The 45,506-nt window shown below is 71.7% G+C and carries 56 protein-coding genes (1 of these 56 running past the window's edge); 29 read left to right on the top strand and 27 right to left on the bottom strand.

The window, feature by feature from the left end; genetic code table 11:
* Positions 1–204 precede the first annotated feature (204 nt).
* Positions 205–666 (bottom strand): VOC family protein, encoded by a 462-nt coding sequence (locus Acy02nite_RS41420; protein WP_203754331.1) that lies wholly within the window; start codon positions 664–666, stop codon positions 205–207.
* Between the two features lie 131 nt (positions 667–797).
* Between Acy02nite_RS41420 and Acy02nite_RS41415 the strand changes: the two genes are divergently transcribed.
* A complete protein-coding gene (locus Acy02nite_RS41415) occupies positions 798–1,766 on the top strand; it encodes a helix-turn-helix transcriptional regulator (protein ID WP_203754329.1) in 969 nt (322 codons plus the stop codon).
* Positions 1,767–1,853: 87 nt separating this feature from the next.
* Positions 1,854–2,651: a thioesterase family protein gene (locus Acy02nite_RS41410; protein WP_203754327.1), complete on the top strand. Its 798-nt coding sequence runs from the start codon at positions 1,854–1,856 to the stop codon at positions 2,649–2,651.
* A 277-nt stretch (positions 2,652–2,928) separates the two neighbouring features.
* Here the strand turns inward: Acy02nite_RS41410 and Acy02nite_RS41405 are convergent, their stop codons facing one another.
* The 3 genes from Acy02nite_RS41405 to Acy02nite_RS41395 form a co-directional block, all read right to left on the bottom strand.
* Positions 2,929–3,942, bottom strand: a complete 1,014-nt coding sequence (locus Acy02nite_RS41405) for a hypothetical protein (protein WP_203754325.1) — start codon at positions 3,940–3,942, stop codon at positions 2,929–2,931.
* Between the two features lie 168 nt (positions 3,943–4,110).
* The gene (locus Acy02nite_RS41400; RefSeq protein ID WP_203754323.1) at positions 4,111–5,601 is read right to left on the bottom strand and encodes a M1 family metallopeptidase; all 1,491 of its coding nucleotides are present in this window, start codon (positions 5,599–5,601) and stop codon (positions 4,111–4,113) included.
* 84 nt (positions 5,602–5,685) lie between these two features.
* Complete coding sequence (locus Acy02nite_RS41395) at positions 5,686–6,630, bottom strand: DUF2332 domain-containing protein (RefSeq protein WP_203754309.1); 945 nt, start codon at positions 6,628–6,630, stop codon at positions 5,686–5,688.
* 57 nt (positions 6,631–6,687) lie between these two features.
* Here Acy02nite_RS41395 and Acy02nite_RS41390 point away from each other — a divergent pair, with 57 nt between their 5' ends.
* On the top strand, positions 6,688–7,443 hold the full coding sequence (locus Acy02nite_RS41390) for a methyltransferase domain-containing protein (RefSeq protein WP_425548247.1): 756 nt from the start codon (positions 6,688–6,690) through the stop codon (positions 7,441–7,443).
* Here the strand turns inward: Acy02nite_RS41390 and Acy02nite_RS41385 are convergent.
* The gene (locus tag Acy02nite_RS41385; protein WP_203754304.1) at positions 7,424–8,191 is read right to left on the bottom strand and encodes a hypothetical protein; all 768 of its coding nucleotides are present in this window, start codon (positions 8,189–8,191) and stop codon (positions 7,424–7,426) included. The two genes, Acy02nite_RS41390 and Acy02nite_RS41385, sit on opposite strands and share 20 nt — an antisense overlap.
* A gap of 63 nt (positions 8,192–8,254) precedes the next feature.
* On the opposite strand from Acy02nite_RS41385, the gene Acy02nite_RS41380 reads away from it, so the two are divergent.
* The gene (locus Acy02nite_RS41380) at positions 8,255–8,743 is read left to right on the top strand and encodes a MarR family winged helix-turn-helix transcriptional regulator (RefSeq protein ID WP_203754302.1); all 489 of its coding nucleotides are present in this window, start codon (positions 8,255–8,257) and stop codon (positions 8,741–8,743) included.
* On the opposite strand, the gene Acy02nite_RS41375 is transcribed toward Acy02nite_RS41380, so the two are convergent.
* On the bottom strand, positions 8,740–9,603 hold the full coding sequence (locus tag Acy02nite_RS41375) for a LysR family transcriptional regulator (RefSeq protein ID WP_203754301.1): 864 nt from the start codon (positions 9,601–9,603) through the stop codon (positions 8,740–8,742). The two genes, Acy02nite_RS41380 and Acy02nite_RS41375, sit on opposite strands and share 4 nt — an antisense overlap.
* A gap of 70 nt (positions 9,604–9,673) precedes the next feature.
* On the opposite strand from Acy02nite_RS41375, the gene Acy02nite_RS41370 reads away from it, so the two are divergent.
* Positions 9,674–10,510 (top strand): dihydrodipicolinate synthase family protein, encoded by an 837-nt coding sequence (locus Acy02nite_RS41370; RefSeq protein WP_203754346.1) that lies wholly within the window; start codon positions 9,674–9,676, stop codon positions 10,508–10,510.
* On the opposite strand, the gene Acy02nite_RS41365 is transcribed toward Acy02nite_RS41370, so the two are convergent.
* A complete protein-coding gene (locus Acy02nite_RS41365; RefSeq protein ID WP_203754299.1) occupies positions 10,494–10,955 on the bottom strand; it encodes a DUF8821 family protein in 462 nt (153 codons plus the stop codon). The two genes, Acy02nite_RS41370 and Acy02nite_RS41365, sit on opposite strands and share 17 nt — an antisense overlap.
* A 259-nt stretch (positions 10,956–11,214) precedes the next feature.
* Here Acy02nite_RS41365 and Acy02nite_RS41360 point away from each other — a divergent pair, with 259 nt between their 5' ends.
* Together Acy02nite_RS41360 and Acy02nite_RS41355 are read left to right on the top strand one after the other, a co-directional pair.
* A complete protein-coding gene (locus Acy02nite_RS41360; protein WP_239175729.1) occupies positions 11,215–12,033 on the top strand; it encodes an SDR family oxidoreductase in 819 nt (272 codons plus the stop codon).
* A 66-nt stretch (positions 12,034–12,099) separates the two neighbouring features.
* The gene (locus tag Acy02nite_RS41355; RefSeq protein WP_203754295.1) at positions 12,100–12,456 is read left to right on the top strand and encodes a DUF6204 family protein; all 357 of its coding nucleotides are present in this window, start codon (positions 12,100–12,102) and stop codon (positions 12,454–12,456) included.
* On the opposite strand, the gene Acy02nite_RS41350 is transcribed toward Acy02nite_RS41355, so the two are convergent.
* On the bottom strand, positions 12,453–12,845 hold the full coding sequence (locus Acy02nite_RS41350) for a VOC family protein (protein ID WP_425548248.1): 393 nt from the start codon (positions 12,843–12,845) through the stop codon (positions 12,453–12,455). The two genes, Acy02nite_RS41355 and Acy02nite_RS41350, sit on opposite strands and share 4 nt — an antisense overlap.
* Before the next feature lie 85 nt (positions 12,846–12,930).
* Between Acy02nite_RS41350 and Acy02nite_RS41345 the strand changes: the two genes are divergently transcribed.
* Positions 12,931–13,638 (top strand): Clp protease N-terminal domain-containing protein, encoded by a 708-nt coding sequence (locus Acy02nite_RS41345; protein ID WP_203754289.1) that lies wholly within the window; start codon positions 12,931–12,933, stop codon positions 13,636–13,638.
* Here the strand turns inward: Acy02nite_RS41345 and Acy02nite_RS41340 are convergent.
* Complete coding sequence (locus Acy02nite_RS41340; protein WP_203754286.1) at positions 13,635–14,153, bottom strand: 2'-5' RNA ligase family protein; 519 nt, start codon at positions 14,151–14,153, stop codon at positions 13,635–13,637. The genes Acy02nite_RS41345 and Acy02nite_RS41340 overlap by 4 nt on opposite strands.
* 173 nt (positions 14,154–14,326) lie before the next feature.
* Here Acy02nite_RS41340 and Acy02nite_RS41335 point away from each other — a divergent pair, with 173 nt between their 5' ends.
* The 7 genes from Acy02nite_RS41335 to Acy02nite_RS41305 all read left to right on the top strand — a co-directional run bounded on the left by Acy02nite_RS41335 (position 14,327) and on the right by Acy02nite_RS41305 (position 21,095).
* Positions 14,327–15,265 (top strand): ABC transporter ATP-binding protein, encoded by a 939-nt coding sequence (locus Acy02nite_RS41335; protein ID WP_203754283.1) that lies wholly within the window; start codon positions 14,327–14,329, stop codon positions 15,263–15,265.
* Positions 15,262–16,041: an ABC transporter permease gene (locus tag Acy02nite_RS41330; protein WP_203754280.1), complete on the top strand. Its 780-nt coding sequence runs from the start codon at positions 15,262–15,264 to the stop codon at positions 16,039–16,041. Before Acy02nite_RS41335 ends, Acy02nite_RS41330 begins: the two co-directional genes overlap by 4 nt.
* Positions 16,042–16,061: 20 nt before the next feature.
* Entirely contained in the window at positions 16,062–17,186 is a 1,125-nt protein-coding gene (locus tag Acy02nite_RS41325; protein WP_239175728.1) for a sensor histidine kinase, read from the top strand.
* Positions 17,183–17,794 (top strand): response regulator transcription factor, encoded by a 612-nt coding sequence (locus Acy02nite_RS41320; RefSeq protein WP_203754278.1) that lies wholly within the window; start codon positions 17,183–17,185, stop codon positions 17,792–17,794. The genes Acy02nite_RS41325 and Acy02nite_RS41320 overlap by 4 nt, the downstream gene beginning before the upstream one ends.
* A 57-nt stretch (positions 17,795–17,851) precedes the next feature.
* A complete protein-coding gene (locus Acy02nite_RS41315; RefSeq protein WP_203754276.1) occupies positions 17,852–18,499 on the top strand; it encodes a HEAT repeat domain-containing protein in 648 nt (215 codons plus the stop codon).
* The gene (locus Acy02nite_RS41310) at positions 18,493–19,488 is read left to right on the top strand and encodes a HEAT repeat domain-containing protein (RefSeq protein WP_203754274.1); all 996 of its coding nucleotides are present in this window, start codon (positions 18,493–18,495) and stop codon (positions 19,486–19,488) included. Before Acy02nite_RS41315 ends, Acy02nite_RS41310 begins: the two co-directional genes overlap by 7 nt.
* A 581-nt stretch (positions 19,489–20,069) precedes the next feature.
* On the top strand, positions 20,070–21,095 hold the full coding sequence (locus Acy02nite_RS41305; RefSeq protein ID WP_264653393.1) for a sigma-70 family RNA polymerase sigma factor: 1,026 nt from the start codon (positions 20,070–20,072) through the stop codon (positions 21,093–21,095).
* A gap of 114 nt (positions 21,096–21,209) precedes the next feature.
* On the opposite strand, the gene Acy02nite_RS41300 is transcribed toward Acy02nite_RS41305, so the two are convergent.
* Positions 21,210–21,812: a dihydrofolate reductase family protein gene (locus Acy02nite_RS41300; protein ID WP_203754272.1), complete on the bottom strand. Its 603-nt coding sequence runs from the start codon at positions 21,810–21,812 to the stop codon at positions 21,210–21,212.
* A gap of 12 nt (positions 21,813–21,824) precedes the next feature.
* Positions 21,825–23,060: an aminotransferase-like domain-containing protein gene (locus tag Acy02nite_RS41295; protein ID WP_203754270.1), complete on the bottom strand. Its 1,236-nt coding sequence runs from the start codon at positions 23,058–23,060 to the stop codon at positions 21,825–21,827.
* A 314-nt stretch (positions 23,061–23,374) separates the two neighbouring features.
* Between Acy02nite_RS41295 and Acy02nite_RS41290 the strand changes: the two genes are divergently transcribed.
* From Acy02nite_RS41290 to Acy02nite_RS41280, 3 genes are all read left to right on the top strand, one after another.
* Positions 23,375–24,988, top strand: coding sequence for an ABC-F family ATP-binding cassette domain-containing protein (locus Acy02nite_RS41290; protein ID WP_203754268.1), 1,614 nt, complete (start codon positions 23,375–23,377; stop codon positions 24,986–24,988).
* Positions 24,989–25,131: 143 nt separating this feature from the next.
* Entirely contained in the window at positions 25,132–25,968 is an 837-nt protein-coding gene (locus Acy02nite_RS41285; protein ID WP_203754266.1) for an undecaprenyl-diphosphate phosphatase, read from the top strand.
* Positions 25,969–26,141: 173 nt separating this feature from the next.
* Positions 26,142–26,552 (top strand): ankyrin repeat domain-containing protein, encoded by a 411-nt coding sequence (locus tag Acy02nite_RS41280; protein ID WP_203754263.1) that lies wholly within the window; start codon positions 26,142–26,144, stop codon positions 26,550–26,552.
* A gap of 23 nt (positions 26,553–26,575) precedes the next feature.
* Here Acy02nite_RS41280 and Acy02nite_RS41275 read toward each other — a convergent pair whose 3' ends face one another.
* Positions 26,576–27,316, bottom strand: a complete 741-nt coding sequence (locus Acy02nite_RS41275) for a hypothetical protein (protein ID WP_203754260.1) — start codon at positions 27,314–27,316, stop codon at positions 26,576–26,578.
* A 1,116-nt stretch (positions 27,317–28,432) separates the two neighbouring features.
* On the opposite strand from Acy02nite_RS41275, the gene Acy02nite_RS41270 reads away from it, so the two are divergent.
* The 3 genes from Acy02nite_RS41270 (at position 28,433) to Acy02nite_RS41260 (ending at position 30,756) form a co-directional block, all read left to right on the top strand.
* Positions 28,433–29,401: a tyrosine-type recombinase/integrase gene (locus Acy02nite_RS41270; protein WP_203754257.1), complete on the top strand. Its 969-nt coding sequence runs from the start codon at positions 28,433–28,435 to the stop codon at positions 29,399–29,401.
* 81 nt (positions 29,402–29,482) lie between these two features.
* Positions 29,483–30,214: a dienelactone hydrolase family protein gene (locus tag Acy02nite_RS41265; protein WP_203754254.1), complete on the top strand. Its 732-nt coding sequence runs from the start codon at positions 29,483–29,485 to the stop codon at positions 30,212–30,214.
* A gap of 5 nt (positions 30,215–30,219) precedes the next feature.
* Complete coding sequence (locus Acy02nite_RS41260) at positions 30,220–30,756, top strand: GNAT family N-acetyltransferase (protein ID WP_203754251.1); 537 nt, start codon at positions 30,220–30,222, stop codon at positions 30,754–30,756.
* Between the two features lie 93 nt (positions 30,757–30,849).
* On the opposite strand, the gene Acy02nite_RS41255 is transcribed toward Acy02nite_RS41260, so the two are convergent.
* The 3 genes from Acy02nite_RS41255 to Acy02nite_RS41245 are packed head-to-tail and all read right to left on the bottom strand — an operon-like array spanning position 30,850 to position 32,194.
* Entirely contained in the window at positions 30,850–31,356 is a 507-nt protein-coding gene (locus tag Acy02nite_RS41255; RefSeq protein ID WP_203754248.1) for a septum formation family protein, read from the bottom strand.
* Positions 31,357–31,399: 43 nt separating this feature from the next.
* The gene (locus Acy02nite_RS41250; RefSeq protein ID WP_203754245.1) at positions 31,400–31,606 is read right to left on the bottom strand and encodes a hypothetical protein; all 207 of its coding nucleotides are present in this window, start codon (positions 31,604–31,606) and stop codon (positions 31,400–31,402) included.
* Complete coding sequence (locus Acy02nite_RS41245) at positions 31,607–32,194, bottom strand: class I SAM-dependent methyltransferase (protein WP_203754242.1); 588 nt, start codon at positions 32,192–32,194, stop codon at positions 31,607–31,609. It lies immediately after the preceding gene.
* 135 nt (positions 32,195–32,329) lie between these two features.
* Here Acy02nite_RS41245 and Acy02nite_RS41240 point away from each other — a divergent pair, with 135 nt between their 5' ends.
* Positions 32,330–32,752 carry a hypothetical protein gene (locus Acy02nite_RS41240; protein WP_203754239.1) on the top strand — a complete coding sequence of 141 codons (423 nt, stop codon included), beginning with the start codon at positions 32,330–32,332 and terminating at the stop codon, positions 32,750–32,752.
* Here Acy02nite_RS41240 and Acy02nite_RS41235 read toward each other — a convergent pair.
* Complete coding sequence (locus Acy02nite_RS41235) at positions 32,728–33,522, bottom strand: SAM-dependent methyltransferase (protein ID WP_203754237.1); 795 nt, start codon at positions 33,520–33,522, stop codon at positions 32,728–32,730. The two genes, Acy02nite_RS41240 and Acy02nite_RS41235, sit on opposite strands and share 25 nt — an antisense overlap.
* A gap of 96 nt (positions 33,523–33,618) precedes the next feature.
* On the opposite strand from Acy02nite_RS41235, the gene Acy02nite_RS41230 reads away from it, so the two are divergent.
* From Acy02nite_RS41230 to Acy02nite_RS47390, 4 genes are read left to right on the top strand one after another with little or no spacing between them, the layout of a single operon-like run.
* Positions 33,619–34,179: a hypothetical protein gene (locus Acy02nite_RS41230; protein WP_203754235.1), complete on the top strand. Its 561-nt coding sequence runs from the start codon at positions 33,619–33,621 to the stop codon at positions 34,177–34,179.
* A 60-nt stretch (positions 34,180–34,239) separates the two neighbouring features.
* Positions 34,240–35,148 carry a quinone oxidoreductase family protein gene (locus tag Acy02nite_RS41225; protein ID WP_203754233.1) on the top strand — a complete coding sequence of 303 codons (909 nt, stop codon included), beginning with the start codon at positions 34,240–34,242 and terminating at the stop codon, positions 35,146–35,148.
* Positions 35,145–35,894, top strand: coding sequence for a VOC family protein (locus tag Acy02nite_RS41220; RefSeq protein ID WP_203754231.1), 750 nt, complete (start codon positions 35,145–35,147; stop codon positions 35,892–35,894). The genes Acy02nite_RS41225 and Acy02nite_RS41220 overlap by 4 nt, the downstream gene beginning before the upstream one ends.
* A 9-nt stretch (positions 35,895–35,903) precedes the next feature.
* Positions 35,904–36,029, top strand: coding sequence for a hypothetical protein (locus tag Acy02nite_RS47390; RefSeq protein ID WP_264653392.1), 126 nt, complete (start codon positions 35,904–35,906; stop codon positions 36,027–36,029).
* A gap of 11 nt (positions 36,030–36,040) precedes the next feature.
* Here the strand turns inward: Acy02nite_RS47390 and Acy02nite_RS41215 are convergent, their stop codons facing one another.
* The 6 genes from Acy02nite_RS41215 to Acy02nite_RS41190 all read right to left on the bottom strand — a co-directional run bounded on the left by Acy02nite_RS41215 (position 36,041) and on the right by Acy02nite_RS41190 (position 39,171).
* On the bottom strand, positions 36,041–36,535 hold the full coding sequence (locus Acy02nite_RS41215; RefSeq protein ID WP_203754229.1) for an SMI1/KNR4 family protein: 495 nt from the start codon (positions 36,533–36,535) through the stop codon (positions 36,041–36,043).
* Positions 36,532–37,143 (bottom strand): maleylpyruvate isomerase family mycothiol-dependent enzyme, encoded by a 612-nt coding sequence (locus Acy02nite_RS41210; RefSeq protein WP_203754227.1) that lies wholly within the window; start codon positions 37,141–37,143, stop codon positions 36,532–36,534. Before Acy02nite_RS41210 ends, Acy02nite_RS41215 begins: the two co-directional genes overlap by 4 nt.
* The gene (locus Acy02nite_RS41205; protein ID WP_203754225.1) at positions 37,140–37,577 is read right to left on the bottom strand and encodes a MarR family winged helix-turn-helix transcriptional regulator; all 438 of its coding nucleotides are present in this window, start codon (positions 37,575–37,577) and stop codon (positions 37,140–37,142) included. Before Acy02nite_RS41205 ends, Acy02nite_RS41210 begins: the two co-directional genes overlap by 4 nt.
* Before the next feature lie 79 nt (positions 37,578–37,656).
* Positions 37,657–37,983, bottom strand: coding sequence for a transcriptional regulator (locus Acy02nite_RS41200; protein WP_203754222.1), 327 nt, complete (start codon positions 37,981–37,983; stop codon positions 37,657–37,659).
* Positions 37,980–38,669, bottom strand: a complete 690-nt coding sequence (locus Acy02nite_RS41195) for a hypothetical protein (protein ID WP_203754219.1) — start codon at positions 38,667–38,669, stop codon at positions 37,980–37,982. Before Acy02nite_RS41195 ends, Acy02nite_RS41200 begins: the two co-directional genes overlap by 4 nt.
* A 43-nt stretch (positions 38,670–38,712) precedes the next feature.
* Positions 38,713–39,171: an Lrp/AsnC family transcriptional regulator gene (locus Acy02nite_RS41190; RefSeq protein ID WP_239175724.1), complete on the bottom strand. Its 459-nt coding sequence runs from the start codon at positions 39,169–39,171 to the stop codon at positions 38,713–38,715.
* A 79-nt stretch (positions 39,172–39,250) separates the two neighbouring features.
* On the opposite strand from Acy02nite_RS41190, the gene Acy02nite_RS41185 reads away from it, so the two are divergent.
* Together Acy02nite_RS41185 and Acy02nite_RS41180 are read left to right on the top strand one after the other, a co-directional pair.
* Positions 39,251–40,276 (top strand): Glu/Leu/Phe/Val dehydrogenase family protein, encoded by a 1,026-nt coding sequence (locus Acy02nite_RS41185; protein WP_203754215.1) that lies wholly within the window; start codon positions 39,251–39,253, stop codon positions 40,274–40,276.
* A gap of 34 nt (positions 40,277–40,310) precedes the next feature.
* Positions 40,311–40,613: a hypothetical protein gene (locus tag Acy02nite_RS41180; protein ID WP_203754213.1), complete on the top strand. Its 303-nt coding sequence runs from the start codon at positions 40,311–40,313 to the stop codon at positions 40,611–40,613.
* 170 nt (positions 40,614–40,783) lie between these two features.
* Here Acy02nite_RS41180 and Acy02nite_RS41175 read toward each other — a convergent pair whose 3' ends face one another.
* From Acy02nite_RS41175 to Acy02nite_RS41165, 3 genes are read right to left on the bottom strand one after another with little or no spacing between them, the layout of a single operon-like run.
* Positions 40,784–41,395, bottom strand: a complete 612-nt coding sequence (locus Acy02nite_RS41175; protein WP_239175731.1) for a LuxR C-terminal-related transcriptional regulator — start codon at positions 41,393–41,395, stop codon at positions 40,784–40,786.
* A gap of 23 nt (positions 41,396–41,418) precedes the next feature.
* Complete coding sequence (locus Acy02nite_RS41170) at positions 41,419–42,657, bottom strand: sensor histidine kinase (protein ID WP_203754210.1); 1,239 nt, start codon at positions 42,655–42,657, stop codon at positions 41,419–41,421.
* Between the two features lie 38 nt (positions 42,658–42,695).
* On the bottom strand, positions 42,696–43,481 hold the full coding sequence (locus tag Acy02nite_RS41165; protein WP_203754208.1) for a hypothetical protein: 786 nt from the start codon (positions 43,479–43,481) through the stop codon (positions 42,696–42,698).
* A 386-nt stretch (positions 43,482–43,867) separates the two neighbouring features.
* Here Acy02nite_RS41165 and Acy02nite_RS41160 point away from each other — a divergent pair, with 386 nt between their 5' ends.
* Positions 43,868–44,455: a DUF4240 domain-containing protein gene (locus Acy02nite_RS41160; protein WP_239175730.1), complete on the top strand. Its 588-nt coding sequence runs from the start codon at positions 43,868–43,870 to the stop codon at positions 44,453–44,455.
* 89 nt (positions 44,456–44,544) lie between these two features.
* Here the strand turns inward: Acy02nite_RS41160 and Acy02nite_RS41155 are convergent, their stop codons facing one another.
* Both Acy02nite_RS41155 and Acy02nite_RS41150 read right to left on the bottom strand, forming a co-directional pair.
* Positions 44,545–45,072 carry a LuxR family transcriptional regulator gene (locus Acy02nite_RS41155; protein ID WP_203754202.1) on the bottom strand — a complete coding sequence of 176 codons (528 nt, stop codon included), beginning with the start codon at positions 45,070–45,072 and terminating at the stop codon, positions 44,545–44,547.
* Positions 45,069–45,506, bottom strand: the final stretch of a protein-coding gene (locus tag Acy02nite_RS41150; protein ID WP_239175722.1) for a LuxR C-terminal-related transcriptional regulator. The gene runs 2,070 nt beyond the window's last position; the window shows 438 of its 2,508 coding nt (coding positions 2,071–2,508); its start codon lies beyond the right edge, outside the window — the gene reads right to left on this strand; its stop codon occupies positions 45,069–45,071. The genes Acy02nite_RS41155 and Acy02nite_RS41150 overlap by 4 nt, the downstream gene beginning before the upstream one ends.

Genomic DNA, 45,506 nt, shown 5'->3' with positions numbered 1-45,506 from the left:
AGCCTGAAGGCCGGAGCACTGGCCCGCATTCCGGTAGCCACGCTCTCGCCGATCGCACCAGCGGATTCGCACCCACATCCCAGGAGGTTGCCGAGTGCTGCGCCTTCCGCGCGAGGGCTGACGAACGGGCTACCAGCGCCGGCCGAGGGGTACGGTCCGGGGTGGCCGGGCGCGGCCACCCCGGAACCTCAGGGGTGTGGCCGGTCAGCCGGCGTAGGCCACGGCGACGTCGAGGATCCAGGTGACGCCGAAGCGGTCGGTCAGCATCCCGAAGCCCGGCGCCCACGGCGAGGGGCCGAACTTCTCGATGATCTCGGCGCCGTCGGCGAGCTTGTCCCACAGCGCGCTGACCTCCTCGGCGGTCTCGCCGCGCACGGAGACGAAGAACCGTTCGCCGGTCAGGGTCATGCCGTGCTCGCGGGTGGTGGCCGCGGCCGGTGCGGCGACAGGTGCCTGGCTGGGCACGTCGTAGGCCATGATGCTGAACCCGTTGTCGGCCGTGACCTGGCCGAAGACCACCTTGTCGGCGTCGGGCAGGTCCTTGGGCATGCCGAAGTCGCCGTACGCGACGACGGTGAGGTGGCCGCCGAACACCGACTGGTAGAACTCCAGCGCGGCCCGGGCGTCGCCGCGGAAGTTGAGGTGCGGGGTGGTGGTGATGGCCATGGGGGACTCCTCGGATGATGGTTCGCGGGCGTGACGGGCTGGTCGACCCTCAGGTGAGCGGCCGGCTCGAGTGCAAGACTCGCAGCAGTAGGTGACAGGGAGTGGCACCTACTCCGGGCAGAATCGGTCTCATGCCGAAGACTTCCGCGCGACTGCTCGCCCTGCTGTCGTTGCTGCAGACCCGCCGCGACTGGTCCGGCACCGTGCTGGCCGAACGCCTGGACATCAGCCTGCGCACGGTGCGCCGCGACGTCGACCGGCTGCGCGAGCTCGGCTATCCCATCGCCGCGGTCAAAGGCCCCGACGGCGGTTACCGGCTCGGCGCGGGCACCGAACTGCCTCCGCTGCTGTTCGACGACGATCAGGCCGTCGCTCTCACTGTCGCTCTGCAGATCGCCGCTACCAGTCTCGGCAGTGGCCTGGGCGAGGCCGCCGAACGGGCGCTGAACACCGTCCGCCAGGTGCTGCCCTCCCGGCTGCGGCACCGCGTCACCGCTCTCGACGTCACCGCGGTCGAGCGGCCCGCCACCCGGCCGGCCGAACCGGTCGACGCCACCGTGCTCCTGACCATCAGCGCCGCCGTACGCGCCCGCGAGATCCTGCGCTTCGACTACGGCGACGACAGCACGAAGCCGCCGCGCCGCACCGAGCCACACCACGTGATCACCTGGGACGGCCGCTGGTATCTCGTCGCGTGGGACCTCGACCGCGACGACTGGCGTACCTTCCGTGTCGACCGGATGAGCCTGCGCACTCCGAACGGGCCGCGCTTCACCGCTCGTGCGCTGCCCGGCGGAGACGTCGCCGCGTACGTCATCGGTGTCTTCCGTGGTTCCGGGCAGGCTTCGGGGGACTGGCCGTGCCAGGGCACGGTGCTGCTCGACCTGCCGGCCGCCACCGTGGCCCGCTACACCCGCGACGGCGTCGTCGAGCAGCTCACCGCCGATCGCTGCCGGCTCACCCTCGGATCCTGGTCCTGGATCGGCCTTGCCGCCGCCGTCGCCCGCTACGACGCTGACTTCGACGTCGTCGGTCCGGGCGAACTCACCGAAGCCTTCGCGCATCTCGCCCGCCGATTCGCCGAGGCGTCCCGGCGGTAAGAACTTGGCGCGCGCCGGGCTTGCTCTCCGGCCGGCGGCGTGGAGATCCGGAGACGACCTGCCGGACGTACCACCTAGGATGTTCGCATGCGAAGCTTTTCGGAGGCGACCGCCGTCCACCCCGGCGCCGACGGCTGGACCGCCGACCTGGACCCGCAGTGGGGCGTCGGCGACAAGCTGCACGGCGGCTACCTGATGGCCGTGATCGCCCGCGCGGTCACGGCCACCGCCGGCCCCGCACACCCGCACCCGATCGCGATGACCACCACGTTCCTGCGCCCGCCGCCCCCCGGCAGCGCGACCGTCGGCGTCGAGCTGCTGCGCGCCGGCCGCGGCTCGGCGCAGTATCGTGCGCGCCTGACCCAGGACGGCGAGCCGTGCGCGGAGTCCCTGGTCACCCAGAGCACCCTGGACGATGCCGCCCCGTGGTGGTCCGGTCTGCCGACCCCGACCGTTCCGGCCGAGGACGAGTGCTTCCTGCTCCCGTCCGAGCCGCCCGGCGCGACGTTCCCGGTGCACCTTCTGGACGTCGTCGAGCACCGTCTCGACCCGACCTCGCTCACGTTCGCCATGGGTCACCCGTCGACAACTGGCCAGATCAGCGGCTACCTGCGCCTGGCCGACGGCGCCGACTGGGATCCGCTGAGCCTGCTCGTCGCCCTGGACCCGTCGCCGCCGATCTCCCTCACCCTGGGCATCCAGGGCTGGGCGCCGACGATCACCCTCACCGCGTACGTCCGCCGCCTGCCCGCCCCGGGCCCGCTGCTGATGACGATGGAGTCGGCGGAGGTAACCAGCGGCCGGATGGACGAGACCGCCCTGTTGTGGGACTCCAAAGGCGCTCTCGTCGCCCAGGCCACCCAGCTCGCCGCCGTCCGGCCCTAGCTTTCCGCACCTCGCGTCTCGGGTACGACAGTGAACTAGGACCACGTCGCTGGCCGGCGGAACGCCCCGTCCAGCTCTCCATCGGTATCAGCTTCATCGGTGAGGCGATAGCGGTCACTCGGCAGGGCTGTCTCTGGGGGCACCGTTTGGCCGGCCCGCAGATGACCGACCTGGTCGAGCGCCTCGCTCCATCGAGCCGCCCGGCCGGGCACAACGACGGCGAGGCCGCGAAGCGCAGTCTGGCCGTACCCGGTGAGGACGGTGCCGGCGGCCCGGCTCACCCGGCTCGACTGTGGTCCGCCGCCGCCTCGCCGGCTTGCGCGGGTGGTGAGGCGAGCGGATCCCAGTCGGCGGCGAGCCGCAGCAGTGACCGGGCCGGCCCGGGATGCGCCGCGGCCCAGCGCGAGTCGAAGAGGAACCACTGGTCAAAGCCCCAGAAGTCGTCGATGTAGCGGGCGACCTGGATGATGTGCGCATCCTGTTGGACCAGGGTCCGCTCGTGCGGCTCGGCGTCCACCGCCGGCGCCGCCGTCCGGCGCCCGGCCGTGAGGTCCTTGCGGTCGGGCCAGCCCGGCGGGTCGTAGCCCTGCATCCGCGCGAACCGCGACAGTGCGACACCGATGTCATCCCCGGTGGCCAGCGCCCGCAGCAGTTGCGCGTCGAACGGCCACCCGGCCGCAACGGCGTCGGTGACCTCGCTCAGGCGGGCGCCGAGCTGCGCAACGGTGACTCCCGGGAAGACGACAGCGCCGTCGACGTCGAGGTTCGTTCCGTCGCCGTGGTCCTGATAGCTGATCCGCACCGAGAACACCGTGTCCGGGTCGTCGCCGAGCGGGGCCACGCTGCGGACCGGAACGTCGTGGTCGAATCCGGCGTCGCCGGCGCCGGCGGGGAGCGGCCAGGTGCCGGATCGCAAGAACGTCCAATGCTCGTCGTCGGCGGCTTCGTCGTCGACGAAGTAGTAGGCCAGGTCGGTCTCGTCGTCGTTGGTGCGGACCCGGACCGAGTGCGGGCCGACCCGCGGATCGTCGTCGGACTCGACCCACAGATGCTCGACCAGCAGCAGGCGGAGCTCGTCCATGGTCGACGGCAGTGGCAGCTCCCGCTCCGGGACCCGCTCGAAGATCGACTCCAGGCCGTAGACGTCGCAGCCGAGCTGCGCCTGGATCCATGACTCGGGATCGTCCACGCCCCAGCCGGACCGGAACCAGTCGAGCACGCTGACGCCGGGCCGGGCGACCACCTGGTGGCCGAGTGGTGTTTCCTCACGCCAGCGCCGGACGAACAACATGCCCAGACCCTAGGCGACCGGTACGACAAACCGGGTCAACCACTCGCAACGTGGCGGGTCCGCGGCGTCGCGCACGGTGTGAAGTGGGCCGGCGGCTCACGCCGTACCGGGAAGGGAAATGCCGCGGCGTCCGGGAGGAAACGCCGCGGCATGCGTGACCGGGATCGGTCAGTGCTCGTTGAGCAGCTGGTGCGTTGCGCTGATCGCGGCCCACGACTTCGGTGCGGACGGGGCGCGCAGGGCGCGGGCGGCGCCGGGCAGGGCCGGCTTCGACGGGGTGTAGAGCCAGGCCTGGAACAGCGCGTCCAGGTCCTTGCCGGAGATCTTCTCGGCGAGCGCCGTGAACTCCTCGGTGGTCGCGTTGCCGTACTTGTGCTCGGCGGTCCAGGTGCGCACGATCTCGAAGAAGTCGTCGTCGCCGACGGCGAGGCGCAGCTGGTGCAGGGTGAGCGCGCCACGGTCGTAGACGGCGTCACCGAACAGCTCGTCGACGCCGGGGTCGGCCGGCGCGGTCGTCCAGATCGCCGCGTCGTCCGGGTAGGACGAGTAGACGTAGTCGAAGATCTCCTGCGCGGTGCCCTCGTCGTTCTTCTCCGACCACAGCCATTCGGCGTAGCTGGCGAAGCCCTCGTTGAGCCAGATGTTCTGCCAGTTGCGGACCGACACCGAGTCGCCGAACCACTGGTGGGCGTTCTCGTGCGCGACCACGTACGTGTTCGAGCCGCGCCGGAAGAACGCCGAGGAGTAGTTCGGGCGGGTCTGGTTCTCCAGCGCGAACCCGAGCGTGCCGGGCGGGGTGACGACGCCGCCGCGGGCCTCGAACGGGAACGGCCCGAAGACTGTCGACTCCCAGTCGGTGATCTCCGCGGTACGTTCGACGCTGGCCTGCGCGGCATCCCGGAAGTCCTGCGGGAGCAACTGGGAGTACGCGTTGTAGACCGGCGACCCGTCGCTGGTGGTGTCCTGGGTGATGTCGTACTGCCCCACGGTCAGGAACGTCAGGTACGTGGCCTGCGGCTTCAGCGACCGCCAGCTCCACCGGGTGTAGCCGAGCGTCTCACGCACCGGCGGGCGCGGCTGCACGCCGTTGCTGATCGCCTCGACCCCGTCCGGCACGGAGACCGACACGTCGAAGGTGGCCTTGTCCGACGGGTGGTCGTTGGACGGGTACCACCACCAGGCGATCTCCGGTTCGCCGACGGCGGCGGCGCCGTCCGGGGTGCGGATCCAGGCGGTGTACCCGGCGGCGACCTTCGACGACGGCACGCCCGAGTACTGCACGACGATGGTCAGCGCGCCGCCCTTGGCGACGGTGCGGGCCGGGGTGACGACCAGCTCGTGGTCGCCCTGCCGGGTGAAGGTCGCGGGCCGGTTGTTGACCAGCACCGAGGAGGTGTCGAGGACGAAGTCCAGGTTGAGCCGGCTCAGGTCCTGCGTGGCGGTGGCCAGGATGGTGGTGGTGCCGGTGAGCCGGTCGGTGGCCGGGGTGTAGCGCAGGCGGATGTCGTAGTGGGAGACGTCGTACCCGCCGTTGCCGTAGTCCGGGTAGTACGAGTCGCCGATGCCCGGCGCTCCGGGTGCGGGCGCGGCCTGTGCGGCCACTCCCGTTCCGGCTAGCGTCAACGCTGTGGCAAGGGTGGCCACGAGCAGTCGTCGCACGGTCGAACTCCCTCCGATAGGTAAGAGCTAACCGCGCCAACCTATCGAAGATTCTCGACCCGTTCGGGAAAAGCTGCGTTTACGTCAGTAAATGTCTTTGCCGAACCAGGTCAGTGCTTCGCCGTGTCCGCGGACCCAGGCCAGGGGTTCGCCGTCGAGGGTGAGCACGTTGTGCAGCGCCGCCGACGGGGGCGGCGGCAGCTCGCGTCCGGCGTTGACCACTGCCGGGCTCTCGACGGCGACCCAGTGCCCGGGCAGCCCGCGCACGACGTCGAGGAACGCCTGCGGGTCGGGCAGCTGGTACAGCATCGACGTGTGGTAGACGACCAGGGTCGCGGTTGCCGGGGCCTGCGCCGCCAGAGCCGGCAGGTCGGTCACCGCGTCGCCGCGGACCAGGCGCGGCGGGTCCTTGCGGGCCACCTCGATCGCGGCGCGCAACCGGTCGCGCCGGTGCTGGTGCTCCGGCCAGATCAGCGCGTCGAGCCAGGCGACGTCGCCGGGGTCGGTCACGTCGAGCGGGTTGAGGTCGAGCCCGGCGCGCCAGACGACGCGCGGCAGCCGGGTCGGCGGGGTGAACCCTCTGGAAGTGCAGTCGAGCAGCGGGGTGCCGGCGCCGACCGTGCGGGAGCCGTAGCGGTAGGCGTACCGGTCGGGGAACAGGCACAGCCCGGCGGACGCGCCGACATCGAGCAGCGCGAGCGGCTGCGGCAGGCTCGCCAGGACCGGCAGCAGCGCGGCGGTGCGGCCGGCCTCGTTGGTCTGGGTGGCCCGGGCCAGCATCTGCGCGGCGATGTCGTCCCAGCGCTCGAGCGTGAACGCGCGGAACTCGGCAGGGTCGCCGATCGGGCCGCCGAGCAGCCGGACGACGGCGAACAGCAGGTTCGGCTGCTGTTTCGGCGTGGGCAGCGTGGCGAGCCGGTCGAGCAGGTCGGCGTCCGAGGCGACGTGGTAGGCGAGCCGCTCGTAGGCGGGGGAGACGCCGCGCGCCTCCCGTGCCGCGAAGTCCAGGTACTGATCGGCGACGGTCACCGACGCATGATCGCAACAAATCGGGTGGCGTGCAGCCCCGCGGGTCGCCAGGATGCGGTGGTGATCACTTTCGAGGATCGGGTCGCCGAGGGCGCGTCCGTGCCGGTCGAGGGCTGGGACTTCTCCTGGTTCGCCGGCCGGGCCACCGAGCAGCGGCCCAGCTGGGGGTACGCCCGTCTGGTCGGGGCCCGGATGACGCGTACCGGCCGGACCCTCGACCTGCAGACCGGTGGCGGTGAGGTCCTCGCCGGGGCGGCCGCGACCGGCACGCCGGCGGTGCTGGTCGCGACCGAGGGCTGGCCGCCGAACGCCGCGGTGGCCCGCCGGCGGCTGGAGCCGCTCGGCGGGACCGTGGTGCCGGTGTCCGAGAGTGATCCGCTGCCGTTCGGTGACGGATCGTTCGACCTGGTGGTGAGCCGGCATCCGGTGACGACCGACTACACCGAGGTGGCGAGGGTTCTCGCGCCCGGCGGCACGTACCTGTCGCAGCAGGTCGGGCAGGGGTCCCTGCGTGAGCTGTACGAGTTCCTGATGGGCCCGCAGCCGCCCGGCACGGCACGTGAGCCGGGGTGGCATCAGCAGCAGGCGAAGGCCGCCGGGCTGGACGTCGTGGACCTGCGCGACGAGTGGCTGCGGGTCGAGTTCTTCGACGTCGCCGCCGTCATCGTGTTCCTGCGCAAGGTCATCTGGACGGTGCCCGGCTTCACCGTGGACGCCTACCGCGGCCGGCTGCACGACCTGCACGAGCTGATCGAGCGGGACGGCCCGTTCGTGGCACACTCCCGCCGCTTCCTCATCGAGGCACGTCGCTGAGAAAGGACCTGGCTTGCGCGTACGGCCGGTGCGCGCCGATCGCCTCGGCCGCCCGCGCGATCTCCCGGGCGAGCATCGCCGCGCCGGCCTCGTCGCCCTCGTCCCGGGCCAGCACCGCGAGCAGGATCAGCTGAGTGAGCAGCCCGGGCACGAGACCGGCCTGCGCGCTCAGCGCCGTGGCCCGCGCCCACTTCTGGTAGGCCGCCGCCAGGTCGCCGTTGTCCCGGTCGTGGCCGCCGAGATGTCGCAGCGCTTCGCGCTCCAGCCGCGGATCGGTGTCCTCCCCGGCCGCCAGGGCCGCCTGGTAGTGCGGTGGCGCGAGCTCCGGGCGTCCGAGCAGGTTGTCCGCGGTGAGCCCCTGGTAGTGCCGCGCCCAGCCGTGCCGCACCGGGTCGGGCGCCCGCTCGGCCATTCGTTCCGCCCTGCTCCGCAGCTCCTCCAGCGCGGCCGGGTCCTTGCCGCCGGGGCCGGGCGTCCAGGTCCCGTCGATCTGCAGCAGGCTGAAGTAGTTCTGCCGCAAGTGCAGGAAGTCCAGATCCCAGCTCGTGCCGAGCCGGGCCGCGGCGGCCAGGCGCCCGGCTGCCAGCTCGGTTCCGCAGAACACGTCGGACTCCAGGGCGACCTCCGCCGCGGTCACCGCGGTCTGGAATCCGCCGTCGGTCGTGTCCAGCAGGGACAGTGCCCGCCGCCAGCGCCCGGCCCAGGCCAGTTCGCGGGCCACCGCGTGAATCTCGTCGAGATCGGTCATGCTCGGCGACGGTAGTTATCCGAAAAACTATCCACAAGGAAACTACTTTCGAAGGGTACGGCGATGCGCGACACCATCGATGACCATGTGGACCTATGGGCGGGGCAGCTCGACGGGTTCGACCCGACCCGGGAGGCGATCATCGGGCGGCTGATGCTGCTCGGCCGTCACCTGGCCGGGTCGCGGCGGGCCGCGCTGGGCGCCGGCGGGCTGCTGCACTGGCAGTACAAGGTGCTGCTGATGTTGCGGCGCGCCGGGATGCCGTACGAGCAGAGCCCGTCGCAATTGGCGGATCGGCTGGGCCTTTCCCGCGGCGCGCTCTCCGCCCGGTTGCGGCCCCTGGAGGAGACCGGGCTGATCACGCGGGCCGGCGCGGACGGTGATCGGCGGCGCGTCCGGGTGCGGCTGACCGCGGCGGGACTGGCGGCGTGGGAGCGGCACACCGGCATGGAGACCGACGCCGAGGAGTCGCTGCTGGCGCTGCTCACGCCCGCCGAGCGGGAGCAGTTGGCCGCGCTGCTGCGCCGGCTGGTCCTGCGTGCCGGCGGTTAGCCGCCGGTCAGGGTGGCGACGAGGGCGGCGACCGAGGGATGGCCTGCGGCGCCTTTGCGGTACGCGATCCGGGTGCGCCGGCGCAGGCTCAGCGCGACCAGTCGCACGCCGGTGGCCTGCCCGGCGGCGAGCCCGGGCACCAAGGACACGCCCTGACCGGCGCCGACCAGGGCGAGCACGGTCGCGAAGTCGTCGGCGCGGTGCCGCACCCGCGGGGTGTAGCCGTGCGCGGCGCAGGCCCGCAGCGTCGCCTCGTGACACTGGGTGCCCTCGCTCGCCAGGATCCACGGCTGGTCGCGGGCGTCGCCCAGGGTGGCGCAGTCGCCGGCGGCCGGCACGGCGAGGAAGACCGTCTCGTCGAGCAGCGGCACCGAGTCCAGGTCGGGGTCCACGTCGCCCGGCGCGACGTCGTAGTCGGTGAGCAGCGCCACGTCCAGGCGCCGTTCCCGCAGCGCGGCCGGGGCGTCGGCGGGATCCACCTCGGTCACCATCAGCTCCAGCGCCGGATGCTCCCGGCCGAGCGCGACCAGCGCCGGCGGCAGCAGCGTCCGTACGGCGGTCGGGAACGCGCCGATCCGCAGCGGACCGGCCGGTCCCGTGCGCAGGGCGGCCAGGGCGGCGCCGGTCTCCTCCAGGGCGGCGAGCACGGTCGCGGCGTGCCGGGCCAGGACGCGCCCGGCGGGGGTGAACGTGACCCGGCGGCCGGTGCGTTCGAGCAGCGCCAGGCCGGTCTCACGTTCCAGGGCGGACAGTTGCTGAGAGACGGCGCTCGGCGTGTACGTGCGGGCCTGCGCGACAGCGGCGATCGTGCCGAGCCGTTCCAGGTCGCAGAGCAGGCTGAGTTTGCGGACGTCGAGCATCAGTTCAGCTTACGGAACCGTTCAGGAAGGTGAACTGGACCTGATGCTCGCCGTGGTCGACGCTGGTGACATGGATCTGACCGGCATCTTCGTTCCGATGATCACCCCGTTCGACTCCTCCGGCGCGGTGGCCTGCTCCGTACTGGGAAATCTGGCTCGTGACCTGCTGGACGCGGGCGCGAGCGGGCTCGTCGCGCTCGGCACCACCGGTGAGCCGTCGTCGCTCACCGAGCGGGAGCGCGCCGGGGTGGTGGAGGTGCTCGCGCGGGTCTGCCAGCAGCGGTCGGCGCCACTGATCGCTGATCATCCGTCGGCGGTTGCCGCGTTGAGCCTGGTCCCGCCGTTCGTGCGGCCCGGCCCGGAGGGGGTGGTGGCGCACTTCACCGCCCTGGCGCGGACCAGTCCGGTCCCGCTGATCGTCTACCACGTGCCGGCGCGGACCGGTCAGTCCCTCGACGCGGCAACGCTGCGGCGCATCGGCGCGCTCGACCGGGTGGCCGGGATCAAGTATGCGACCGGCGCCCTGGACGCGGATGTGGTCGCGCTGCTGGCCGACCCGCCGCCGGGCTTCGCGGTCCTCTCCGGCGACGACACGTTCCTGTCCCCGCTGCTCGCGCTGGGCGCGGCCGGCGGGATCCTCGCCTCGGCGCACGTCGCCACGGACCGTTTCGTCGCCCTGTCCGACGCCTGGCGCGCCGGCGACGTGGTGACGGCCCGCACGCTGACCCACGAGTTGACGCCGCTGTCGGCGGCCCTGTTCGCCGAGCCGAACCCCGCGGTGATCAAGGCGGTCCTGCACGCGCAGGGCCGCATCCCCACCCCTGCCGTACGGCTTCCGCTGCTCCCCGCCTCGCAAACCGCCCTGCGCGACGCCCTCGCGGCAGGGCTTGTCAGTGCTCCTTCTTGATGACGAAGTAGGAGCCGCGGATGGTGCCGGCCAGCTTCGACTTCTGGCGGGCGAACTTGAAGCCGCTCAGCTCCTCCGGGACCTCCATGCCGTCGGCGAGCTTGAAACCGACAGCGCGTTTGCCGCCCTCCTCGATCGTGTACATGACGTTGATCGACAGTCCGTTCTCGTAGAACACGTACGCCATCCTGATGTTCTGCACCTGGAACGCGGTCGCCTCCAGCGGGCGGGACGCGATGCTCAGGCCGCGCTCGTCGGCGAGGATGCCGTGCACCCAGTCGACGGTCGCCGTGGCCTCGCTCGCGGGTTCGACGGTGAACACGTGGTCGTACTTGTTCTTGAAGTACCGGGCCTCGTTCGCGCGCAGCCCGGCGAGCGCCTCGGCGACCGGTGACGACTCCAGCCCGGTGCTCGACACGATGGTGAAGTCCACGACGTAGGACATCAGCGGTCCCTTCCTGCCTCGGCACGGGTCGCTCACCAGGCTAGTGTGCTCCCGGTCCGGCGACCGGGAGGACGGGACATGCTCATCCCGACCGCCCGGCAACCGTGCGCGACGCCCCGGCCCACTCCCGGCCGCCCCGCGACTCCCGCACCCGGCTGGTCCTCATGGGCGTTATCCGGCCCGGATAACGCCCATGAGGACCAGCCGGAAAGCCCGCGCGAGGCTCGCCGTGCAGGGGGGCCTCGATAGGCTGCGGGCTGTGACGAGACGGGTGTTGATCACTGGGGGCAGCGGGTATCTGGGGCGGCGGGTGTTCGCCCGGGCCGCGGCCGCCGGATGGGAGCCGATCGGGACCTATGTGGCCGCCCCGGCGCCGACCGCGGACGTGCGCATGGACCTCCGCGACCCCGGCGACGTACGACGGGTGATCGCCGAGGTCGCACCGGACGCGATCGTGCACACCGCGTCGGGCCGGGACCGCGACGACTGGCCGGCCACCGCGGACGGTGCCGCGCACGTGGCGGTGGCCGCCCGCGGGATCCGCCTGGTGCACGTCTCCAGCGACGCGATCTTCTCCGGGCGTGAGGTGCACTACGACGAGTCGGCGCTGCCGGACCCGGTCTACCGGTACGGCGCCGCGAAGGCCGCCGCCGAGACCGCGGTCCGGGCGATCGACCCGCGCGCCGCGGTGGTGCGCACGTCGCTGATCCTCGGTGACGGCGCCGGCGCCCACGAGGTTCTCACCCGGGACCTGATCGCGGGCCGGGCCACGGGCGCCCTGTTCACCGACGAGATCCGCACCCCGGTGCACGTCGACGACCTGGCCGGCGCGCTGCTGGAGCTGGCCGGCGGCGACCACGCCGGGGTGCTCAACGTGGCCGGCCCGGAGGCGGTCAGCCGCTACGACCTGGGGGTGCTGGTCGCACGCCGCGACGGTCTGGACCCGGCGAAGATCCCGGCCACGTCGCTGGCCGCGCTGGGCCTGCGGCGTCCCGCCGACGTGCGCCTGGCCATCGGCCGCGCCGGGAAGCTGCTGCACACCCGGCTGCGCGGCGCCCACGAGTTCCTGGCCGGATGATCCCGCCGGCGTCGTGCTCGTGGTAATCGGGTGTCGCTGATCGGGCCGCACCCAGATACTGGCCGGATGAGTGAGAGCCGCACGATCCGCGTGACCGTCCGTGGGTCCTTCGACAACCTGACCGACGAGCAGAAGGCCGAGCTGATCGCGAACGGCGGTGACGACCTGCTGACCGTGGCGTACACCGAGCAGGGTCACCTGACGTACGACCTCGCGGCCCGCCCGTTCTTCACGTTCCGTTTCGCCGAGCAGGTCACCGACGAGAAGGAGATCCCGCAGGCCGCGATCCGTGCCGAGATGAAGGCCGTGGCGTGGCTGGAGGATCGCGGCTACGGCTACAAGAAGATCACCTCGCAGACCGTCGACATGTCCGAGGTGCCGCTGGGCAAGCGCGGCCGGCGCGAAGCCGCCAAGTCGTCCTAGTCGTCGGTGCGTTCGGCGGCGCTGCGTTCCACACAGAACTCGTTGCCCTCCGGGTCGCGCATGGTGACCCAGCCCTTGCCGTCGGGTTTGCGGTGGTCCTCGTGGATGGTCGCGCCGCTCGCCAGCATCGTCTCGACGAACTCGTCGCGGGTGCCGGTGGGCGGTTCGATGTCCAGGTGCAGCCGGTTCTTGACGGTCTTGCCCTCGGGCACCGCGATGAACAGCAGACCCGGCGCCTGCGGGAACGGCGAGGCGAGCAGCGCCTCCTCGCTGTCGGACTCCTCGTCCAGGAGGTAGCCGGTGACCTGCGCCCAGAACTGCGCGATCTTGAGCGGGTCGTGGGCATCGATGGTGATGTGCCGGATCGGGTTGTGCGTCATGGCGCCCATCATGCCGGACCGACCGCCCGCGCCGTGACCCGCATCGTCAACTCCAGGTTGACGGCAAACGCATCGTCAACCTATGGTTGACCACATGACAGAGCTGAATCCGCCGGTACGACTTGACGACCTCATCACTGCGATCACCAAGAACCGCCCCGACGCCCCCTTGGAGCGGCTCTCCGACGCGGTCCTGCTCGGCGATCATCTGGGGGAGCTGGCCGACCACCTGATCGGTCACTTCGTCGACCAGGCCCGCCGGTCCGGCGCGTCGTGGACCGAGATCGGCCGCAGCATGGGCGTGTCCAAACAGGCCGCCCAGAAACGGTTCGTGCCAAAGGAGAAACTGGACCCGTCGCAGGGCTTCAACCGGTTCTCCGACCAGGCCCGCGCGGCGATCGTCGCGTCGATGAACCTGGCCAAGCAGCACGGCAACACCGAGATCACCCCGGCGCACCTGGTGCTGGGCCTGCTGCAGCAGCCCGCGGGCCTGGCCGTGAAGGCGCTCCTCGCGCAGGGCCTGAGCGTCGAGGCGGTCACCGAGCGCCTGGTCGCCGCCCTGCCCGAGGGCGGCACGGACGTGCCGGCGCTGATTCCCTATGACGCCCGCTCCCGCAAGGCCCTGGAGTTGACGTTCCGGGAGGCGTTGCGGCTCGCGCAGGAGGACATCGGCACCGGTCACGTGCTGCTCGCCCTGCTCGAAGAGGAGGAGCCCGAGGGCGGTGTCCTGCACGGGCTCGGTGTCCGCAAGGCCGCCGTCGAGCAGACCGTGTCCGACGGCCCCGACGAGACCCGGGGCTAGCCGAGCGGGAAGTCGGCCAGCGGGTGCCACGAGTCGCCGGGCTCGGGCCGTCCCGTGATCAGCCGCAGGGACGTGACCCGCGCCCGGACCGGCAGTCTCGCCTCCACCTCGGCGGCCGCCTCGGTCAGCCCGGGCACGTCGTGCCCGACGGTCAGGTGCGGGATGACGTCGGTGAACTCCCCGCCGTACGGCTGCGCCGCCGGGAACCGGGCCGCGAACCGATTGGTCAGTTCACGGAACGGCTCGGCCGGGTTCGGCGACAGCCACAGCACCTTCTGGCCGAACCAGCCCACCCGGTCCAGACTCAGGAAGAAGCGTGGCACCCCCGCGGCGATCAGCCGGACCGCGGCCAGGACCTGCGGCGTGAGCTGCTCCGGCGGCAGGAACGGGAAGATCACCGTGATGTGCGCGGGCACCCCCCAGGATGCCGAACGGTCCAGGCGCGAGCGCAGCTCGGCCACGACCGGCTCGGCTTCCGGAATCGGCACGATCAGGGCGCTCTGCGTCGGTTCCATCCGCGCAGTGTGCGCGACGCACGCCACCGGGCAAAGCACATCGGCCGGCAACCCGCTGACGAATCGGCGGACGTCAGCCGCGGCGGGGGTGCCGGCACCGCTGACGGATGTCATGGGCGAGCCGTGACGCATAGCGGGGGCGTCACGACGTACGGGAAACAAGAATTGCTCTCATGACGCTCACCGCTGCAACCGATCTCGCGGCCGCCGGTACGGGGCAGCAGGCCGTGAACCTGGATGGCGTGGTCAAACGATTCGGCACGGTCACCGCCGTGAACGGGATCGACCTGCGCATCCGCCCCGGGGAGGTGGTAGCCCTGCTGGGGCCCAACGGCGCCGGCAAGACGACCACTGTCGACATGCTGCTCGGGCTCTCGCAGCCCACCTCCGGAACCGTGCAGGTCTACGGCCGCGCACCGCAGGAGGCGGTCGCGCTCGGCCTGGTGTCGGCGGTCATGCAGACCGGCGGCCTGCTCAAGGACTACACGGTCGAGGAGACGGTGCGGCTGACCGCCGTGCTGTTCGGCAAGCCCCGCGCGGCGGTCGGGGTCGCGTTGAAGCGGGCCGGGATCGCCGACATCGCCGACCGGCTGGTCGGCAAGTGCTCGGGCGGGCAGCAGCAGCGGCTGCGGTTCGCGATGGCGTTGCTGCCGGACCCGGAACTGCTGATCCTGGACGAGCCGACGACCGGCATGGACGTCGGTGGCCGCCGCGAGTTCTGGGACGCGATCCGCGAGGACGCCGAGCGTGGCCGCACGGTCATCTTCGCCACGCACTACCTGGAGGAGGCCGACGCCTACGCCGACCGGGTGGTGCTGGTGCGGCGCGGTTCGATCGTCGCCGACGGCACCGCCAGCGAGGTCAAGGCCCTGGCCGCCGGCCGCACGGTCCGGGCGACCCTGCCCGACCCGGAGCGCCTCGACCTGACGGCGATCCCCGGCGTGGAGACCTCCGAGATCCGCGGCGACAGCCTCTACCTGCACGGGCGTGACACCGACGCGATCGCCCGCTACCTGCTGAACCAGACCGACGCCCGGGACCTGGAGATCACCTCCCGGAACCTGGAGGACGCGTTCCTGACGCTGACCGCCGACGAGGAGACCCCGGCATGACCGCCACCACGATCGAGCGCCGCCTGCCGAAGTTCGGCGGTTTCACCCTCGGCATGATCGCCCTGGAACTGCGCCGGCTGGTCCGCAACAAACGGACCGTCATCTTCAGCATCGTCATGCCGCCCGCGTTCTTCCTGATCTTCGGCACCAGCGGCGACTACCGCACCGAACGGATCGGCGACGGCAACGCCACCGCGTACGTGCTGATCAGCATGGCCGTCTACGGCGCGATGCTGGCCACCACCTCGGGCGGGGCGATGGTGTCGATCGAGCGGGCCGCCGGGTGGAGCCGGCAACTGCGGCTGACCCCGCTCAAACCGGCCGCGTACGTCGCGATCAAGCTCACCCTCGCGATGATCATCGGTTTGGTGTCGGTGGTGGTCGTCAACGTCGTCGGCGCGTTCTTCGGCGCGGACCTGCCGGTCGGCGAGTGGATCGCCTGCGCCGTGCTCGCCTGGGTGTGCGCCCTGGTGTTCGCCGCGTTCGGCCTGTTCATGGGCTACCTGCTGCCGAGCGAGAACGTGATGCAGATCCTCGGCCCGGCCCTGGGAATCCTGTCCTTCGCCGGCGGCCTGTTCGTGCCGCTCGACACGCTCGGGCACACCTTCGCCACGATCGCGAAATTCACTCCGGTGTACGGCGTGGGAGAGCTCGCCCGCTACCCGGTGACCCAGTCCGGGCACCTGTGGCAGGCCGTGCTCAACGTGGTCGTCTGGACCCTGGTGTTCGCGTTCGGCGCGATGTGGCGGTTCCGCCGCGACACCGCCCGCGTCTGAGCCCCCGGTACGGTTCGCTCATGATGTCAGTACCGCCCACCGAGATGCCCGGCCGCCGCGGTTTCCGTGCCGGCTGGGCGTTCGCCGCGATCTGGCTGTTCTATCTCGGCGAGAACCTCGATGCCCTGCTCGACGCGCCGCACGGCATGTGGCGCGACGTGGGCCTGGCCGCGCTCGCCCTGTTCGCCCTGACCTACGTGTGGATCGTCGGCACGATGCGCCGCGTCCGGCGCGACCTGCCGTACCCGCAGCACACCCTGCCGATCTGGCTCGGCCTGGCCCTGCTGGCCGGGCTCGCGCTGCTGCAGCTTCCGGCGGCCGGTTCGTCGGTGCTGACCTGCGCGGTCTACATCAGTGCGACCGCGGTGATGGGCCTGCGCCTGGAGCAGGGCCTGGCCGTCGCGGTCGTCGTCGCCCTGACCGTCGAGATCGCCATCCGCTCCGTGCCCGGCTGGCACGCCGTCAGCCAGGGGTACGCCCTGGCCGTGGTGCTGGGCGCGGCCGCGACCTGGGGGATGCGCCTGGCCCTGGAACGGCAGTCCCGGCTGATCCAGGCGCAGCACGAGCTGGCCGAGCTGGCCGTCGCCGGTGAACGCTCCCGCATCGCCGCGGAGCTGCACGACATCCTCGGGCACTCGCTGACCGTGATCGCGGTCAAGGCCGAGCTCGCCCAGCGCCTGCTGGACGTCGACCTCGCCCGGACCCGCGCCGAACTCGCCGACCTGGAAACGCTGTCCCGCGACGCGCTGGCCGACGTGCGGGCGACCGCGATGGGTATGCGCGGCATCTCCCTGCCCGGGGAGATCGCCGCCGCGAAGGCCGCTCTGGCCGCCGCGAACGTCGAGGCCGACCTGCCCGGCGCGGCCGACGACGTGCCGACCCGCCACCGGGAGCTGTTCGCCTGGACGATCCGTGAGGCGGTCACCAACATCGTCCGGCACAGCCGGGCCCGGCACGCCGAGGTCCGGCTGAGCCCCACCAGTGTCGAGATCGTCGACGACGGGCCGGGCGCCACCACCGCCACCACCCCCGGTCAGGGCCTGGCCGGCCTGCGCCGGCGCGCCGACGAGCTGGGCGCGCACCTGACCTGCGGGCAACGCGGGGACCGGCCCGGCTTCCGAGTACGAGTGGAGATCCCCTCATGATCAAGTTGTTGCTCGCCGACGACCAGGCCCTGGTCCGCGGCGCGATGGCCGCCCTGCTCGACCTGGAACCCGACATCAAGGTCGTCACCGAGGTCGGCCGCGGCGACGAGGTCGTCGACGCCGCCCTCGCCCACGACGTCGACGTCGCCCTGCTCGACGTGCAGATGCCCGGCCTGGACGGGATCAGCGCGGCCCGCCTGCTGCACGAGGCGATGCCCTCCTGCCGGGTGCTGATGGTCACCACGTTCGGCCGGGCCGGCTACCTGCGCCAGGCGATGGCGGCCGGCGCGTCCGGGTTCGTCGTCAAGGACACCCCGGCCCGGCAGCTCGCCGACGCGGTCCGCCGCGTCCACCAGGGCCTGCGCGTGCTCGACCCGGCTCTCGCGGCGCAGAGCCTCGCGCACGGCGACTCGCCGCTGACCGACCGCGAATCCGACGTGCTGCGCGCCGCCCGCGACGGCGGGACCGTCGCCGACATCGCGCGGGAGCTGCGCCTGTCCGACGGGACGGTCCGCAACCACCTGTCGTCGGCGATCGGCAAGACCGGGGCGCGCACCCGCGCCGAAGCGGTCCGCCTCGCCGTCGACAACGGCTGGCTGCTCGGCTGAAACCCCTTGAGGTTGACACAGTGACAAGGTCTTGACTGGGTGCCGGAGGTGGTCCCCATGGACTTGATCATGGCGTTGAACGCGGGAAACCCGCAAACCCGGCTGCAGGCGGCGATGGCAGCCGGCACCCGCCCCGACCCGGCCCTGCTCGACGCCCTCGTCACCCGGTGCGCCGTCGAACCGGACTTCTTCGTGCGCGACATGCTCACCTGGGCGCTGACCCGGCTCCCCGCCGAGCTGACCGTGCCGCGGCTGCGCGCCGAACTGGGCTCCGCGCACGCGCAGGCCCGCAGCCAGGCACTGCACACCCTCTCCAAGATCGGCGACCGGTCGGTGTGGCCGGCGATCACCGCGGCGCTGCTGCACGACGCCGACGACGAGGTGGCCCGGGCCTCCTGGCGTACCGCCGCGGCGCTCGTCCCCGACGAGCACCGGCAGGGCCTGGCCACCGAGCTGACCGCGGAGCTCGGCCGGGGTGACCGCGGGGTGCAGCGCAGCCTGAGCCGGGCGATGATCATGCTCGGCGACGTCACCGAACCGGCCCTGCAGCCGGCTCTGACCAGCGACGATCCGGCGGTACGGGCCCACGCGCGCGCCACCCTGCAGCTGCTGCACGACCCGGACGCCGGGTTCGACCTCGCCGTCGACGAGGCGATCCGGATCGTGGCGCTCGGCCCGCAACGCGCGGGGGAGACCGTGTGCTGATCGGTGAGGTGGCGCGGCGCTCCGGGGTCAGCACCCGGATGCTGCGCCACTACGACACGCTCGGCCTGGTCCGCCCCACCGGCCGGACCGTCGGCAACTACCGCGAGTACGCCGCCGCCGACATCCGCCGGATCTTCCACGTGGAGAGCCTGCGCTCGCTGGGCCTGTCACTGCGCCAGGTCCAGCAGGCCCTGGACGATCCGGCGTTCGCGCCGGCCGACCTGGTCGCCGACCTGATCCGCCGCACCGAGGACCGGCTGCGCCAGGAGCAGGAACTCCTCGACCGGCTCCGCGCGGTCGACGCGTCGGCCCCGGACGGCTGGCAGGGCGTGCTGCGCATCGTCGCGCTGCTGCACGGTCTGAACTCGCCGGACGCGGCCCGCCGCCAGCAGAGCGTGCTGACCGACACGATGCCCGTCGACGTTCTCGCCGGGGCGGTCCTGACCGAATCCGATCCGAACGTCGCCGGCGCGCTGCGATGGGCCCTGACCCGGGCCGGCACCGCCGGGGTCGACGCGGTCGCGGCCGGCCTCGACGCGCCGGACCCGCAGATCCGGCGGCGGGCCGTCCTGGCCCTCGCGGCCATCCCCGACGACGACGCGACCACCCTGCTCACCGGCGCCCTCGACGACCCCGCCCCCGAGGTTCGCGGGCCCGCCGCGCTCGCCCTCGGCCGGCGCGGCGTGATCACGGCCCTGCCCGCCCTCGTCGCCATGATCGTCGACGGCGTGAACGACGTCGAAGCCTCCGAACTGCTCGGAGCACTCGCCCAGCAACCTGCCGGCGCCGATCCGATCCTGAACGCCCTGCTCGCGGAACTGTCCGCGCCGGCCGCGTCCCCGGCGGTACGGATCCGTCTGGCACAGGCCCTCGCCGAGCTGCCGCCCGCCGTCACCCGCGACACCCTGCACCACCTGTCCCGCGACGCCGACCGCACGGTCGCCGCGATCGCCGCCTTCGCCGCCGCCCGCACCCCGCCCGCCGGCTGACCCCTGCCCCCGGTCCACCCCGCAGTCCCGCCCGCGCGTTTCGCCATGCCGCCGCCACGACGCCCCGCACCTCAGCTTCGCCACGCCCACCGCGCCCAGTCCGGTCAGCCCGCCCGACCAGCGCCACGACCACCGCGCCCGCTCTGGTCAGCCCGCCCGACCACCGCCACGCTCAGCTTGCCCGGCCTCGGCGGCCCTGACCGCCGCCGCGCCGAGCTTCGCCGGCCGTCCGGTTGCTCATCCGACTGCTCGTCCGGTGTCCGGACGCGGCGTGGGCGCGTGGCTTGGCCAGCGGCGCGCTGCGGCCCCCCGGCTGGTGCTCATGGGCGTTATTCGTTCCTCATAACGCCCATGAGCACCAGCCGGAACCTCACGGCCCGCTCGCCGAACGGGCCGCGGAGAGGGCGCGTCTCGGGCGGGTGCAAAGCCGGGACGGCCGGGTCGTGATTCTGGTATGAGGGCATCCGCCGGACTTGAGAAGAAATTCGCAGTGCAACCGAGCGGCAACCAAGAGTGCCCATCCGCTGCACCCGTAGCCGCGAAAAGTTCCCCCTGCAACCGACACCACGGGGGGAACCGAAATGACCGCGACCGCTCAGCAGACCGCCGCCACGTCCGTCACCCGCGCCGCCTCGCCCGCCACCAAGCTCGTCATGGCCACCACGAAGCTCGCCGCCGAGCCGGTCGCGACCGCCACCGTGACCGCCACCAAGCCCGCCGCCGTGGCTGCCGCCGAGGCCGGCATCGTGGCCGCGGCCAAGCCCGGCGCCCGCTCGGTCACCCGCGAGCAGGAGCAGCTGATCCGCGACAACATGGCCCTGGTCGGTCACATGGTCCGCGAGATGCTGTTCAAGGTGCCGCCGCACGTGCACCGTGACGACCTGGCGTCGGCCGGATACGCCGCCCTGGTCACCGCCGCGCAGGCCTTCGACGAGTCGCGCGGCATCCCGTTCGGCCGGTTCGCCGCCGTCCGCGTCCGTGGCACCCTGCTCGACGAGCTGCGCAGCATGGACTGGGCCAGCCGCTCGGTCCGCGCCCGGGCCCGCCGCGCCGACGTCGCCCGCGAGGAGCTGACCCGCCAGCTCGGCCGCACCCCGACCGTCGAGGAGCTCGCCGAGCTGCTCGGTGTCGCCGTCGGCGAGCTGTCCAGCGTCGACGACGACGTGCAGCGCGCCGCCGTCCTGTCGCTGCAGGGCTTCACCGCCGGCGCCGCCGAGGACATGGTCACCGAGTCGTCGATGAACCCGGAGGAGCTGCTGCTGCATCGCGAGCGCCTCGGCTACCTGCACGACGCGGTCACCGTCCTGCCGGAGCGGCTGCGGTTCGTCGTGGAGGCCTCCTTCCTGCAGGAGCGTCCGCTCTCCGAGGTTGCCGCCGAGCTCGGCGTCACCGAGTCACGCGTTTCGCAGTTGCGCACCGAGGCCCTGGCCCTGCTGCGCGACGGCCTGACCACGCACATGGAGCAGGTCGCCGGCCCGGTCGCCAAGGACGGCTGCGTGACCCGGCGCCGGGCCGCCTACGCCGCGCAGATCGCCGCCCGCAGCACCATGGCCTCCCGGCTGAGCGTCACCGACGTCCGGGGCGAGCGTCTCGCCGTCGCCGCCTGATGCGCGCCCGCCCGGCGGGGCCGCCCCGGCCATGGTCGTGGCCCCGCCAACCGGGCAAGCCGACTTAAATCTGACCCTTGCACGGTTGTGGCCCCGCCAACCGGGCGAGCCGGCTCAGACCTGACCCTTCGTCTCCTCATAGCCGGCCGCGGCCGGCGCCGCACCGGGCGCGTAGATCACCCGCAGCACCCCGGTCGGGAACGCCTCGGTCGACACCACCCGCAGGTGGTAGGCCCGGTCACCGTCGTCGAACAGCCGCCGCCCCTTGCGCGCCGCGACCGGATGCACCAGCAGCCGCAACTCGTCGACCAGCCCGGCCGCCAGCAGCTGCTGCACGATCGAGATCGACCCGGGGACCAGCACCCCGGTGACCCCCGGATCGGCCTTCAGCGTGGTCACCGCCTCGACCAGGTCACCCTGCAGCAGCTCCGAGTTGCGCCAGGTGAACTGCAGCGGCTGCCGCGAGACCACGACCTTGCGTGTGTCACCGAGCTGCTTGGCGAACGGCGCGTCCTCCTCACCGCCGGCCTCCCGATCGGGCCACGCCCCGGCGAAGCTGTCGTAGGTCTCCCGGCCGATCAGCAGCACGTTGCCGGTCTCGTAGTCCTCGGTGACGGCGCGGCCCATGTTCTCGTCGAAGTACGGAAAGTGCCACTCAGGATCGATCTCGGCGACCCCGTCGGCCGAGATGAACAGGGTGGAGACGAGCTTCGCCATCAGTGCTTCCCCTCAGATCAGGTCCTGTCGAAGGTGTGACGCCGCAAGCTTGCCAAACTCGACGGCCCCCTGCCGCCCCTCCTGAGGACCGTTTCCCGCCGAAAGTACTGCCGCCCGCAGCCGCCGCATCCCCTCGGCGATCTCGTCCGGGGTGCTCGAGCTGAACGACAACCGCAGCGTCGCCCGATCCGGCCGCCCCGCGAAGAACGGCGCTCCCGGCACGAACGCCACGTCCTGCCGCAACGCGTACGGCAGCAACCGCGCCGTGTCGGCGTCCCCGGGCAGGCGCACCCACACGAACATCCCGCCGTCCGGGTCGGTCCACGTCGTCCCGGCCGGCATCGCCTCCGGCAGCAACCGCAGCATCGTGTCGCGCCGCTCGCAGTACGCCACCCGCAGGCCCCGCACGTGCCCGTCCAGATCGGCCACCGCCAGATACGCCGCGGCCGCCGCCTGATCGATCGTGGACGTGTGCAGGTCCGCCGCCTGCTTCGCGACCACCAGCGACGCCCGCAACGGCGCGGGCGTGCGGACCCAGCCGAGCCGCAGCCCCGGCGCCCCGATCTTCGACAGGCTGCCGAGATGAATCACCCGATCCGCGTACGCCGCCACGGGCGCGATCGCGTCGCCCCGGTACCGCAGCTCCCCGTACGGATCGTCCTCCACGATCCACACCCCGTACCGCTCGGCGAGCCCGGCGACCCGCGCGCGCCGATCAGCCGCCAGGGTCCGCCCGGTCGGGTTCGCGAACGTCGGCACCAGGTAGACCAGCTCGGGACGCTCCCGCGCGAACACCCGCTCCAGAGCATCCGGATCCACCCCGTCGTCGTCGGAGGGCACCGTCACGATCCGCGCCCCGGCCATCGCGAAGCACTGCAACGCCGCCAGATACGTCGGCTCCTCCACCACCACCGTCGCACCCGGATCCAGCAGCGCCGCCGCGACCAGCGTCAACCCCTGCTGCGACCCGGTCGTCACCAGGACATCCCCGGCCTGCGTGGGCAGCCCCCGCGCGGTCATCCGGTCCGCGAGCTGCCCCCGCAGCCGCGGGTCACCCTCGGTCGGGGCGTACTGCAGATGCCGCCGGGCGGACGGCCCGGACAGCGCCGTGCCGAACGCGGCCCGCCAGCCGTCGGCATCGAACAACTCCGGCGCGGGCAGCCCACCGGCGAACGAGATCACCTCCGGCCGGTCGATCAGCGCGAGCAGGTCACGCACGGGGGAGGAGGCAACAGTGGCCAGACGCATGACAGCAGTCCATTTCCGAGGAGAGACGAACGAGCCCACGGATCACGGACGGTCGTGCCATCGACGTGCGCGGCAGATCTTCGGGCCTGGTCGAGGCCACCGCGGTCAGCCTAACGCTCCCTAAGGCCCGATTGGTTCCCCGATTGGTTTGCCCGGCAGGCCACTGGATTCCGGTTGCCGACCGCCGACACACGGGGCAGAGTGGGTGCCGGACCCGCCGCCGGCCCCGAGGGAGCACGAACGCCGCATGTGAGAGCAACCAACACCCCGTACACGCAATCGGTGTTGATCCCTGCTCTTTCGGAGGTTTTCGCATGCCCGCCCATCTCAAAGCCACCGGCCTGGCCCGCGCCCACGACGGTGACCTGCTGTTCGCAGGCTTCGACCTGGTCCTGCAGGACGGCGACCGGATCGGCGTCGTCGGCCCCAACGGCGCCGGCAAGACCACCCTGCTCCGCGTCCTCGCCGGCGAGCTGAAGCCCACCCACGGCACCGTCGGCTTCGCCCCCGGCACCTCCATCGCGTACGTCTCCCAGCAGGTCCCCGACCCGCACGGCACCGTCGGCGCGTTCCTCACCGCCGGACTCGGCGAGCTCGCGGCCGTCACCGCCACCATGCGCGAGCTCGAGACCCGGATGGCCGCCGGCGACGACGTCCTCGACGAGTACGCCCAGGCCCAGGAACGCTGGACCACCCTCGAAGGCTGGACCGCCGAGACCCGCCTCACCGAGATCCGCCAGCGCCTCGACATCGACCACCTCGACGACGACCTGCCCCTGGCCTCGATCTCCGGCGGCGAACAGGCCCGCCTCATGCTCGCCCGCGCCCTGCTCACCGGCCCCGACCTGCTGCTGCTCGACGAACCCACCAACCACCTCGACGCCGAGGGCGCCACCTGGCTGCTCGGCTGGCTGCGCGACTTCCCCGGCGGCGTGCTCACCGTCAGCCACGACCGGGCGTTCCTCGACGCCACCGTCACCCGCGTCATCGAGCTCGACGGCATCGACGAACAACCGCAGGACTATCCCGGCGGCGGCTACACCGCGTACCGGGCGGAGAAACAGCGCCGCTGGCAGCGCCTGCTGCTCGACTTCGCGGCGCAGGAGAAGGACCGGATCCGCTGGGAAGCCGACATCGAACGGACCAAGGCCCAGTCCCGCGGCGTCGAGAACTCGGTACGCTCCGGCGTCGAAGCACCCCACCTGCGCCGCGTCGCCCGCCTGGTCGCCCGCAAGGCCAAGGTCCGCGAACGACGACTGCGCCGCCAGATGGCCTCCGTCACCTGGATCGCCGAACCCCGCACCCGGCCCGCCCTGACCTTGGCGTTCCCGGACGACGACGGCGACCCCGGCGAGATCGTCCTCAAGATCCGCGACCTGCACGTCTCCTACGGCAACCGCGTCCTGCTCGACCACGTCGACCTCGACGTCACCCGCGGCGACCGCATCCTGGTCACCGGCCGCAACGGCTCCGGCAAGACCACCCTGCTGCACGCCGTCGCCCAGGCGCACCCCGAAGTCGCCGTGCTCCCGCAGACCACCGATCACCTGCGCACCGACACCACCGTCATGGACCATTTCCGATCCCAGGTTCCCGTGTACGTCGACGACGCCGAGAAACTCCTGACCGGCCACCAGTTCGAGCCGGAACAGTGGACCTCCCGGCTGCGTGACCTGTCCGCGGGGGAGTTGCGGCGACTGCTCCTGGCGATCCTGGTCAACAGCCCGTCACGGGTGCTGCTGCTCGACGAACCGACCAACTTCCTCGACTTCGACGCCCTCGACGTCATCGAGGAAGCGCTGCGCCGGTACCGCGGGACCCTGCTCGTCGTCTCCCACGACCGGTACTTCGCCGACGCGATCGGCACCACCCGCCACTGGCACGTCACCGACGGCACCGTGACCGAGACGTCGCTCAGCGCGCCGTAACCGCAACGTCACCGACGGCGTAGTGACCGCATCGTCGCTGACCGCGCCATGATCGAAAGCTGAGACCGCCGTCGGTCCGCGTGACCCGCACCCCTATGCTCTGAACCCGGCCACACTCGTGACAAACAGGGCGGGATCAGGGTTTGAACATCTTCGAAGCAATCGTGATGGGCGCAGTGGAGGGCGTCACCGAGTTCCTCCCGGTGTCCAGCACCGGTCACCTGACCATCCTGGAGAAACTCTTCGGCCACCGGCTCGACGACCCGGACATCACCGCGTTCACCGTCATCATCCAGTCCGGCGCCGTCCTCGCCACGATCCTGTTCCTGCGCAAGGACATCCTCCGGATCGTCCCCGCCTTCTTCAAAGGCCTCGCCAGCAAAGAAGCCCGGGAACTGCCCGACTTCCGCTTCGCGATCGCCGTCATCCTCGGCTCGATCCCCATCGTCATCGCCGGCCTCACCTTCAAGGACGCCATCGAGACGACCCTGCGCAGCCTCTGGTTCGTCGCCGGCGCCCTGATCCTCTGGTCCGGCGTCATGGCCTTCGCCGACCACGCCGCCACCCAGGTCCGCCACGAGGACGACGTCACCTGGAAAGACGCCCTCGTCATCGGCCTCGTCCAGTGCCTCGCCGTCATCCCCGGCATCAGCCGCTCCGGCTCCACCATGTCCGCCGGCCTGCTACGCGACCTCGACCGGGTGACCGTCACCAAACTCTCGTTCTTCCTCTCGATCCCCGCCCTCACCGGCGCCTCGATCCTGCAGGGCTACGAAGAGTTCGACAACATCTCCAACGGCGTCGGCTGGACCAACACCCTCGTCGCCACCGCCGTCAGCTTCGTCGTCGCCTACTTCGCCGTCACCTGGCTGCTGAAGTTCGTCGCCAAGCACTCCTACAGCATCTTCATCTTCTACCGCCTCGCCCTGGGCGCCCTGCTGGTCCTGCTGCTCTCCACCGGCACCATCAGCGCCCAGTAACCACCGCCGACGAAAGGCGCCCGGCCTTCACGGCGGGCGCTTTTCGCATGCCGGCACGGTCAGCCCCGGCCGCGTCGGCGAGCTCTTCGGCCCGCTGCAGCCAGTCGGCCCTCAGCGCAGGCGGCCCTCAGAATGGGCGGCCGTCACGACGGGCGGCCCTCATAATGGGCGGCGTGAATCTGCGCCGGCGTAAGAAACTGCAACGACAACTCCTCGAAGCCGCCGGCTGGGGGACCACTGACCAGGTCACCGCACTGCTCCGCGCCGGCGCCGACCCCAACTGGCCCGGCCCCGACGCCGACCTCCCGCTCTACCGCGCCAGCGTGCAGAACAGACCCGCCACCATCCGGGCCCTCATCGCCGCCGGCGCCGACCCGCACCTCGAAAGCGGCCACGGCGAGGAAGGACTACCGCTCTGCGCCGCCGCCAGCTGGGGCCACGACGACGCCGTCCGCGAACTGCTCGCCGCCGGCGCCGACCCGCACGCCCGCGAGGACGACGGCCACGGCCACACCGCCCTCGAATGGGCCGAGGCCGGCAACCACCAGAACACCCTCACCCTGCTCAGGGACGCCGCCCGATAACACGGCGCCCCCACACCACCGGGTCACGACGACGCCGAACCCGCCTCACCCAGCTCCGCCAGCCGCGCCTCGATCTCCGCCAGCTCCGCCCGCAACCGCTGCGCCTGCTGCTCCGCCTCGGCACGCTCACCGGCCAGAATCTGCTCGACCGCCTCCTGCACCCCCGGCACGTCGATCAACTGCACCATCTTCAACGCCTCCGCCGGACGAATCACATACGGCTTCGCCAGCGCCTTCGCACCCTGATTCGCCCCCACCGTCCACTCGCCCTCCGCGTAGGCGAGCGTCACCGTCAACGACGGACCCGGCTTCGGCTTCGCCGGACGCGCCACCTTCCGCGGAGCCGGCGCCGTCATCTCCTGCTGACCTTCTTTATCCACATCGTCCTCACTCTTACGCTGCACCGGCGACGGCTTCGGCTTCTCGATCGGCTTGTCGATCAGAAACTCCGGACCCGACAGCACCGGCTCCGGAGCAGGCGCCGGCGCCACCGGCGGCACCGCCTTCTTCACCGGCACGCCCTTCGGCGCGATCCGCAGATCAACGGGGGAGAAGGGCAACTCGTCACGCCCGAACTTCACCACCACCCACTCCTCGGACACCGCGGGATCCTCCAACCCCACCACCTGCCCGATCTGCCCCGCGATCTGCCCCGCCGACTCGGTGAACTGCACCTTCGGCTTCCGCCCGGCCGCCAGCGCGTCCCGGATCCCGTCCAACTCCTCCGTGGTCAACCCACGGGCCTCCACGCCGGCCGCGGCCATCGTCCCCACCTTCGTACGCCTGTATGAGAGGGCTCCCTTTCTACCAGCCCCCACCGACAAGAACCGTTCGCCCCGCCGCACACCCAAGATCAAGATCAGGCGTCGGACGACAGGGGAGCGGCACCCCGAACAGCGCCGGCTGGCGAACGCGCATCCGCCGAGGGCCATCGATCGCCCGATGCGTGCGCCCAATACCTCGTGACCACTCCGCCGACGTCACCGCCGTGCGCCGCACCCTCCCTGCCCAATCAAGATCAGCGATATCGTGCCATGCCGCCCACGCACAGGCCGGGGGAGACGTCAACCTTCAGTTGACCGCTGTGGCCACCCGCACCGACTCGGGAAAGCAGCCGCCTGACGCCTGGGCACGCGAAGACGGCCGGGACTCGCTGAGCCGCTGTTGATCACCGAACCCCGGAGCGGTCACTCGTCAAGGGTCGGTCGACGGTTCTCCCGACACGAGTCGGCGCGCGCGACGAGTGCGCACATCGGAAGAATCCGCGCTGAGCGCTTCTCAGAGAACTGATAGATCGGCGCATGCGCTGGATCAGCGTTATCAAGCCCTTCCGACCACCTAAAATCTCAGGTCGATAATTTATATTATGTCAACTAACCGCCAGAGAGGGGTGTCGCAGGGCAGCCTCTCGCTCCCCTCAATGCGAAGTTCGCCGGTGCGCACCCGCCAAGTGCGCAGGGCTGCAGACCCCGGGCTCTTGGCATGGAAGCCACTGAAGGCACGAATTGGCGCCTGAAGGCCTGTAAACCTGCGTGCCGATCAATGCGCGCTCGACCGGACAGGCGTTCTAACAGCTGACCAAGCGGCCGGCTGACGAGTCATCGCGATGGTCCTCACCTGCGCGGCTCGACTCGGGATGCCGGTTCCCTCAGGGCCGGGTCGGCCTCTGTGCCTCGAAGCGCGCGGCCCCCTACTCCGGGCCAGCCGATCGGACCTGGGTCCCATCCGCCGCGGTCGGCAGGAACGCGCCGGACACCGCGAGCATCGGTGCCCGTGCAGCCCCTTCCCTGCCCGGTGAGGCGAAAGTCGTTCGGAATGGTGACCTACATGCTAAGGTCCATCTGGAAACGAATGCGGATATATCATGCATAATATCTCTTATGCAGCACGAATCAGCCGTTGAGCCACTCTCCCCTCTCGCCGAGCTGGTTGACGAGTTCCTCGCCGCGCGGGCGACGCGCAAGCCCTCGGCGCACACCCTGGCCGCGTACCACCGTGATCTGTCTCTGGTGTTGCAGCAGACCGTGCCCGCGCCGCAGTCCCCCGCCGACCTCTCCCCTCGCGTGCTGCGTGCCGCTTTTGCCCGGTTCGCGGCGGAGCGCGCCCCCGCTTCCGTGGCTCGGGCCTGGTCGTCGTGGAATGCGTTCTTCACGTTTCTGGTGACCGAGGGTGTGGTGGCGGGCAATCCGATGTCGGCGGTGGACAAGCCGCGGATGGTGGCGCACTCCCCCAAGCCGTTGCGGGGTGAGGACACGCCGGAGGAGCTTCTGCGGGTGGTGTCGCGCGTCGACGAGCGGCAGCGTGATCCGTGGCCGGAGCGGGATGTGCTGGTTCTGGCGCTGGCGTTGTGTGCGGGGTTGCGGTTGTCGGAGTTGCTGGGTTTGCGGGTCGGTTCGGTGTCGGGTCGTGACGGTGAGCGGCGGGTGGAGGTGGCCGGCAAGGGTGGCCGTCCGCGGTCGGTGCCGATCGACGGTGGGCTGGATGCGGCCGTGCAGCGGTATGTGGAGAGTCGCCGGGTGCGGTTCGGCCGGGTGTCGGCGTCGGATCCGTTGCTGGTGGATCGGCATGGTGCGCCGTTGCAGCGGGGTGGTCTGCAGTATCTGGTGCGGTCGTGTTTTCGTCGTGCGGGTGTCGGTGATCGGGTGCCGCGGGGTGCGCAGTTGCATGCGTTGCGGCACACGTTCGCGACGCGGCTGGCGGAGGACGGGGCGAACGCGTCGGAGATCATGCGGTTGCTGGGTCATGCGTCGTTGGCGACGTCGCAGAACTACATCGAGGTGACGGCGGAGCAGCAGCGCGCGGCGATCCAGTCGAACCGGACGAATCGCGTGTTGCGGGAGTTGGCCTGACGCGGGCCCCTGGCTACGCCTGCGGATCGAGGTCGCGGTGCTGATGCCGTACGCGGGAATTTGTCCGTTAGGTTGATCTTCATGAAGTTGCGTGAGGATGAGGTGCGGGTGGGGTCGGCGGCCGGGGAGATCCGGGCGGTCGTGGTGGCGCCGGCCGGTGGCGGGTCGTTTCCCGGGGTGGTGTTGTACACCGACATTTTCCAGCTGACGGAGTCGACGTTGCGGTCGGCGCGCAGGTTGGCCTCGGAGGGGTTCGTGGTGTGTGTGCCGGAGATCTATCCGCATTCCGAGCTTGCGGGGGTGGCTCTGGAGTTCGACGATGCGGGTAAGGCGCGGGGGCTGGCGGGTGCGGCGGCGACGTCGGCGGCGCAGTTCGATGCGGATCGGGTGGCGGTGCTGGATTTCTTGCAGCGGCGTGACGATGTGTCGTCGTTGCTGGTGACGGGTTTTTGTATCGGTGGTCATCTGGCGTTCCGGGCGGCGTTCGACGAGCGGGTGGCGGCGACGGTGTGTTTTTATCCGACGGGTTTGCACAATGGTCAGCTGGGTGCGGATGTGGCGGATTCGTTGTCGCGGGCCGGTGAGATCCGGGGCCGGTTGATGGTGGTGTTCGGGTCGCGGGATCCGCATGTGCCGCCGGCGGCGCGGTTGGAGACGGTGTCGTCGTTGTACGCGTCGGGGTTGACGGATGTGGAGTTGCACGTCTATCAGGGTGGTGAGCATGCGTTCATGCGTGATGTGGGTGCGCGGCATGATCCGGTGTTGACGGATCTGGCGCTGGCCGAGGCGGTTTCGTTCTTCCGTGGGCGCTGATCGGGGTGTTTCCGCGGGCGACGTTGGGCACTGATCGGCTGGTTCTGCGGGCGTTCGAGTCCGGTGACGCGCCGGCGGTGCATGCGGTGTGGAACGAGCGGGAGTTCGTGCGGTTCGCTCCGGTCGGTTTCCGGTATGCGGGTGCGGCTTTGGATCGTGCCGTGGATTGGTGTGCCCGGGGGGAGCTTTTCGCCGGGGTGGATCGGGCCAGTGGCCGGTTGGCGTGTCATGCGACGTTGTTCGGGGCGGATTGGTCGGCGATGACGGCGGAGATCCACTATTGGACGGCGGCGTGGGCGCGCGGGCGGGGTTTCGCGGTGGAGGCGGCGCGGGCGGTGGCCGGGTGGGCGTTGTCGGAGCTGGGTTTCGCGCGGATCACGTTGCAGTCGGATGTGCGTAATGGGGCGTCGCGGCGGGTGGCGGAGTCGGCGGGGTTCGTGTTCGAGGGCGTGTTGCGTAATGCGTCGTGGACCCGGTCGGGGCGTTCGGATCTGGCGGTGTTCAGTCTGATTCCGGGTGATCTGGACCGGTCAGGCGGGTGAGTGCGGCGCGCAGTGTGTCGTGCTGGGGGGCGTCGTCCCGGCCAAAGCCGCCGCCTCCGTCACCCGGTACCCCCTCTACCAGCGGCCACGGGCTTACTTCGTGTGGATCTCGGTGCCGGCGACGACCGAGCCGGTGATCGGGTTCTGCGGGGCCTCGATGACGCAGAGCATCACGCGGTCCTCCGGCCAGGACTCCGCCGATGGGTAGTACTGCCAGGTCTTCCAGCCGTCGACGGCCGGGGAGTCGTACTGGCCGAAGGACTCGTCGCAGAACTGCTTGACCTTCTGCTCCAGGACCTCGGCTCCGGGGTACGTGTCGCCGGGCAGGGTGCTGATCGCGTATACCTCGGCCCGATGGTCCTTCTCGCAGTCGATCACCGGAAACGCGTAGGCCGTCTCGTCCTCGAGATCCGAGATGCAGTTTCCCGCCGTGACCTCCGCGGAGTTGACCATCGTGAAGTCGTCGTCCTGGAAGTGGCGGGGCACCCAGAAGAAGAGGCCCCACACGATCGCCCCGCCGGTCACCGCCAAACCCACATACCCGGGCCACTTCCGTTTCGCGCCACCCAGATAGGGATCATTCGCATAGCTCTCGGTCACGCCCGGAACGGTACCGGCCGATGATCATTCCGCGCGGCCCCGGTCAGTAGGCAATCTCGCTCGAGGAGCCTGGCGCGGGCAGGCTGTCCGGCCAGGGTCGGTAGCGGAACGCGCCGATGATGTCCTGCAACTGGGTGGAGATGCGGGACAGGTCGGTGGCGGCCGTCTCGGCGGTGTCGAGGCGGGTGAGGATGGTCGGGTTCCCGCCGCGCAGTGCTGATCCGATGCGGTCGTCGCGCCAGCGGTGCATCTAGTGGTAGGCGCGGGCGGTGCGCAGCAGGAAGGCGGGCATGCGGACCCGGGTGTCGTCGATCTCGGCGACGGCTTCGACGTCTTTGATGGTGGTGTCGGTCCACACCGGTTCCGGGAAGCACTGGTGCAGGTAGTCGCGGGTGATGGTCCAGCCCTCCCCCGCCGCGGCGGAGATCGCCAGGATGTAGATCATGGTGCCGGGTTCGGTGAGGGCGGGCAGCTGCGCGAGGTAGGCGTCGACGTCGCCGCCGTCGCGGTGCAGGTTGTGCAGCAGGCCGCTGTCGAAGATGGTGTCGAACGGCGCTTGCGGCAGGTTCAGTTTGGTTGCGTCCTGCACGTCGAAGGTGGCGGTGAGCCCGGCGGCTTTGGTGCGGGCGGCGGCGATGGCCAGCGGTGAGATGTCGATGCCGGTGACGTGGTAGCCGCGGCGGGCCAGGGTGCAGGCGAGGTCGCCGGTGCCGCAGCCGAGGTCGAGGATCTTGGGGCCGCGCACGCCGTGTTCGAGCAGGGCGGTGAGGGCGGGCTGGGGTTTGCCGATCTCCCAGGGGGTGTTGCCGGTCCGGTAGCGCTGGTCGTAATCGGTCATGTTCTCCCCCGTTGCCGGTCGTCCGGGTGGTGCTGTTTGAGGCTTGGTGCCGTTTTTCCCGGGTTTTGAGAGCCCAACCTTCAACCCGAGGTGTGCGTACGACCGTGGCCGACGCCCGGAGATTATCGTGCGGGAATGGGTGGCGCGGAGGCGGTGGTGTCGTACCACTGTGGGACGGCGACGGTGTCGGACTACGTGGTCGGTGGCCGGCTGCGCTGGGAGGTGTCCCACGGGTGCGGGGACGGCGTGGAGCTGGTGTGCGGGCGCGGGGAGCTGCCGGCGGATCTGCGGGCGGCGGTGCTGGCGCAGTGCGGCACGTTCGGGGTGCGGTTTCCCGCCGGTGATCGGGTGGCGGTGATGCGGGTGTTGCGGGGGCGCGGGGTGCCGGTGGGTGAGCTGCGGTCCGTCCTGGCGCAGGGGGTGACCGGGACCGAGGCGGAGATGGTGCTGCTTGCCGGGCAGCTCGCCGCGGCGGGTGTCGCGGTGGTGGTCTCGCGGCGCGAGGATCCGGACCTGCCTGGTGTGGGCGGCTCTCAGCGGCGGCCGACGCCGCCGTAGATGGCCACGTCATGGGGTGTGGGCAGGGTTGTCCCGGCGGGTGGGCGCCATGCGGAGACCGGGACGATGCCCGGGTCGAGCAGCTCCAGGTCGCCGAAGAAGGAGGCGATCTCCTCGTGGGTGCGGGGGAACACGCCGGCGATTCCTTTGCCGATCACGTCGCGGGCATACGCCTTCTCCTGCTCGCTGGCGAAGTCGGTGGTGCCGTGGGTGAGGGTCAGGTAGCTGCCGGGGGCGAGCGCGGACAGCAGCTCGTGCACGATGTCGCGGGCCTGCCCGGTGGAGTCGATGAAGTGCAGGACGGCGACGAGGGTCAGGCCGACGGGCCGGCTCAGGTCGAGGGTGTCGCGGAGTTGCGGGTGGGTGAGGATCGTGCCGGGCTCGCGCAGGTCGGCCTCGATGTAGCAGGTGCGGCCGGTGTCGGTGCCCGACAGCAGGGCGCGGGCGTGGGTCATCACCATGGGGTCGTTGTCGACGTAGACGACGCGGGCGCCGGGGTTGGCGCGCTGAGCGACCTCGTGGGTGTTGTCGGCGGTGGGCAGGCCGGTGCCGATGTCGAGGAACTGGTCGATGCCGGCGTCGGCGGCCAGGTGGTGCACGGCGCGTTGCAGGAACGCGCGGTTCTCCCGGGCGGTGAGCCGGATCGTGGGGTGGGCTTTCTCGATCAGGTCGCCGGACTCGCGGTCGGCGGCGAAGTGGTCCTTGCCGCCGAGCCAGTAGTTGTAGCGGCGGGCCGGGTGGACGGTGGAGGTGTCGAGGTGGTCGGCCACGTGTCATGCTCCCCGTGTCGAGGTCGGCGGAACTGTCCGTGACGAAGCTATCGCAAAAGGCCACCGGAAGTCCTTTGTGGATGCTATGAATGTGCGGTGCGGAAACGGGTCACGGACGCCTGCGCGCGAGCGCTGGCGTGTTGCGGTTTCACCCGGCGCCGGCACGGGATCCTGCTGCAGCCGGAGTGCGGCTGGCTGGACCTGCGCTTGACGGGCGAGGATGACCTGGTGGTGGCGGATCCGGTGGTCGGGGTGCGGCACGAGCCGGTGGAGCGGATCCTGCTCGCGACGGCCGGCTGGGACGAGCCGCTGGCCTGTGTGACGTTGCCGCTGGGCCGGCGCTGGGAGTTCGCGGCCGGCGCGGAGGTGGGGCCGGCGGTGCAGGAGCTGACCGAGGCGGTGGTGGTGCAGGGGCAGCCGTTCATCGACCGGTGGGCGCACTGGCCGGCCCTGGTCCGCCGGATCGAGTCGCTGGCACCGGAGCGGACCAGGCAGTTCCTGGTGCCGGCGGTCGCGCTCGCCGACGGGGACCCGGTGCGGGCGCGGGCGGTGGTGCGGGCGGAGGTCGCCCGGCTGGCGGGCCGGCAGGACGGGTATGCCACGGCCTACCGCAGTTTCGCGCGCCGGCTGATCCGGCTCGCCGAGCGTGGTGCGTGATGAGCCGGCCGGGCGCCTGGCGTACCCAAATCGGTTGCTTGTCTTCGTAGGGTGAAGCGCATGCGAGTGATCCGTTTCTACACGGCGGGTGGCCCTGAGGTGTTGCGGGTGGAGGATGGCGAGCAGCCGGAGCCGGGCGAGGGTGAGCTGCTGATCCGGGCCGCGGCGATCGGGGTGACCCGCCCGGCGGTGCGGCGGGTCCGGGAGGCCGAGGGCCCGTTCCCGGCCGTGCCCGGCGGGGAGGTCGCCGGTGAGGTGATCGGTGCCGGTCCGGGGGTCACCGGCTGGCAGGTCGGGGACCGGGTCGCGGCGTTGCCGTTCGGCGGCTCCTATGCGCAGGTGGTGACGGCCCCGGCGATCATGGCGTCCCGGATTCCGGACGACGCGTCGTACGTGCAGGCGGTGGCGCTGGTCCGGTCCGGGCATGTCGCGCTCGGCGTGCTGGAGGCGGCGGCGGTGCAGCCGGGCGAGTCGGTGCTGGTCACCGCTGCCGCGAGCGGCGTCGGTCATCTGCTGGTCCAGGCCGCTCGCCGGCGCGGCGCCGGGCGGGTGGTCGCGGTCGCCGGCAAGGCCAAATCCGATTTCCTGTACGGGCTGGGAGCCGACGAGGTCCTCGACTACGACGATCTGAGCCCGGCGCAGCCGGTCGACGTGGTTCTCGACGGCGCCGGTGGTGACGTGCTGCCGCGGGCGCTGGCGGCGGCCCGTCCCGGCGGCCGGCTGATCTTCTTCGCCAGTGGTGGTGGCACGGTGCCCGCGTTCGACCTGCTCGCCGGCGCGAAGACGATCACCGGTTTCGCGATGGCGCACTTCGCCCGCAACCACGGCGACCGGTATGCCGTACACAGCGAGCAGCTGTGGCAGTTGTCCGCCACGATCCACGCCGAGCTGCCGCTGGACCGGGCGGCCCGGGCCCACGAGATCGTCGAGGCGCGGGAGAACCGCGGGAAGGTGGTGCTGGTTCCGTGACCATTCGCTGGGTGACCGGTTTCCTGGACACGCCGGCCGCGGACGCGCCGGTGGCCGAGCAGTTCTGGCTGGCGGTGACCGGCACCACGTTGTCGGTGCGCCGCGGCGACGGCACGTTCGCCACGTTGCGGCCGCCGTCGGGTGACGCGATGCTGCGCGTGCAGGTCGTCGGCGACGACGGCCCGGCCCGCTGCCACCTGGATCTGCACGTGGCCGACCCGTTCACGGCCGCGCCGCCGCTGCTCGCGCTCGGTGCCGCCGAGGTGATGCGTGACGACGAGATCGTGGTGCTGCGCTCCCCCGCCGGGATAGCGTTCTGCCTGGTCCCGTGGAGCGGCGAGCGGACCGCCCCGCCGGCCGCGGTGTGGCCGGGCGGTCAGGCGAGCCTGGCCGACCAGGTGTGCCTGGACATTCCCGCTGCCGGGTACGAGACGGAGGTCGCGTTCTGGCGTGCGGTGACCGGCTGGGAGTTCGAGCCGATGCCGGACTCGCCGCAGTTCCAGCGCCTGCTGCCGCCGGCGCCGATCCCGATGCGGCTGCTGCTGCAGCGCCTGGACGACGGCCCGGCCGGGGTCCACCTCGACCTGGCCTGCGACGACGTGCCTGCCGAGGTGGCCCGGCACGAGGCTTTGGGTGCCACGGTGGTGCGCCGGCTCCCGGGTGACTGGACCACCCTGCGTGACCCGGCCGGCCGGGCGTACTGCGTCACCGCCCGCCCTCCGCGCAGGGGCTCACCCGCCGACTAGCCCGCGGGGATGATCCGAACGGACGCCACGATCCGGTTGCTGGGCCGGATCGCCGCGTGGCGGCACGGCCCGCTGAGCGTGATCCGGGCCCTGGCGCGGCAGGAACGCGCCCCCGCGTCGGTGGCCGCGCTCTGAGCGGTGACGGCTCAGCCGAGCCCGTCGGGGATCCGGTGCAGGATCGCGGTCAGGAACGTGGGCAGGTCCGCGGCGACCGGTGTCGCGCAGCCCGCCTCGTACGCCCCGCCGGAGAGCTCGCCGCCGGAGAAGGCCAGGACCGGCCCGCCGGCGCCGCCGGGCAGGGCGAACAGGGTGCCGCCGCCGTCGCTGCCGAACACGACCACCGGCCGGCCGTCACTCAACCGGCGCGGGTGACCGGGGTCCTGCCCGGGCAGCGGCGGCCGGTGGATCCAGTATCCGTTGCCGACGTCGGGCAGCCCGACCTCGGCCACCACCCGGTACAGCGCGAGCAGCTCGGCCGGCAGGGCGTCGCCGTGCAGGCCGGCGAGCCCGGCGAGTTCCTGTGCGGTGGCCGGCCCGCCGACCACGTACTCGTCGGGCGCGAATCCGAACCGTGTCGTGAAGGAGCCGGCCAGGTCGGCGGCGGCGGCCTGCACGTCGGCGCGCCACTTCTCGACGTTCATCGCAGCGTTCCGGGCCCGGTCAGCTCGGGCAGGACCACGTCGCGGCCGGTGACGGCCATGGTCAGCGCTTCTGCGGTGCCCCGCACGGCGGCGCCGTCACCGGCCGCCCAGTCCACATCGGTGGCGTGCAGGCGGACCCCGGTCAGGCGGCCGGGCCGCACGAGCCCCGGCGCCGCGTCCGGCCCGGTCAGGTGGTCGAGAAGGAACTGCCAGTGCGTGACGGGCACGTCGACCGGCAGGCCGAGGGGGCGGGCGATGTCGCGCAGGTGCACGCAGGTCTCCGCGAACGGCCCCATCGGCCCGACCCGGACCGGGTCGATCTGGTCGCCGGCGTGCTCGCGCAGCAGGGCGATCAGGGTGGTCCGGTCGCGGCGTGCGATCCGGCGGGTGAGGTGGTCGACGGTCCGGTCGGTGTCGCCGCGGTAGCGCAGTGCCGTGGCGACGAAGCGGGGGAATCCGATCAGCATCGGCTGCACGAGGTGCGCTGCCATCTCGTGGACGGTCCATCCCGTGCACAGTGTGGGGGTGCGCCACTGGGTGTCGTCGAGGGAGTCGAGCAGGTCGGCGATCAGGAGCCGGTTGGCGGTGGTCATCGTGTAGACGTTCATCGGCGTACGTCCCGGTTCAGCGCTCGTAGCACCTTGAGGGCCGCCGCGATCTCGTCGTCGCCGCAGTCGGCGGCGATCGTGTCGAGGCGGGCCAGTTCGTCGTCGTGGACGCGGTCGAACAGGGCGGTGCCCGCCTCCGTGAGGCGCACCAGCACCGAGCGGCGGTGCGCCGGGTTGGTCTGCGCGGTGACCAGCCCGCGCGCGGCGAGGTCGTCGACGTGCCGCTGGATGCCCTGCCGGGCCAGGTCGAGGCGGTGCGCGATGCCGGGCACGGTCAGCGGCCCGGCGGTGGCGAGCACTTCGAGGACGGCGCGCATGCCGACGCTGATCCCGTCGTCGCGCAGCGCCGCCTCGACCACCCGGGCCGAGTTGAGCACGAGGGGCCGGGTCTCGCGCAGCACGTCGTAGATCCGTGCACCCCGCCCACCCGTCATGACAACAATGATGTCATATCGAGGGTGGTGCCGTCACCGCCGTACGCGCCGAGCTTCTTGATCGTCGCGGCCGGGGTGCTCAGGGCTGGTCGTCGAGGGTGACGCGGGCGATGAGCTGCTTCAACCGGCTGATCTCCGCGGCGAGGGCGTGTGTGCCGGCCGGGGTGAGGGTGATCCAGGTCCGTCCCCGCTTGCCCTCGTAGCCTTTCTCCAGCGCGACCAGGCCGGCCGTCTCCAGCACGCCGAGGTGCTGCGACAGGTTCCCGGCCGTGAGCTGCAACTGGGTGCGCAGGTAGCCGAACTCGACCCGGCAGGCCTCGTGCGCGATGGTCAGGATCCCGAGCCGGACCCGCTGGTGCACGACGTCGTCGAGGCCGGTCACCGGGTGCAGCGCGTCGGCGGTCACCGCTGCCGCCGGCGGGCCAGGGCGAAGCCGGCCGCGCCCAGTGCCAGGACGACCCCGCTGATCACCTGCGAGGGCAGGAACTCGGCCTGCACGCTGGTGTGCATCTGCCAGCCGAACGTGATCGGGATCAGCACGATCGCCAGGTAGGCCAGGGTGAACGCGAGCAGCGCGAGATTACGTTCGAGGCGGGCCAGGACCAGCAGCGCCACCCCGATCGTGCCGGCCGGGGCGACCAGGCGGTCCAGCAGCAGGATCCAGTCGGCGGTCGGCGGCGCGTCCGGCGCGGGCGGGTGGTTCGCGACGTAGATGCGCGCCCCCACCCAGGCGGCGGTGAAGACGCCGGTCAGGGCGGCGCCGGTGATCGCGTACGGCAGCACGCGCGCGTCGACGCCGCGGGAACGGGCGACCCGCCGGTAGGCCACGGCGATCACCGTGTACGACAGCAGCAGCGCCGGTGGCCAGAAGTACAGCGAGCCGAGCCGGTTGAACCGGCACGCCCCGCCGGCGGCGCAGTCGACCTGCATGCCGAACCAGTCGACCGGGATGGCCACGAACGTCGCCACCGCCAGGACCAGCAGCGCGACCCAGGTCACCCGCCGGTCGGCGCGCACCCGCCGGGACAGGGCGTGCACCTGCGAGAGCAGCCGCCGCGGGTCTCCCCCGGCGTGAACAGAATCAGCAGTCATGCCAATAGGTTTCCATCACAAACCGATTTGCGCCAGTGCCAATCTACGGATCCAGAGGCTCGATGACCGGCTTGCGGGAGTGCTCGTAGATCACTGAGCTGCGGAAACCCACGATCTCGCGGCGCCCGCTGAACTTGTCCATCAGAAAACCGTGCAGTGCGTCGACGCTGGGCACGGCGACATGCACCAGGAAGTCGTCCCCACCGGCCACCACGAACACCGACAACACCTCAGGCAGGCCCATCGCGTACGCCTTGAAACTGTCGATGACGGTCCGCGACAGCGGCCTGATCTGCACGTGCAACAGCGCCTGCACCCCGCGGTGCAGCGCCCCCAGGTCCACCTCGGCGTGAAACCCGGTGATCACCCCGCGCTCACGCAGCGACCGGACCCGTTCCAGGCACGTCGACGGCGCGATCCCGACCCGGCGGGCCAGTTCCCGGTTCGTCTGGCGCGCATCCGTCTGCAGGTGCGCCACGATCGCCGAATCAAGTTCGTCCACGACCGGGATTATCCACCAAACCCCGAACGTCGTTCGGAATCGCTGATCACCGGCCGTGCGGATGGCTAGCTTCTCCCGCATGGAGCACGAACTTGTCATCACCCGGCGCGGTCACCGGACCGGCCTGCCGATCACCGTCGCCGTCCACTCCACCGCCCGCGGCATGGCGGCCGGCGGATGCCGGCTCACGCACTACCCGCACTGGCGCGACGCCGTCACCGACGCGCTGCGCCTGTCGGCCGCGATGACCGGCAAGACCACCCTCGCCGGTCTGCCCCTGGGCGGCGGCAAGACCGTCGTCGCCCTGCCGGCCGGGCACCTGCCCGACCGGCGCGCACTGCTGCTCGACGTCGGCGACACGATCGCGTTCCTCGGCGGGCGCTACGCGACCGGCCCGGACGTCGGCACCGGCCCCGACGACATGGCCGTCATCGGCGAACGCACCGAGCACGTCTTCTGCCGGCCCGCGTCCGCCGGTGGCAGCGGCGACTCCTCCGAGCACACCGCCACCGGCGTGATCGCCGCCCTGCGCGCGGTCTGCCGGCAGCGCTTCGGCAGCCCCGACCTGGCCGGGCGCCGCTTCGCGATCCTGGGCCTGGGCCGGGTCGGCGGTCACGTCCTGCGACTGCTCGCGGCCGAGAGAGCCCATCTGGTCGCCGCCGACACCGAGGACCGCGGCGCCCTGGCCGCCCGGCACGGCGCGACCTGGGTCAGCCCCCGCGACTGCCTGGCCGCGGACGTGGACGTGCTGATCCCGGCCGCGCTCGGCGGCCTGCTCACCGCCGCCTCGGTGCCCGCGCTGCGCTGCGCGGCCATCGCCGGGCCGGCCAACAACCAGCTGGACGTGCCCGCGACCGCGGACCTGCTGCACGAGCGCGGCATCCTGTGGGCGCCGGACGTGGTCGTCAGCGCCGGCGGCCTGATCCACGCGACCGCCGTCGAACTGTTGCACGAGACCCCGGAGCAGGTCGCCGCCCGGCTGCACGGCATCGGCGACACCCTCGCCACGATCCTGCAGACGGCGGCCACCACCGGCGTCACCCCCGCGACCGTTGTCGATCAGCTGATCACGCAGGATCAGGACCGGTTCGCGGTACGGCACTGAGAAAAGTGTCGTACCCCGGGGGCAGCATGGGCGCATGACGTCCTCGGCCGGTGACCTGCTCGCGGCTGTCGTCGCCCGCGCCCGGGCCGACTTCGCCGGCAAGAACGCGGTGTCGCGCGGCGGCGGCGCCGTGCACGCGGTCGCGACCGTGCGCTGGCTGGGCGAGCTGGAGGTGCCCGCCCCGCTCTGCCACGTCGGGGTCAGCGGCGGCGAGCTGGCCGCGCTGCGCCCGACGACGTCGCCGATCACCTGTCACCGCTGCCTGCGGGCCACCGGCGCCGACGGCCTGACCGTCGCCGCCGATGGCCCCGAGCAGCTGCCGCTGTGGCCGCTGTGACCACCCCTGCTCGGCGTTGCCCCGCGCAGCGGACACCGGGGTGCGTGGTGGAGCAAGCGCTGCCCGGGTGGTGACACCGGTGCGGCACACGAGCGCACCGAGGCGGCGCCGGCGATGGTCCAGTTCGCGGCTCGCGCGCGCCGTCGCTGCCGCCGCCGGCTCGGAGGCGGTCAGCTTCGCAGGTAGGTCAGGACGGCGAGTACCCGGCGGTGGCCGTCGGTCTCGGGGAGGTCGAGTTTGGTGAAGATGTTGCCGATGTGTTTGGCCACCGCGGCGTCGCTGATGCCGAGCGTCCGGGCGATGGACGGGTTGTTGTGTCCTTCGGCCATCTGCCCGAGCACCTCCCGTTCCCGCGCGGTCAACCGGTCGAGCGGGTTGGTCGTGCGTGGGCGGTTCAGCAACTGCCGGACCACGTCGGGGTCGATGACGGTCTCGCCGGCCGCGACCCGCGACACCGCGTCGGAGAAGTCGGCGACCTCGCCGACGCGGTCCTTGAGCAGGTAACCGACTCCGGCCCGGCCGGACGGGCCGAGCAGTTCAGCGGCGTACGCGGTGGCCGCGTACTGCGACAGCACGAGGACCGCCGCGCCCGGGTCGCCGGCGCGCAGTGTCACCGCGGCACGCAGCCCTTCGTCGGTGAAACCGGGCGGCATGCGGACATCGGTGACGACCAGGTCGGGTCGGTGCTCCCGGGCGGCCGCCATCATCGCGTCACCGTCACCGACCGCCGCCACCACGGTGTGGCCCAGTCCTTCGAGCAGGCTGACGAGGCCGGCCCGCATGAGCGTGGCGTCTTCGGCAAGCACTATTCGTAACGACACGGCAGGTCGATCCGCACGGTGGTGGGTCCTCCTTGTGGGCTGCTGATCTCCAGGGTGCCGGCCACGACGGCCACCCGGTCGGCCAGCCCCCGCATGCCCGTGCCCAGGGACGGTTCAGCGCCGCCCCTGCCGTCGTCGACGATTGTCAGCGCCAGCCGTTGCTCAGCGAGTCTGCCACTGATCTGGATACGCGTGGCCGCGGCGTGTCGTACCGCGTTGGTCAGGGCCTCCGAGACCACGAAGTAGGCGGTGGACTCGATCTCGGGCGGCAGCCGGCCCGGCAGGTCGAGGTCGGCCTCGACCGGAACCGGACACCGTTCGGCGAGTTCGCGTACCGCCTCGGCCAGCCCGAAATCGGTGAGGATCTGAGGATGGATGCCGCGGATCTGGTCCCGCAGGGTCGTGAGTGCCAGCCGAGCCTGCTCGTGGGCCTCGCCGACGAGTTCACCGGCGCGTCCGTCCGCGGCGGCCAGATGCCGCTCGGCCAGGCCCAGCTTCATCGTCAGGAGCACCAGATGTTGCTGCGCGCCGTCGTGCAGGTCTCGCTCGATCCGACGGCGCTCGGCCTCGAACGAGTTCACCAACCGGCTGCGTGACCGGGCCAGTTCCTCGACCTGACGGTTCGTCTCGGTGCCGGTGGGCGCGAGCAGCCACGTGGCGAAGGCTGCCTGGGCGCCGCCGAGCACGCTGATGCCGTACAGGGTGATCACCGTCGCGGGCACCCCGGCCAGACCGGCCACGGCGCACGCCTGCCCGACGGTCTCGACCGTCCAGGTGCCCACCGCGACCTGGACGTTCGCGCCCACCCCGACCAGCAGCGGCAGCACCAGCAGCAGGAGGCAGAGGAACAGGACGAACACCGCGGCGAGGTCGAGGAGCGCCAGCACCGACAGCAGGCATGCGGCATAGCCGAGTTCGCGCCAGGTGGCAGCCTCGGTCACCCGCAGCCGCACCCACGCCCAGCCGCTCGGGGGCGCGGGTGCGTGCGGGTCGGGGACCCCCAGGGGCGCCATGATGCCGAGCCGGTGGCGCTCCAGCGCCCCGATCGGCATGCCGACGAGTATCAACAGCGGCGGAAACAGCAGCAGCGGCATGATGGCCAGCCAGGCGATCGGGATGACCGCCACGCTGCTGGCCACATAGGCCAGGCTGCGCCATGGCCACCGCGACAGGACGAATCGGACGGGATTGCCCGCCATCGCCCGCCACACGCTCGTCGCCACGGTCACGACCCTACGACCCGGCAACGGGAGCAACGGTGTCAGCCCGCACCGAGGACGCCGAGCAGCGCGGTGGCGGGTTCGAGCGCCGAGAGTGCACCGGCCGCTGTCATGAGCAGCAGCAGGCATGCGGTCAGAGCCGTGATGACACCGAGTGTGCTGTGCATGAATCTGACGCGGGTGGCGCTCGGGTCGCCGACGATACGCCGCTTCCAGAGATGGACGCTCGCCAGGCCGGTTGCCACCATCAGCGTGGCGGCGATCGCCACCATGACCCAGTGGTAGCGCTCGACCTCGCCGAGAAGTACCGGCAGCACGGGGGAACCGGTGTGCGGGCCGGCCGATGCCGCCAGCCCTTCGCGCATCTCACTCACCACCTGTGCGAGTCTTCCGTCGGCGGTTCTACCGGGTAGCAGCGGCAGCAACGCGACCAGCGGTACGGCCGTCGCCTGGATGTTCACCATGAGCACTCCCACGGCGAGAACCGTCCCCACCGTGGCGGCGGTGGCAGCCGCCGCGTACCAGGGGCGGACTCGCAGGTATCTGCGCCACAGCGCGGTGGTGAGCAGGGCGAGGACAACGACCGACAACGCGCTGATCGCCACCTTGATCGCATGCCATTGGAACCAGTAGTCGACCAGCGTCGTCAGGCCGGCGGGGAACTCCGGGGTTCCGCTTCGCCAATACTCGACGAGAGCACGCCCGACGGCGTCCTGCAGTGCCGCGTCACTGTCGTAAGCCCCGAAGGTCGGCCTCAGGAGCGCGGCGGGGGCGACCACGAATGCTGCCACCAAAGCTGCGCCGGCCGCCAGCAGCAACCCGATCACGGACCTCGAAGGCAGTCGAACAGTTTCGCGGTCGGAACCTGGTGGTGGTGCGGCGGCACCAGTTGTCGTGATCGATCGAAATCGCATGGGACGACGGTAGAAAAGAGCCGCCCCGAGCGCGATGGCCCACGAGCTAGCACCACCGGGTGAGGCTGCACTACCCGCACGGTATAGCTGGCTCTACCTCAGGCCGGGAAGAGCCTGCTGACCGTTCGCGGCGGCGAGCACTGTTCTGACCGTGGTTGCCGGCGCCTGGCAACCACGGTCAGAACCAGCCCTGGGCGTGGTCACCGCGCCGGAGAGTGGGACGGCGATTTCCTCAACGCGGCCGCCGCCGTTCCGATCTGCAGGGCCAGGCACACGGCCGGCGACCGGGAGGGCGCGTGATGGACGAGCACCACTGCTGGGAGATCATCGAGGCGGCCCGGGGCGAGGCCGGCCCGGTCTGGGACAACCTGGACGTACGCTTGGAGTCGGCCCTGGTCGCTCAGCTCGTGCGACTGCCGCCGGCACAGGTCGCCCGGTTCGGGGACTACTTCCGGGCGTTGCGGCAGCGGGTGCACCGCGACGACCTGTTCATGGCCGCGTTCCTGATCCACCACGGGTGCGGCGACGACTCGCTCGGCGACTTCAGCGCCGGCCTGATCGGGCTGGGCCGCGACTGGTACGAGCGGGTCCTGCAGGACCCGGACGTCCTGGCCGGGCATCCGGCGGTGCGGGGTGTCGCGGCGGGCCGGGTCGACATCGGTGTGCTGCTGACCGAGCGTTTCCGGTGGGCGCCGCAGCGGGCACTGCGCGAGCTGGCCGGTGAGGAGAACGACGGCTACTACGACACCGGTGAACCGGTCCGGCTCAGCGACCCGCCGCTGACCGGCGCGCGGCTGCCGTGCCGCCTCGACGCCCTGGCCGCGTTGTTCCCCCGCCAGCAGCAGTACCTGCGGGAGTTGTACCCGCACCTGACCGGCGTCTCCTGACCCGCTACCCCCGGCCGGCCCGCACCGTGGCTACCGGGGTCTCACGCCCGGCCGAGTGCGAAGCGCCCGGCCGCACCACGGAACACCGCCTAGTCGGGCTGGCGCTGACGCAGGTACGCCAGGACCGCTTCGCGGGTGGTCCGCACGCCGAACAGCGCCCGCGCCTCGGCGATGCGCCGGTTCGCCGTACGCAGGGACAGGAATTCCGCGGCGGCAGCCGCCGCGATCGTGTCACCGGCCGCGAGGCGGTCCAGCAGGGCCCGCTGCTCGGGGATGAGGTGCGCGACCGGGTCGGCGCCGTCGGCGCCGCGGTGCACCTGCCCGATGCGGCCCAGGTCGTCGACGAGGGCACGCCCGGCGGGTGACTCGGTGTCGCAGACGGCGACGACGCCGGCGCCGCGGGCGGCGGCGAGCACGGCCAGGCGCGCCGTGTCGGTGTCGTCGTCGCCGATGCGCCCGTGCAGCACGATGTGGGCGGCGGCGACGTCCCAGGCGGGGTCGGGCAGGGCGAATCCGGGCCGGGCCGTCCAGCCGTCACGGGCGAGGCGGCGCAGGACGGTCTCGGCGTCGGCGGCAGTGGCAACTACGTGGCGTGGTGTGTCGGGTTGTGGGTTCACCGGCCATCCTCGCTGTTGTCGCTGGTGTCGGACCGGGTGGCGAAGCTGTTGTCGCTGACGCCGGGTCGGGCAGCGACGGGGGTGTCGCCGGTGTCGGGCCGGTTCGCGAACGCGAGCGCGGCAGCCTCGGTGCGGGTGCGGGCACCCAGTTTGCGCATGCTCGCCCGGATGTGGGTGTCCACGGTCTCGGTGGAGATCCCCAGTTGCCCGGCGATGCGGCGGGTCGGCTCGCCGGCAGCGACCAGGCGCAGCACGTCCTGTTCGCGCTGGGTGAGCCCGCCCTGGGAGCGGCGCCCGCGCACGTCGCGGTGGATGCCGTGCCCGCGCAGGCCGCGCCGGGCCCGGCCGGCCAGCACGGTCAGCCCGGCCGCGTCGGCGAGCTCTTCGGCCCGCTGCAGCGCGGCGACGGCCCGGTCGCGGCCGGGGTCGGTCAG

Source organism: Actinoplanes cyaneus (genome assembly GCF_016862095.1).
GTDB classification, from domain to species: Bacteria; Actinomycetota; Actinomycetes; order Mycobacteriales; family Micromonosporaceae; genus Actinoplanes; species Actinoplanes cyaneus.
This window is presented reverse-complemented; position numbering and strand designations above follow the sequence as displayed.

Coding starts and splice junctions, on each gene's coding strand:
- Acy02nite_RS41335 (WP_203754283.1), top strand. CDS start 14,327: ATGACGCTCACCGCTGCAACCGATCTCGCGGCCGCCGGTACGGGGCAG.
- Acy02nite_RS41180 (WP_203754213.1), top strand. CDS start 40,311: ATGACGTCCTCGGCCGGTGACCTGCTCGCGGCTGTCGTCGCCCGCGCC.
- Acy02nite_RS41195 (WP_203754219.1), bottom strand. CDS start 38,669: ATGACTGCTGATTCTGTTCACGCCGGGGGAGACCCGCGGCGGCTGCTC.
- Acy02nite_RS41420 (WP_203754331.1), bottom strand. CDS start 666: ATGGCCATCACCACCACCCCGCACCTCAACTTCCGCGGCGACGCCCGG.
- Acy02nite_RS41250 (WP_203754245.1), bottom strand. CDS start 31,606: ATGCACCGCTGGCGCGACGACCGCATCGGATCAGCACTGCGCGGCGGG.
- Acy02nite_RS41225 (WP_203754233.1), top strand. CDS start 34,240: ATGCGAGTGATCCGTTTCTACACGGCGGGTGGCCCTGAGGTGTTGCGG.
- Acy02nite_RS41270 (WP_203754257.1), top strand. CDS start 28,433: ATGCAGCACGAATCAGCCGTTGAGCCACTCTCCCCTCTCGCCGAGCTG.
- Acy02nite_RS41410 (WP_203754327.1), top strand. CDS start 1,854: ATGCGAAGCTTTTCGGAGGCGACCGCCGTCCACCCCGGCGCCGACGGC.
- Acy02nite_RS41325 (WP_239175728.1), top strand. CDS start 16,062: ATGATGTCAGTACCGCCCACCGAGATGCCCGGCCGCCGCGGTTTCCGT.
- Acy02nite_RS41320 (WP_203754278.1), top strand. CDS start 17,183: ATGATCAAGTTGTTGCTCGCCGACGACCAGGCCCTGGTCCGCGGCGCG.
- Acy02nite_RS41185 (WP_203754215.1), top strand. CDS start 39,251: ATGGAGCACGAACTTGTCATCACCCGGCGCGGTCACCGGACCGGCCTG.
- Acy02nite_RS41295 (WP_203754270.1), bottom strand. CDS start 23,060: ATGCGTCTGGCCACTGTTGCCTCCTCCCCCGTGCGTGACCTGCTCGCG.
- Acy02nite_RS41300 (WP_203754272.1), bottom strand. CDS start 21,812: ATGGCGAAGCTCGTCTCCACCCTGTTCATCTCGGCCGACGGGGTCGCC.
- Acy02nite_RS41340 (WP_203754286.1), bottom strand. CDS start 14,153: ATGGAACCGACGCAGAGCGCCCTGATCGTGCCGATTCCGGAAGCCGAG.
- Acy02nite_RS41175 (WP_239175731.1), bottom strand. CDS start 41,395: ATGCGGGCCGGCCTCGTCAGCCTGCTCGAAGGACTGGGCCACACCGTG.
- Acy02nite_RS41265 (WP_203754254.1), top strand. CDS start 29,483: ATGAAGTTGCGTGAGGATGAGGTGCGGGTGGGGTCGGCGGCCGGGGAG.
- Acy02nite_RS41375 (WP_203754301.1), bottom strand. CDS start 9,603: ATGCTCGACGTCCGCAAACTCAGCCTGCTCTGCGACCTGGAACGGCTC.
- Acy02nite_RS41415 (WP_203754329.1), top strand. CDS start 798: ATGCCGAAGACTTCCGCGCGACTGCTCGCCCTGCTGTCGTTGCTGCAG.
- Acy02nite_RS41245 (WP_203754242.1), bottom strand. CDS start 32,194: ATGACCGATTACGACCAGCGCTACCGGACCGGCAACACCCCCTGGGAG.
- Acy02nite_RS41355 (WP_203754295.1), top strand. CDS start 12,100: ATGAGTGAGAGCCGCACGATCCGCGTGACCGTCCGTGGGTCCTTCGAC.
- Acy02nite_RS41240 (WP_203754239.1), top strand. CDS start 32,330: ATGGGTGGCGCGGAGGCGGTGGTGTCGTACCACTGTGGGACGGCGACG.
- Acy02nite_RS41370 (WP_203754346.1), top strand. CDS start 9,674: ATGGATCTGACCGGCATCTTCGTTCCGATGATCACCCCGTTCGACTCC.
- Acy02nite_RS41405 (WP_203754325.1), bottom strand. CDS start 3,942: ATGTTGTTCGTCCGGCGCTGGCGTGAGGAAACACCACTCGGCCACCAG.
- Acy02nite_RS41305 (WP_264653393.1), top strand. CDS start 20,070: ATGACCGCGACCGCTCAGCAGACCGCCGCCACGTCCGTCACCCGCGCC.
- Acy02nite_RS41205 (WP_203754225.1), bottom strand. CDS start 37,577: ATGACGGGTGGGCGGGGTGCACGGATCTACGACGTGCTGCGCGAGACC.
- Acy02nite_RS41365 (WP_203754299.1), bottom strand. CDS start 10,955: ATGTCCTACGTCGTGGACTTCACCATCGTGTCGAGCACCGGGCTGGAG.
- Acy02nite_RS41350 (WP_425548248.1), bottom strand. CDS start 12,845: ATGGGCGCCATGACGCACAACCCGATCCGGCACATCACCATCGATGCC.
- Acy02nite_RS47390 (WP_264653392.1), top strand. CDS start 35,904: ATGATCCGAACGGACGCCACGATCCGGTTGCTGGGCCGGATCGCCGCG.
- Acy02nite_RS41275 (WP_203754260.1), bottom strand. CDS start 27,316: ATGGCCGCGGCCGGCGTGGAGGCCCGTGGGTTGACCACGGAGGAGTTG.
- Acy02nite_RS41330 (WP_203754280.1), top strand. CDS start 15,262: ATGACCGCCACCACGATCGAGCGCCGCCTGCCGAAGTTCGGCGGTTTC.
- Acy02nite_RS41345 (WP_203754289.1), top strand. CDS start 12,931: ATGACAGAGCTGAATCCGCCGGTACGACTTGACGACCTCATCACTGCG.
- Acy02nite_RS41380 (WP_203754302.1), top strand. CDS start 8,255: ATGCGCGACACCATCGATGACCATGTGGACCTATGGGCGGGGCAGCTC.
- Acy02nite_RS41160 (WP_239175730.1), top strand. CDS start 43,868: ATGGACGAGCACCACTGCTGGGAGATCATCGAGGCGGCCCGGGGCGAG.
- Acy02nite_RS41290 (WP_203754268.1), top strand. CDS start 23,375: ATGCCCGCCCATCTCAAAGCCACCGGCCTGGCCCGCGCCCACGACGGT.
- Acy02nite_RS41210 (WP_203754227.1), bottom strand. CDS start 37,143: ATGAACGTCTACACGATGACCACCGCCAACCGGCTCCTGATCGCCGAC.
- Acy02nite_RS41385 (WP_203754304.1), bottom strand. CDS start 8,191: ATGACCGATCTCGACGAGATTCACGCGGTGGCCCGCGAACTGGCCTGG.
- Acy02nite_RS41215 (WP_203754229.1), bottom strand. CDS start 36,535: ATGAACGTCGAGAAGTGGCGCGCCGACGTGCAGGCCGCCGCCGCCGAC.
- Acy02nite_RS41315 (WP_203754276.1), top strand. CDS start 17,852: ATGGACTTGATCATGGCGTTGAACGCGGGAAACCCGCAAACCCGGCTG.